The sequence below is a fragment of the Polaromonas sp. C04 genome (genome assembly GCF_002002705.1).
Lineage (GTDB): Bacteria > Pseudomonadota > Gammaproteobacteria > Burkholderiales > Burkholderiaceae_C > Rhodoferax_A.
Window position 1 is genome coordinate 1 of the sequence record NZ_MUNS01000028.1, and the last position, 54,283, is coordinate 54,283.

The window sequence follows — 54,283 nt, forward strand, 5'->3', positions numbered from 1 at the left end:
CAGGCCTCCCCCATAGCCGCCCCCGCCGCTGCGCGGTGGGCGTGGCTCCATCGGCCGCGCTTCGTTGACCACGCAGTTGCGCCCGCCCAGCGGCTGGCCGTTCATGCCGGCGATCGCGGCCTGTGCCTCGGCATCGCTGCCCATTTCCACAAAGCCGAAGCCCTTGGAGCGGCCGGTGTCGCGGTCCATCATGACCTTGGCGCTGGTGACGGCGCCAAATCGGCCGAAAGTCTGTTGCAGATCGCTGTCGCTCACCGAATAAGGCAGGTTACCGACGTACAGTTTATTGCCCATAAAGGGACTCCTCAAAAACACATTGATAAAGCGATGGAGTCCCGAACACGCAGCCAACGACCTTCAAAGATGCGAACCCGACTGATCACCGCAAACCTGTGTGGTTATTCCGATTCCACACGCGCGCATTATGAGCGCGATATGGCGAAAGCCGTCAAGGGTTTGTTGAGTGCGCAAAGGCCCGTGGCGTGGGCCATAAAAAAGGGCCGCAAGGGCCCTTTTTTGTGTCTCTGGCGGGCCAAAAGCCCGCTGGATACTGGATAGCTTAGTAGCTGCTGCGGCCACCGCCGTAACCACCACCGCCGCCGCCGCTACGGCCACCGCCGCCGCCGCCGCCGCCGTAGCCACCACCGCTGCCGCCACCACCGTAGCCGCCACCACCACTGCCACCGAAGCCGCCGCCACCGCTACGCGGGGGACGTGGCTCCATCGGACGGGCTTCGTTGACCACGAGGTCACGGCCGCCGAAAGACTGGCCATTCATGCCCTTGATGGCAGCTTGCGCTTCTGCGTCGCTGCCCATTTCGACGAAGCCGAAACCCTTGGAGCGGCCAGTGTCGCGCTCCATCATGACTTTGGCGCTGGACACGGAACCGAACTGGCTGAACGCCTGTTGCATGTCTTCGTCGCGGAAGGAATAGGGCAGGTTGCCCACGTAAAGTTTGTTGCCCATAAAGGACTCCTGAAAAAAACTAAAAAGCGATGGAGTCCGATAAACGCAATCAACAAACCAATAACGACTTCAAAGACGCGAAACTGACCAATCACCGCAAACCTGTGCCCCTGATGAACAGAAACACCCAAGCATTATGCGGTATTTCGGGGCGGCGCACAAAAAACTTTGTTGCGTAGTAAAGGGCCGGTTGTTTTCATCCGCTCACTCTTCAGAATAATTGCGCCACTGGCGCAGGGCGTTGCGCAGGGTCAGCACCTGCCGCTCGAAGATAGGGCACGCGGTGCAGGCAGCCAGATGCAATCTCAAGGCAATACGCTCCATAACCGGCAGGACTCGGTCTTCCCGTGCTATTAAAAGCGCAGCAACTTGCTTGCAGGTACGTCGCAGGATCATGATGAAAGGGTCGTCGGGGCGTAGCCAAACCAGTTGAGTTCAAGGCACTCGCGCAGGCGCAGGCGGGCCCGGTGCAATTGCACATAGAGGTTGGTCGGGGTCAGCTTCAATTCCTTACAAATCTCTTCGCACGGCAATTCCAGCCATTCGCGCATCAGGAACACCCGGCCCATGGCGGCGGGCAGTTTCTCGGTGCATGCCTCCAGCACTTCAAAGAACTGGCGCGAGTTCAGGTCCTGTTCGGGGTTGCCCCAGTCGGCCGGCAGAGACGCAAAGTGATCCCCGTTTTTGAACACCAGCGCGTCCAGCTCCTCGCTGCCGTCGGCTGTGTCGTCTTCGCCGCCATAACTGACCTCGCGCGCGCGCTGGCGCAGCGTGTCCACTACCTTGTGTTTGAGGATGCCCACCAGCCAGGTTTTGAGCTGCGACTTGTTGTCAAAGGACTGCGGCCTCGACAGTGCGGCCAGCAGCGTCTCCGACACGGCGTCTTCGGCCCAGGCCTCGTTGCGCAGCTGCAGGCGTGCAAACCGCAGCAGGTAGCTGCGGTGTTCGGCGAGCTGGTTTTCGATGGACATGGGCGGCAATGAGCGAAAAAACATCATCGCACACGCCCGTGGCCGCGCAGCGCCCGGCCCGTGGCGCGGGCCAGTGCGCCATAGGGAACCAATCGTGTTTGTGTTACATCTATAAACAGAGGATCACCATGACGATTCCCCAGCAACCCTACGCCCAGTGCAGGAGCGGGTCATGAACAGCGTGGCCCGCTGGATCGGCCGGCGGATCGGCCACTACCTGACGCGCAGGAGCAAGGGCAGCGGCGTCGGCGCCGCGTGGCCCATCGATCCCGACAAGCTGGCGGCTTGCCTGCGCCCCGGCGACGTGCTGCTGGTGGAGGGCAACACGCGCATCAGCACGGCCATCAAGTACCTGACGCAGTCGACCTGGTCGCACGCCGCGCTGTTTGTCGGCGCGCAGGCGGACTCGCACGGACCGGACGGCCTGCCGCTGTGCCTGATCGAGGCCGATATGGAACTCGGCGTGCATGCCGTCGGCCTGGCGCATTTTCGCGGCCTGCATTGCCGGATCTGTCGTCCCGTGGGCATGACGCCCGGGGAGGTGCGGAGCGTGTGTGACTTCGCCCTGCAGCGGGTGGGCGAGCAGTACGACCTCAAGAATGTGGTGGATCTGGCGCGCTACCTGCTCCCGACGCCGCCGGTCCCGACCCGCTGGCGTCGGCGCATGCTGGCGCTGGGCAGCGGCGACCCCACACGGGCCATCTGCTCGACCCTGATTGCCCAGTGTTTCGAGTCGGTGCGCTACCCGATCCTGCCGCTGATCAAGATCGTGCACCTGCAGGACCCGGACCATGCCGATCATGTGCGCGAGATTGTGCATGTGCGGCACCACAGCCTGTACGTGCCGCGCGACTTCGACGTGTCGCCCTACTTTCAGATCATCAAGCCCACGCTGGCGGCCGGCTTCGACTACCACGCCCTGTCGTGGGAAGCGCTGGCGCCAGGCCCGGACGCGCCGCCCGCCCTACCAGCTGACCTCACGGTCTGAAGTGGCACCAATGCGGTGGATCGACAGGTCGGCCCCTTCAAACTCTTCTTCCTGACTCAGGCGCAGACCCATCGCGGCCTTGATCACGCTATAGACCAGCAGACCACCCAGCAGGGCCCAGGCGACACCCATGGTGGTACCGATCAGTTGCGCCACCAGACTCACGCCGCCGCGCCCGCCGAGCGCCTTGCTGCCGAAAATGCCGGCGGCCAGCCCACCCCAGCTGCCGCACAGTCCATGCAGCGGCCAGACGCCCAGCACATCGTCGATCTTCCATTTGTTCTGGGTCAGCGTGAACAGGGTCACGAAGATCGTGCCGGCAATGGCACCGACCACCAGCGCGCCCAGCGGATGCATCAGGTCCGAGCCGGCGCAGACCGCCACCAGCCCGGCGAGCGGGCCATTGTGGACGAAGCCGGGGTCGTTCTTGCCCACGACCAGCGCCGCCAGCGTGCCGCCGACCATGGCCATCAGCGAGTTCACGGCGACCAGTCCGGAGATTTTGTCGATCGTCTGCGCGCTCATGACGTTGAAGCCAAACCAGCCGACCGTCAGGATCCAGGCGCCCAGCGCCAGAAATGGAATATTTGACGGCGGATGGGCACTGATCGCACCATCTTTGCGATAACGATTACTACGCGCGCCCAGCAGGATCACCGCCGGCAACGCGAGCCAGCCGCCCACCGCATGGACCACGACGGAGCCGGCAAAGTCATGAAACGGCTGGCCGGTGACGGACTGGATCCAGGCCTGCACGCCAAAATTCTGGTGCCAGGCGATGCCTTCAAAAAATGGGTAGATAAAACCGACGATAACGGCCGTTGCGAGCAATTGAGGGTAAAAACGCGCACGCTCGGCAATGCCGCCCGAGATGATGGCCGGAATCGCGGCCGCGAACGTAAGCAGGAAGAAAAACCGTACCAGCTCAAAGCCGTCCTTTGCCGCCAGTTCCTCCGCACCCACAAAAAAGTGCGTGCCATAAGCCACGCCGTAGCCCACCAGAAAATAGGCGACGGTGGAGACCGAAAAGTCCGCCAAAATCTTCACCAGGGCGTTGACCTGGTTCTTTTTGCGAACGGTCCCCAGCTCCAGGAACGCAAAGCCGGCATGCATGGCCAGCACCATGATGCCGCCCAGCAGAATGAACAAGACGTCCGAGCCCTGTTTTAGTGCTTCCATAAACCCTCTTTCGAATGAAATGCCATAAATTGGTGCGTTCTTGATGAAACATCAGTGAATGCACCAAAACTAAGCAAAAATCGGGCCATCTGCGCCATAACCGTGCGGCCCGGCGCTGCCGCGACGGCAGGGTTGAAGGTGCCAGTCGTTAACATCGGCCAATGGAAGCCTTTTTTGTCTCCGCAGGGATCGTCGCGCTGGCTGAAATGGGGGACAAGACGCAGCTGCTGACGCTGGTCCTGGCGCTGCGCTTTCGCAGGCCCTGGCCCATCGTGCTGGGCATCTTCGCGGCTACCCTCATCAACCACACGCTGGCCGGCGCCGTGGGCGCCTGGGTTACCACCCAACTCGGCCCGCAGGCACTGCGCTGGGCGCTGGGCCTGTCCTTCATCGCCATGGCGGTATGGATGCTGATTCCCGACAAACTGGACGACGACGAGGTCGATAAAACGCCACGGTTTGGCGTCTTCGGCACGACCGTGGTCACGTTTTTTCTGGCCGAGATGGGCGACAAGACCCAGATTGCCACGGTCATGCTGGCCGCCCGGTACAACCCGTACTGGGTAGTGGCAGGCACCACTGCCGGCATGCTGCTGGCCGACGCGCCCGTGGTCTGGCTCGGTGAGCGCATGACGCGGCTGGTGCCGATCCGTGTCGTGCACAGGGTGTCGGCGGCCGTCTTTGCCGCGTTGGGGTTGTTTGCCCTGCTGGGCTAGGCGGTCAAAGCGGGATTGATATACTTTGAAATATTCTTCACCCACGCGCCGATTTGTTCCAGATTGCGGGCGCCGGAATCAGCGAGTTCCGAAATTCTGCTAAAGACGGCTTGCGCCTCCGATCAGATGACCCGGCCCGCTGTTTCAGCCGCGCCGGGTTTTTTATGTTGATTGCCACTTCCCTGACGATGCATTTTGACGATGCGCTGCTGCTGCAAAGCGGCGCATCGATTCGCGACTACGACCTGAGCTACGAGACCTACGGCAGCCTCAACGCGGACAGGTCCAACGCGGTGCTGATCTGTCATGCGCTGAATGCCTCGCACCACGTCGCGGGCACTTATGCCGGGCAGGACAGGAGCGAGGGCTGGTGGGACAACATGATCGGCCCGGGCAAGCCGGTGGATACAGACAAATTCTTCGTCATCGGCATCAACAACCTCGGCTCGTGCTTCGGCTCCACCGGCCCGATGCAGCCCGACCCGGATGCACCGGCGGGCTCCGGCAAGGTCTATGGCGCCGACTTTCCGGTAGTCACCGTCGAAGACTGGGTCGATGCCCAGGCCCGGCTGCTCGATGGGCTGGGCATCGAAGTGCTGGCCGCGGTCATGGGCGGCAGCCTGGGCGGCATGCAGGCGCTCTCGTGGACGCTGCAGTACCCGCAGCGTGTGCGCCACGCCGTGGTGGTGGCCAGCGCGCCCAACCTCACCGCCGAGAACATTGCCTTCAACGAAGTGGCGCGCCGCGCCATCGTGACCGACCCGGACTTCCACGGCGGGGACTTTTACCAATATGGCGTGATTCCCAAGCGCGGCCTGCGCATCGCCCGCATGATCGGCCACATCACCTACCTGAGCGATGACGTGATGAACGAGAAATTCGGTCGCAGTCTCAGGGCACCCACGCTCCCCGAGGGAGCTGGTCCGGCTGGGGGCGGCCCGGCGCCGGACCTGCGCGAGTACTTGTACAGCACCCAGGACGTCGAGTTCCAGATCGAGAGCTACCTGCGCTACCAGGGCGACAAGTTCGCCGAGTACTTCGACGCCAACACCTACCTGCTGATCACGCGCGCGCTCGACTACTTCGACCCCGCGCGCCGCCATGGCGGCGACCTGAGCCAGGCGCTGGCCGGCGCGCGCGCCGGGTTCCTGCTGGTGAGCTTCACGACCGACTGGCGCTTTTCGCCCAAACGCAGCCGCGAGATCGTCAAGGCGCTGCTCGACAACAACCGCGACGTGAGCTATGCGGAGATCGACGCGCCCCATGGGCACGATGCCTTTTTGCTCGATGATCCCCGCTACATGGGCGTTGTGCGCTCTTATTTTGATAGTAAAGTGGCCAGTCCGACGCATCGCGCCGGGGAGCAACCGTCATGAGTGACGCAGCCACCACGGCGTCGATCGCCCGTCTCGTGCCCGAAAAGGCGCGCGTGCTGGACCTCGGGTGCGGTGACGGCGCCCTGCTGGACCTGCTGCAGCGCGAACGCGGCTGCAGCGGCTACGGCATCGAGATAGCCGACGCCAACGTGCAGGCCTGCGTCAGGCGTGGCGTGAACGTGATCCAGCTCAACCTGGACGAGGGCCTGGCCATGTTCGACGACGCCTCGTTCGACGTGGTGCTGCAGATCGACACGCTGCAGCACCTGCGCAACGCCGAGATCATGCTGCGCGAGACGGCGCGCGTGGGCCGCATCGGCATCGTCGCTTTCCCCAATTTTGCGCACTGGCCGAACCGCCTGAGCGTGTTGCAGGGCCGCATGCCCGTGACGCGCCGCCTGCCCTACCAGTGGTACGACACGCCGAACATCCGCGTCGGCACGTACCGCGACTTCGAGGTGCTGGCGCAGAAAAACCATCTGCAAGTCCTCGACGCCTTCGGCTTGCAGGACGGCCGCGAGGTGCGCTTTCTGCCCAATGCGCGCGCCGGCACGGCCGTGTTCAAGTTCCAGCGCGGCTAGTTGGCGTCAGGCCGCCCCGGGGAGGCGGCGCCTCCTGGGACATGCGGCTCACTGGAAGTGGTAACGCAAGCCCAGGCTGAACTGGTTCAGCCCGGTGCGTCCGGTGCTTGCCGGGTCACCCACGTGGGTGTAGTGAATCAACTCCGCCGTGGCGTCGACGTTGCGCGTCAGCGCATAGCTGACGCCGGCGCCCAGCGCCAGCGACGTGCTGTTGTCGCTGTTGGACAGGCTGGTGGGCCCGCCGACATTGGAGTTCAGGTTCAGGCTGGTATGCCACTGCTCGACGCCGAGGCGGCCATAGACCGACCACTGCGGGTCGATCGGCACGATGCCCAGCGCGTGCAGGCCGAGCCCGTAGGATTTCCAGTTGCCCGAGGCCGTGTCCGCCGGCGACGAGAGAGCGGACTGCACGCCCATGTTGCCCACGTTGTCGTAGGTCCCTTCCAGTGCGAAATTCGGGGTGAACTGGTAACCCAGGCGCAGGCTGCCGTTGGTGTTCCAGGAATCGGCCGAGCTGCTGCTGTTGTAGCCCTGGCTGGCCAGCGATGGGTCTATTTTGGAGCCTAAATCACTGGCATGGCTGAAGGAAACCGAGCCGCCCAGGTACAGGCCGGTGCCCGCGTTGCCGTCCGCCGCATGGGCTGCGGGTGCGGCCAAAACGCCAGCGAGCGACACCACTCCGATGAATGGCCAGATGGTGTTCAGTTTCATAAACACTCCTTTCTCCCGAGGGGCCTGCGACCGGTACGTCCGGCAGCCCCATGACCCTATTAAAGCCCTCTTCGCTGTCAACGTGGTGAACCGTGCGTAAAGGCATCGTAAAGATTCCGGCCAGCAGTTTCCTGCCAGTCAACAGGCTACCACTTTGGGTGCCACAACGCCGAGCCGCTGCAGCAGTGCCTGTGCCGCCGCGGGCGCCCGCTCCTTCGCGCCGCTGATGAAAAAGGCAAACACGTCGCGCGGTTTGCCTGTCACGCCTTGGTTTGTTGCGCTCACGTGCGGCAGGTCCGCGGGTTCCCCGCCCTGGGCCCAGGTCTGCAGCCGCGCCGCCCACAGGTCGAGCGCGGCCGGCGCGTAGCCGCTTGGCCACGCCGCGCTGCTGCGCATCAACCGTGCGTAGATGAAATCGCCCGTCAGGTCGGCAAACGAGGGGTAGTCGTCCGAGTCGGCGAACACCGTGGCCGCCCGGTAGCGGCGCGCCAGTTGCAGGTACTCGGGCGTCATGAAGCTGGCATGGCGCACATCCAGCACATGGCGCAGCGGGCAGCCATCCACCTGTTTGGGCAGCAGGGCCAGAAAGGCCTCGAAGTCTTGCGGCTCGAAGCGTTTGCCAGGCGCAAACTGCCAGACGATGGGGCCGAGCCTGGACCCCAGTTCGCTGATGCCGCTCTGCACAAATTTGTCAATGCTCTCGCCCGCGTCGGCCAGCACCTTGCGGTTCGTCGCATGGCGCGAGGCCTTGAGGGAAAACACAAAGTCAGCCGGGGTCTCCTCGCGCCACTTCGCAAACACCGCGGGCTTTTGCGTGCCGTAATAGGTGCCGTTGACTTCGATGGCGGTGAGCTGGCGGCTGGCGTAATGCAACTCACGGCTGTGTGCCAGCCCTTCGGGGTAGAAGTTGCTGCCCCAGGGCTCGTAGGTCCAGCCACCGACGCCGACGCGCATGCGGGTTGTGGGGAACATGGCTATCTCTGTCGTGAGGTCTCCAGCCCGCGATCATCACCCGAATCGTCAGGCGCCGCCATCGCGCAGACGCGATCGGGTCGGCGTAACCAGGCGTAGCCATGCGCCGCAGTGCTTCCTGTGAAGGCACAATGGCGTTTCTTCGTTGACGAATGCCCCATGAAGTGTCTCCTGCGCTGGCTTGCCGTTGTCGTGTTCAGTACCTCGCTGGTCGCCTGCGCGAAGCCGCTGCTCAATCTCGGCCCGTTCAGCTACACCATCCCGCAGGCCCAGCTGCAGCAGGCAATTGCCAAACGCTTTCCGTACCGCCAGAGTCTGGGCGATCTGCTGGAGCTGCAGGTGCAGACGCCGCGCCTGTCGCTGCTGCCCGAGCGCAACCGCATCGCCACGGCGCTGGACCTGGCGCTGTCGGGGCGGCTCATGGGCGACGCCTACAGCGGCACCATCGGCATGGACTACGGCCTGCGCTTCGAGCCGCGCGACAACACCATCCGCATGACCCATGTGCAAGTCACCAGCCTGAATCTGGACGGCGTGCCCGCGCCCTACCAGGGCATGGTGCAGCGCTATGCGCCGCGCCTGGCCGAGCAGCTGTTCGACGATTTCCCGCTGCACCGGATCAGCGCCAAAGACATGGCCCGGGCCAGCGACTGGGGCTATGAACTCGGCGGGTTCAAGGTCACGCGCGAGGGCCTGCAGGTCACGCTCAACCCCAAGCCGGCGCCCGCCGCCGACGCCAATCAATAATCAACCGGTATCAACCAGGAGCCAGCGCCATGAATGCCCGAATTCCAGCCTCCGCCCTCAACCCCGCCGACGCCCTCACGCAAGTCAGCGCCCAGTGGGACAACGATCTTGTCAGGCAGCTCACTGATTACATCCAGATCCCCGCCAAGTCACCCGGGTTCGACCCCGACTGGGCGCAGCACGGGCACCTCGAGACGGTGCTGCGCAACGCCGCCGACTGGGTGCAGGCGCAAAAGGTGCAGGGCCTGAGGCTGGAGATCGTGCGGCTCGACGGGCGCACGCCGGTGCTGTTCTTTGAGGTCGCCGCGACCAAACCCGAATCGACGCAGACGGTGCTGATGTACGGCCACCTCGACAAACAGCCCGAATTCACCGGCTGGCGCAACGACCTCGGCCCCTGGACGCCCAAGTACGAGGACGGCAAGCTGTTCGGGCGCGGCGGCGCCGACGACGGCTACGCGGTGTATGCCAGCATCGCCGCGATCCAGGCGCTGAAAGCCCAGAAGGTGCCGCATCCACGCATCGTCGGCCTGGTCGAGACCTGCGAGGAGTCCGGCTCGTACGACCTGCTGCCCTATGTGGATGCACTGCGCCCGCGCCTGGGCGAGGTCGATCTGGTGATCTGCCTGGACTCGGGCGCCGGCAACTACGACCAGCTCTGGCTCACCAGCAGCCTGCGCGGCCTGGCCAGCGGCACGCTCAAGGTGGAAATCCTCACCGAAGGCGTGCATTCGGGCGACGCCTCGGGCCTGGTGCCGTCGAGCTTTCGCATCATGCGCCAGGTGCTGGACCGGCTCGAAGACAGCCAGACCGGGCGCCTGCTGCCGCAAAGCTTTCATTGCGAAGTGCCGCCCGAGCGGCTGGCGCAGGCGCGGGCCACGGCCGCCATCCTGGGCGACGAGGTTTACAAGCGCTTTCCCTGGGCGCATTACGACTGCGGCGGCGCCACGGCCTTCGCACTGCCGACCACCACCGAACCGGTGCAGGCACTGCTCAGCCGCACCTGGTTGCCCACGCTGAGCGTGACCGGTGCCGAAGGTTTCCCGGCCTTGCAAGACGCCGGCAACGTGCTGCGCCCCTACACCGCCTTCAAGCTCTCGCTGCGGCTGCCGCCGCTGGTGGATGCGGCGCAGGCGGTGCAACAGCTCAAGACCCTGCTGGAAGACAACGCGCCGTACCAGGCCAGGGTGACGTTCGAGTCCGGCGGCGGCGCCACCGGCTGGAATGCACCGGCCACGGCGCCGTGGTTCGAGCAGGCGCTGAACGAGGCCTCGCAGGCCCACTTCGGCGCGCCCTGCGGCTACATCGGCCAGGGCGGCACGATTCCGCTGATGAGCATGCTGTCCAAAGGGTTCCCGAAGGCGCAGATGATGGTCTGCGGCGTGCTCGGCCCCAAGAGCAACGCGCACGGCCCGAATGAATTCCTGCACGTGCCGTATGCCAAAAAGCTGACCGCGGCGGTTGCCCAGGTCATGGCCAGCCTGCCGTAAGTCCACCCGCCATGGCGGCCACGCACGGCGCGACGAGCGCCACCCTGTCCACCTTCACCGCGGCCGATGGCGAGAACCTGGCCCTGTACGACTGGCCGCTGCACGGCGGCGCGCGCCCGCGCGGCATGGTGCTGCTGGTGCACGGCCTGGGCGAGCACATGGGCCGCTACGAGAAAGTGGCGCGGCGCCTGGGCGACTGGGGCTTTGCGGTGCGCGGCTACGACCAGTACGGCCATGGCGAGTCGGGTGGCCCGCGCGGCGGCCTGACCTCCAGCACGCGCCTGCTCGACGACCTGGCCGATGTGGTGGACAGTGTCCGGGCCCAGCTGGCGCGCCGCAAGGCGCCGGCGCTGCCGCTGATCTTGCTGGGGCACAGCCTGGGCGGCTTGGTGGCGGCGCGCTTCGTCTCGCTGCAGCTGCGGCCGGTGGACGCGCTGGTGCTGTCCTCGCCCGCGCTCGATGCGGGGCTCAACGGGTTCCAGAAATTCCTGGTGGGGACGCTGCCCAAAATCGCGCCGAACCTGCGCGTCGGCAACGGGCTGAATCTGCAATACCTCTCGCACGATCCCGCCACCGTGGCGGCGTACCGGTCCGATCCGCGGGTGCACGACCGCATTGCGGCCCGGCTCGCGCTGTTCATCGCCGAGGCGGGGCGCGCCACGCTGGCTGAGGCGCCGCGCTGGCGCGTGCCGACCCTCTTGATGTGGGCCGGTCAGGACAAGTTGGTGAAACCCGCGGGCAGCCTTGCCTTTGCCGCCGCCGCGCCGAAGCAGGTGCTGACGGCGAAATGCTTCGATGGGCTGTACCACGAGATCTTCAACGAGCAGGATCCCGAACCTGTCTTTGCCGTGCTCAGGCATTGGCTGGAGCAGCGCTTCGCGGCCTGACGCGCCGCCGGGGATGACGGGTCAAAAGGCCCTCCAGCCCTGACCCATTAATCGCTGTCAGCTACGATTTATGTAGCAAACCGCCCAGCATCCCCATCAGGTCCCCCGCATTGCCCAAGCCGCCGGCCGGAGCCTGACCGTTGGGCGTGAGGTGGTTCACCAGCCCGGGCAGAATATTCGACAACTGGCCGGCCGCCTCATCGGGGCTCACGCCCAGCTTCGCCGCGATGTTGGAGATCGCACCCGAGCCGAGCACCTGCGTGAGCTGGTCGCCCGTCACCGGCTGGTTCTGGCCGTTGCCGATCCAGGAGCCGACCACATTGCCAAGGCCGGCCTGTTCGAACTTGGAAACCAGGCCGCCCAGGCCGCCGTGCTCGCCGTCGTTGCCAAGCATGCCGGTCACGGCCTGCAGCAACTGGGGATTGCTGGTGACCATGCCGATCAGGCCGCCCAAGCCGCCGCCTGCACCGCCCTGCGCCTGTTGTCCGCCTGTCATCGCACCTATTACCGAATCAAGCAAGCCCATGATGTTTCCTTGAAAAATGAATTGAACGACCCGCTACGCATTTTGGCCGCCACGCTGGCGGGCTGCAAGCCGTGCCGGTTTTTTCGCTGCATCAGCGGGAATGCGCCACCCGGCGCCCCGATTGAAGGCTAGGGATTACCCTGATCTTGATTTAGGTCAAGCAGTCTTCTTAAAGATTTATAGAAAATACATCTTAATGGGTCGATCGACAAAGATCAGGTCCGCCGTATTTTTTAACTCAAATGAAACAGGATATTTCCATGCACGCCACGCGCAAACTATGGACTTGGTTGGCCGTCATCTGTGTTCTTTCCTTTGCCGTCCTGGGCTGGGTCGGATCCGAGATTTATGTCAAGGCCCCGCCCATCCCCAACCAGGTCGCCAGCACCCAGGGCGAGGTTCTGTTCTCGGCCGGGCAGGTGCAGCGCGGCCAGGAAGCCTGGCTGTCCGCGGGCGGCCAGCAACTGGGTACCGTATGGGGGCATGGCGCCTACCTGGCGCCGGACTGGTCTGCCGACTGGCTGCACCGCGAGGCGCTGGCCTTGCGCGAGATCTGGGCGCAGCGCGACTACCGCAAGTCGTTCGGGCAGCTCGACGCCGGGCAGCAGGGGCGGCTCAATGCCCTGCTGAAGGTCGAGATGCGGCGCAACACCTATGACGCCGCCAGCGGCGTCATCACGCTCTCGCCCGAGCGGGCCGAGGCGGTGCAACAACTGGCACGCCACTACGAGGGGCTTTTTGGCGAGGCACCTGCGCTGGACAAGCTGCGCGAGCAGTACGCCATGAATGCCAACTCGCTGCCCGACCCTGCCGATCGGCAAGCCCTGGCCGCCTTCTTTTTCTGGAGCGCCTGGTCGGCCACGACCGACCGTCCGGGGGACACCGACCTGAGCTACACCAGCAACTGGCCGCACGAGCCGCTGGTGGGCAATACGCCGACCGCCGGCACCGGCATCTGGTCCATCGCCAGCGTGCTCCTGATGATTGCTGCGATCGCCGCGATGATATTTTTTCACGCCACCAGCAAGGAGCAGGGTGACCCGACCCCGCCCAAGGCCGATCCGCTGTTCGACCTGAAGCCGACGCCCTCCATGCGCGCGACGCGGAAATACTTCTTCGTCGTGATCGGCCTGATTCTGGCCCAGGTCGGCATGGGCGTGATCACCGCGCACTATGCCGTCGAGGGCAAGAGTTTCTTCGGGTTCCCGCTGGCCGAGGTACTGCCCTACGTCGTGAGCCGCACCATCCACACGCAGTTTGCGGTCCTGTGGATCGCCACCGCCTGGCTGGCTACCGGCCTGTATATTGCGCCGGCCATCTCGGGGCATGAGCCCAAGTACCAGAAGCTGGGCGTCAATGTGCTGTTCTACGCGCTGCTGTTCATCGTGGTCGGCTCCACGGTCACCGGCTGGCTCGGTACCCTGCAGCATCTGGGAAGCAACTTTGGTTTCTGGGTCGGCAATCAGGGGCTGGAATACACCAGCATGGGCCGTGTCTGGCAAATCCTGCTGTTCATCGGGCTGCTGTTCTGGGTCACCCTGCTCGGGCGCGGCCTGTTGCCGGCGCTCAAGAAGCCTTCCGAGAGCCGCGGCCTGATCGCCATGGTGTTTCTCGCGGCCCTGTGCATCGGCGGCTTTTACGCCACCTCGCTGGTCTGGGGCCAGCACACGCACTATTCGATCATCGAGTACTGGCGCTGGTGGCTGGTGCACCTGTGGGTCGAAGGCTTCTTCGAAGTGTTTGCCACGGCGGTCATTGCGCTGCTGTTCACACGCCTGGGCCTGATCCACGCGGCCACCGCGAATGCCGCCATCGTGCTGGAGACCATGGTGTTCCTGTTCGCCGGCATCCTGGGCACGCTGCACCACCTGTACTTCACGGGCACGCCGACCTCCGTCATCGCGATCGGCTCCATGTTCTCGGCGCTCGAGGTCGTGCCGCTCGCCATGATCGGCATCGAGGCCTGGCGCAACTACCAGCGCTCGAAGGCGGCGCCCTGGGTGCAGGCCTACAAGTGGCCGATCCTGTGCTTTATCGCCGTGGGCTTCTGGAACGTGGTTGGCGCCGGCGTGCTGGGCTTTTCCGTGAACACCCCGATCGCGCTGTACTACATGCAGGGCATGAACCTGACCGCCGCGCACGGCCACGCCGCGCTGTTCGGCGTCTACGGCATGCTGGGCATCGGCCTGCTGCTGTTCTGCCTGCGCGGGCTCTCGAGCCCTGCTGCCTGGTCGGACCGGCTGCTGCAGCCGATGTTCTGGTCGCTGAATATCGGACTGGGCATGATGGTGTTCATCTCGCTGGTGCCGGCCGGCATCTACCAGGCCTGGGCCAGCATCACCCGGGGTGTGTGGTACGCGCGTTCGGCCGAAGTCGTGCATTCACGTCTGATGGAAACCTTCGTGTGGTTGCGGGTGCCCGGCGACATCGTGTTCTCGATCGGCGTGTTCTGTCTGGCGCTGTTTGCGTGGCGGCTGCTCGCCGCTGGCCGGCGTGCGCCGGGAAAAGCGATATCGACAGGGCGTCCCATCAAGGCTTGACTGCAGCAGACGCCGCGGTCGGTGTCGCGTGCGTTATGACGGCGCGCGCGGGCGTGCCCACAATGCCCCATGGACTTCGACCTTTCCCCGCGCGCCCAGGACCTGTGCCGGCGCCTTGAAGACTTCATGGCGCACTACGTGCTGCCTTACAACGCCGCCTGGCACCAGGCGGTGGCCGGGGGGCTGTACCCGCCCCCGTTTCTCGAAGACCTGAAGACGCTGGCGCGCGAGCAGGGGCTGTGGAACCTGTTTCTGCCGGGACTGCGCGAGGACGAGCCCGGCACACGCCTGTGCAACCTCGACTACGCGCCGCTGGCCGAGATCATGGGCCGCCTGCCCTGGGCGCCGGAGGTCTTCAACTGCAGCGCGCCCGACACCGGCAACATCGAGCTGCTGCACCGCTTCGCCACGCCGGCGCAGCGCGCGCAGTGGCTGGGTCCGCTGCTGCACGGCACGATGCGCTCGGCCTTCGCCATGTCCGAGCCCGACGTGGCCTCGTCCGACCCGACCAACCTGCAGACCACGCTGCGCCATGATGGCGATGCGCTGGTACTCAATGGCCGCAAATGGTTCATCACCGGCGCCGCCCATCCGCACTGCAGGCTGCTGATCGTGATGTGCGAGAGCGGCGACGGCGCCGGCGAAGCGCCACAGCACGGCCGGCACAGCCTGGTGCTGGTGCCGATGGACGCGCCCGGCCTGCGCCTGGTGCGCAACATTCCCATCATGCAGCACCACGCGCCCGAAGGGCATTGCGAAATCGTGCTGCAGAACGTGCGCGTGCCCGCGGCGAACCTGCTCGGGGCCGAGGGCGCGGGCTTCGCGATGGCGCAGGCGCGGCTCGGGCCGGGGCGCATCCACCACTGCATGCGCACCATCGGCCAGTGCGAGCTCGCGCTGGCGCTGGCCTGCGAGCGCACCCTGGAGCGCCGCGCCTTCGGCAAGTACCTGGCTGACTTTTCCAATGTGCAGGAGTGGATCGCCGAGTCGCGCCTGGAGATCGACCAGGCGCGGCTGCTGGTGCTGCGCGCCGCATGGGCGCTGGACCAGGGCGCCCATGCGGACCTGAGCGCACAAAGCCGGGCCGACGTGGCCGGCATCAAGGTGGTGGCGGCGCGGCTGCAAACCCGCGTGGTGGACCGCGCCATGCAGGTGTTCGGCGCCATGGGCCTGTCGCCCGACACCCCGCTGGCGTATTTCTGGACCTGGGGCCGTGCCCTGCACCTGATGGACGGGCCCGACGAGGTGCACCTGCGCAGCGTGGCGCGGCACGAACTGGCCCGGGCGCGTGCACGCCGCGGCGCGACGGCCGCCTACTTCACCACGCCCGAGCAGTTGCTGGCACCGCCGCGCATCCGCTGAGCGCGTGCGCCCGCGTTTTCAGCATCGAATCGGGCGCCAGCCCTTGCAGACTCTGCGCCGACGGCTATTAAAAGAGAAGCGCCCCTAGAGCGTGAGGGCGGCCAGCACCGCCAGCGGCGCGGTCTCCGCACGCAGCACACGCGGGCCCAGCGTCACCGGCAGGAAGCCGGCGGCCAGCGCGGCGGCCTCTTCGGTCGATGTCAGTCCGCCTTCCGGGCCGGACAACAGTGTGACGGGGCCGCCGCCACCGGCTGCCACCTCGGCCAGCCGCCGCGCGTCGGGGCGCAGCGACAGCAGCAGGCGCGTGCCGTGCACCGGCGCGTCGGGCGGCGCGGCGCGGCCGTCCTCGCTGGCCAGCCACTCGGCCAGGCTTTGTGCATCGTGAATCGGCGGCACGCGGTTGCGCCCGCATTGCTCGCAGGCGGCGCTGGCCACGGCGCGCCAGTGCGCCAGTTTTTTTCCGGCGCGCTCGCCCTTGAGCTTGAGCACGCTGCGCTCGGCCAGCAGCGGCGTGAGACTGGCCGCGCCGAGCTCGGCAGCCTTCTCCATCAGCCAGTCCATGCGCTCGTTGGCGCTGATCCCGGCCAGCAGGTGCACGGCGCGCACTGCTTCGCGCTCGACAGCGTGGTGCGCGCCGACGGCCACCTGCACATCGCTGCGGCCCATGCGGGTCACGCGGGCGTCCCATTCGCCGCCCGCGCCGTTGAACAGGGTGATGGCGTGGCCCGGCTGCAGGCGCAGCACCTGCACATGGCGCGCGGCATCCGGGGGCAGGTCCAGCGGGGTGCCGGTGGCGAGCGGCACGGGGCAGTAAAAGCGCGGCATCAAATGGGGTGAGCTATCAAAAGAAGAGCTGACTTCGGAGGCGGGATATGGGTTGCAGCCACTTTTTCCTTAAACCCGGCCATACGCGTAACCCGTGACGGCCTGGGTGCCCTCGACCTTGTCGATCAGCCGCAAGAGCGGTGTGAGCTCGCGGTAGCGGCCCGCCGTGGCGCGGATGTAGCCGATGAAGCGCGGCGCATCGGCCAGGTACTTGGGCTTGCCGTCGCGCAGCGTCAGGCGGGCAAAGATGCCGGCCACTTTCAAATGACGCTGCAGGCCCATCCACTCCACCGCGCGGTAGAACGCGCCGAAGTCGCTGTGCCAGTCCTCGAAGTCCATGAGGCCGGCCTGGCGTGCCTTTTCCCAGTAGCGGATGGTGATGTCGAGCACGAAGTCTTCTTCCCAACTCAGGAACGCGTCGCGCATCAGGCTCGCGATGTCGTAGGTGACGGGGCCGTAGACGGCGTCCTGGAAATCGAGCACACCCAGCGCGGGTGTTGCAAGCATCAGATTTCTGGGCATGAAGTCGCGATGCACATAGACGCTGGGCGCGGCCAGGTTGCGCTCGACGATGGTGGCAAAAGTCTTGTCCAGCGTCTCGCGCAGCGTGCCTTCGACCGGCACGCCGCGGTGCCGGGCCAGGTACCAGTCCGGGAACAGCGCCAGCTCGCGCTGCAGCAGCGCCGCGTCATACGGTGGCAGCACGCCGGGGCGCGACGCTCGCTGCCAGGTGAGCAGCGCGTCCACCGCCTGCAGGTAAAGGCCCTGGTTGGCCTGCGGCCGTTCGCGATCGATCACGTCCATCAGGGTCTGCGTGCCCAGGTCGCTCAAGAGCAAGAAGCCGCGGGCTTCGTCCCAGGCCAGGATGTGCGGCACGTTCAGTCCGGCGTCCAGCATCAGCGCGGCGACCTTGACGAACGGGCGGCAGTCTTCCAGCCCGGGCGGCGCATCCATGATGATGAAGGGGGTGCCAGTGGCCGAGTCGATGCGCAGGTAGCGCCGAAAGCTCGCGTCGGCCGAGGCCGCGCGCAATGTGGCGCCTTGCAACTGGTAGGGCGCCGCCACGCCGGCGAGCCAGTCGCGAAAGGCTGCCTCGCGCTGCGGGTCGGGCCAGGCCACGGTGCCAGGACCACTTGAACCAGGTGCAACAAAGGGTGACGGCGCGGGCGGGGAGTTAAGTGGGCTCATGGATAATCCATTCTACAAACCCGGCCTGCTGCCGGCCGACCGGTTTGCCGGTTTTGTTTCACCCACCGCTGACCCGACAGACTCGCCTGATGGACCCCTTGATTTGATGGACGACCCCAAACGCCGGGCACTGCGCTGCCGTTTCGTCCTCACGCCGGTGGCCTGGGTCGCGTGCGCGCTGCTGCACGGCTTGCCGGCGCGGGCCCAGGCGGTGGACGACGCGCCACTGATCCTCAAGCGCAGCACGCTGCTGCAGGAGAAGATTCCCGAGGCGACGCGCCAGCAGCTGCCGACGTTCGTGTCGGGCGAGCGCCTGTCGGGTCAGACGGATCTGGACACCGAGGTGCAAGGCAACGCCGAGCTGCGCCGCGGCGACACGATGATCCGGGCCGACCGGATCGACTACAACCAGCCCGAGGATCTGGCTCGCGCGCATGGTGATGTTCATGTCAACCGCGCCGGCAACGTCTATGAAGGTCCGGTGCTGCAGCTCCACCTGGATTCGTTCGAAGGCTTCTTTACCCAACCCGACTACCGCTTTCTCAACAACGCCTACGGTCATGCCGAGCGGATCGACTTCATCGACGACAAGCACTCGGTCGCGCACAACGCAACCTATACCACCTGCCAGCGCAAGCCGGGTCCGAGCTGGATGCCCGACTGGATTTTCAAGGCCACCACCTTGCAGTTCGACACGGATGAAGATGTGGGCCGGGCCGAGGGCGCGCAGCTGCGCTTCAAGGACGTGCCGATCCTGCCGTTTCCGGATATGAGCTTTCCGCTCAGCGACAAGCGCAAGTCGGGCCTGTTGCCGCCCACCCTCGGCATGAACAGCGTGAACGGCATCGACCTCGTGCAGCCGTACTACTGGGACATTGCACCGAACCGGGATGCGACGCTGTCGCCGGAGCTGATGAGCCGGCGCGGCCTCAATCTCGGCGGCGAGTTCCGCTACCTCGAAGCGCCGTACCGGGGACAGATCAGTGCCAACTACATGCCTACCGACATGCTGCGCGACCGTGACCGCTGGTCTTATGCCACCACCGACTCGGGCACCATCAACACCGGCATTTCCAGCATCGGCAACCTGGGTTTCAACGTGAACCTGAACCGGGTCAGCGATGACAACTATGCGATCGACTTCCCGCATGCGCTGCCCTCGCTGATCCAGCAGGTGCTGCCCAACGATGCGTCGCTGTCGTGGGCCCAGGGCCATTTTTCCGCCAGCGCGCGCACGCTGAAATGGCAGACGCTGCAGGAGGTGGGCTCGCCGATCACACCGCCGTATGACCGGCTGCCGCAGTTGACGGGCGCGTACACGCGGCTGGACGCGGGCGGCTTCGACTTTTCCCTCACCGGCGACTACACGCAATTCAGCGCCGACTCCACGCTGACCCTGCAGCCCAACGCCAAGCGCTCGTATGCACTGGCGCAGATCAGCCACCCGTGGCAGGCGCCGGGCTGGTTCGTGACGCCCAAGCTGCAGCTCAACGCCACCAGCTATGAATTCGACACTCCGCTGACCAATGGCGCCAGCACCGCCTCGCGCGTGCTGCCCACTTTCAGCCTGGACAACGGTCTGGTGTTCGAGCGCGACGCCAGCTACTTTGGCCGCAGCTTTCGCCAGACGCTGGAGCCGCGCGCGTTTTACGTGTACACGCCGTATCGCAACCAGGGCCTGCTGCCCAATTACGATTCAGCGTTGAACGACTTCAATTTCGCCACCGTCTATACCGAAAACGCATTCAGCGGCAACGACCGTATCTCCGACGCCAACCTGCTCACGCTGGGCGTCACCACGCGGCTGCTCGATCCCGATACCGGGGCGGAAGCGGCCCGCTTTGGGGTGGCGCAGCGCCTGCGTTTCAAACAGCAGCAGGTCACGCTGCCTGGCGGCACGCCGGACCCGGCCGGTGTCAGCGACCTGCTGCTGGGCACCTCGATCAACTGGACGCCTCGGTGGTCGCTCGACGCCTCGGGCCAGATCAACCTCAAGACCCACGAGTCGCTCAGCTCCTCGATCGGCGGCCATTACAGCCCCGGCAGCTACCGGGTGGTCAACGCCTCCTACACGAAGTACATCGACCCCGTGACGCCGACCAACTCCAGCACGCAGTGGGACCTCAGCTGGCAATGGCCGATCAACGACCTGTGGGGTGACAAGGGCAGGAACCTGGGGCCGGGGCTCGGGCAGGGCGAGGGCCGCTGGTACAGTGTGGGCCGCCTGAACTACAGTATGCTGGACCACAAGCTGGTGAATGCCGTCATGGGCCTTGAGTACGATGCGGGCTGCTGGATCGGGCGCGTCCTGATCGAGCAACTGACCACCAGCACCTTGACCGCCAACAAGAGCATCCAGTTCCAGCTCGAGTTCGTGGGTTTTTCGCGCCTGGGCTCGAATCCGACCCAGACGCTGCGCACGAACATCCCGGGCTACGATTACCTGCGCCAGCAAACCACCACGCCCAGCCGCTTTGGCAACTACAACTGATGCATCATTCCCTTTACTCCAACGCCTCCACCATGCTCCAACGCGCCCTCGCCCTCATCCTGGCCGGCCTGATGACCTGGATGGCCCCGCCCGCCCTGGCCCAGGGTTTGCGCCCGTCTCTCCCATTGGGAGCTGGCGCGGGCCTGCTGCGCGTGCCGACGCCGGCGCCGGTGTCCAGCGCGCCGCGCCAGGCCGACTACATCGTGGCCGTGGTCAATTCCGAGCCCATCACCAACAATGAGGTGCAGGCGCGCCTGAAGCGCATCGAGCCGCAACTGGCGCAGCAGGGCGGCCCCATTCCGCCGCACAACGTGCTGGTGCGCCAGGTGCTGGAGCGCCTGATCACTGAAAAGGCCCAGCTGCAGCAGGCCAAGGAACTGGGGCTGAAGGTGGACGAGGCCAGTGTCGACCAGGCCGAGCAGAATGTGGCGCGGCAAAATCAGGTGGATGTGGCCACGCTGCGCAGCAAGCTGGCAGGCCAGGGCATCGAGCTCAAGCAGTTCCGCGACGAGTTGCGCAACCAGATCCTGCTGTCCAGATTGCGCGAGCGCGAAGTCGATCCCCAGGTCAAGGTGACAGACCTCGACGTCGATCAATTTCTCCACGAGCAGCAGGGCAGTACCGATGGAAGCGGGCTGGAGATCAACCTGGCGCAGGTGCTGGTGGTGGTGCCCGAGGGCGCCAGCGACGCGCAGGTCAAGACGCTGCAGGCGCGCGCCCAGCAGGTGGCCGACCGTGCGCGTGCGGGCGATGATTTTGCCGCCCTGGTCAACGAATACTCCGGCGCCAGCCGCGGCAACGGCGGCCAGATGGGGCTGCGCGATGCCGCGCGCTACCCGACCCTGTTTGTCGAGGCGACGCGCAATGCGCCGATCGGCGGCATCGTCGGGCCGGTGCGCTCGGGCGCCGGTTTCCATATCCTCAAGGTGATCGACAGGCAGCGCGCGGATATGCCCGCGACCGTCACGCAAAGCCATGCGCGCCACATCCTGCTGCGTATCGGAGCGCAGATGAGTGAGGCGCAGGCGCGCGAGCGGCTGACCGATTTCAGGAACCGCATTCTGGCCAAGCAGGCCGACTTCGCCACGCTGGCGCGCGAGTATTCGCAGGATGGCAGCGCGCGCGAGGGCGGCGATCTGGGCTGGTCCAATCCGGGCCAGTATGTGCCGGAGTTTGAAAGCGTCATGAACAGCCTGGCGCCGGGCGAGATCAGCGAGCCGGTGACCTCGCGCTTTGGCGTGCACCTGATCCAGTTGCTGGAACGGCGCGATGTCAAGCTCACCGATGCGCAAAAGCGCGAGGTCGCGCGCAATATCCTGCGCGAGAAAAAACTCGAGGAAGCCTACGCGACCTGGGCGCAGGATCTGCGCGGGCGCGCCTACGTCGATTACCGCGATCCGCCGCAATAGGTATGGCCCCCACGCTTGTCGCTGCGCGTACTGCGCTGCCCCCCGAGGGGGCTGGCCTTGCTTGGGGCGGCCCGGCGCGGCGGCCGATGGCCCCCACGCCACGGCCGGTCCCGTTGGTGCGAGGATGAAGCACATCCCGCGCAAGCGCTTTGGCCAGCATTTCCTGACCGACGCGGCCATCATCGAGGCCATCGTGCGCGAGATTGCGCCGAAGCCCGGCCAGGCCATGGTGGAAATCGGCCCCGGCCTGGCCGCCCTGACGCAGCCGCTGGTGGAGCGCCTCGGCCAGCTCACGGTGATCGAGCTGGACCGCGATCTGGCGCAGCGCCTGCGTGCGCACGGCCAGCTCACGGTGCTCGAAGCCGATGTGCTGAAAGTGGACTTTGCCCTTGTCGCACAAGCGCAGACAGCTATCGAAGCAATAGCAAATGGCAAACCCCGGCTGCGCGTCGTCGGCAACCTGCCCTACAACATCTCCACCCCGATCCTGTTCCATCTGCTTGGCTTTGTGGACGTGATCGAAGACCAGCACTTCATGCTGCAAAAGGAAGTCGTCGAGCGCATGGTGGCGCGGCCCGCCACCAGCGACTACGGCCGCCTGTCGGTCATGCTGCAATGGCGCTACGCCATGGAAAACGTGCTGCTCGTGCCGCCCCAGTCGTTCGAGCCGCCGCCGCGCGTGGACAGCGCCGTGGTGCGCATGGTGCCGCTGCAAAGCCCGGCGCCGGTGGATGTCAAGCGCCTGAGCGAAATCGTCCAGGTGGCGTTCAGCCAGCGCCGCAAGCTGCTGCGCCACACGCTGGGCCGATGGCTGCAAGAGCAGGGCTTTGCCGGTCAGTTCGACGTGCAGCGCCGGGCCGAGGAGGTGCCGGTAAATGAGTATCTGGACCTGGCGCTGGCGCTGGTGTGACCGGCCCGGCCATGAAAAAGCCCGTCACCGGACGGGCTTTTTGAATGGCGGCTGTGTGACCCCACCCCGGATTTGTGCCGGTTCCCTGACGGTTCAGGCCGCGGCTAGCCAGTAGCCCGAATTGAACGGGCTGCTCATGCGCAGCGCCAGCGGAGAGATGTCCACCAGCAGGTCGGTCGGCATTTTCTCGCCCGACTCGGTTGTCAAATCGATGCCGGCCGGCGCGTCGCCGCCCTTGCCGTCGCTGTGTGCCTCTTTCGCCCGTTCTGCTTGGCTGGTGTGTGCAGAACGGGCTACAGAAAAGAATAGAAGCATCTGAAGGGTATTTTTCGATCCCCCCAATAGTCTGCAGCGTCGCGGAAGATGTCCAGCAGCTGCTCGCGCGCCTCCTTGTCAAACTTGCCGTTGGCCGGGATGTGCTCGAGCACAATGACGAAGCCGGGCTGCGGCCCCGACTTGTGCAGCGGGTCGGTCATGCAGTCGTAGAGCGCATCAAAGTTTTTGCCGAAGTGGGCTGGAAACGTGAATTGCTGGGCGATCAGGTCCAGCACGTCCTGTTTGCTCTGGGCGCTGGCGAGGTTGGCGTACAAGAAGTGCTGACCCAGGTGCTGGGCAGCGTCCTGCAGTTCCTGCACCCGGAAGGCGCGGATCGACTGCACGATGTTGGTTCTTACGGTACGAAGTGGTGTATCCATCTCCGCTTCTCTTTCTATAGTCATAAATCCAATCCGGCCTTGTGGGCCGGTACCCCAGTTTTTCAGGCTGGTTCAAAATGCCGGGCCGTCATTCGACGATCCGACGAAAACTGGCGTAGTGGTCGCCCGTGTAATAACAGGCGTCGGGCGCCTGCACACGGCCGCCACACACGATGCGCCGGGCACCGCGGTCACGCGAATAGGGCGTTCTCACCGTGTACTCGTGGTAGTAGCCGCGCCTTTGCGCCGGCAACTGCCGCTCGCGATTGCCAAACACCACACCGTCCTTGTCATACGGAAACGGCCCGCCCTGACGGATCAGCCGGTAGGTTTCGCGCCCTTGAATCGGCAACTCGGCGACTGAAACGGTCGGCAGGTTATCCTCTGGCAGTGGCTGTCTGGCACGCACCAAAGTGGTGCCAATCAACGTCGCTGCCAGGAAAATACAAGCGAGTCCTGATTTGCTTTTTTTGATGGTTGCGGCTCGCAACATGAAATACGCCTTTCGGAAACTCCGGGTTAACCCGGAATTTCAAGCCGCTAGTGTGCCGCAAGTGTTTCGGAAATGCAAGCGGCTGCCCAAATTTTGGGCAGCCGCAGAGAGCGTTTTGGGGTTAAAAAGTTAGTGCTTGCTGTCTAAAAACAGTTTATCGCGAAGCATTCGCGTCCGCCACGGTCAGGGCCGTCATGTTGACAATGCGCCGCACGGTGGTGCTGGCCGTGAGGATGTGCACGGGTTTGGCGGCGCCCAGCAATACCGGGCCGATGGCGATGTTGCCGCCCGCCGCCGTTTTGAGCAGGTTGTAGGAAATATTCGCGGCATCGATGTTGGGCAGCACCAGCAGGTTGGCGTTGCCGGTCAGGGTGCTGTTGGGCATGATGGCGCGGCGGGCCTTGCCGTCCAGCGCCACGTCGCCATGCATTTCGCCGTCTACTTCCAGCCACGGCGCCTTCACGCGCAGCAGGTCCAGCGTGTGGCGCATCTTCAGCGCGCTGGGCTGGCTGCTCGATCCAAAGTTGGAGTGGCTCAACAGGGCGGCCTTCGGATGCACGCCAAAGCGCATCATTTCTTCGGCGGCCATCATGGTGATCTCGGCCAGCTGTTCGGCGGTCGGATCGTAGTTGACATGGGTGTCCACCAGAAAAACCAGTCGCTCGGGCAACAGCAGCCCATTCATGCAGGCGTAGGTGCACACGCCCGCGCGCTTGCCGATCACCTGATCCAGGTACACGAGGTGCATTGCCGTGGTGCCCCAGGTGCCGCAGATGACGCCGTCGACCTCGCCCTTTTCGAGCATCATGTAACTGATCAGTGACAGGCGCCGGCGCATCTCGATCTTGGCCATCTGCACCGTGACGCCCTTGCGCTCGGTCATGCGGTGGTAGGTCTGCCAGAAGTCGCGATAGCGATGATCCTGCTCGACGTTGACGACGTCGTAGTCCAGACCCTGCTTGAGCCGCAGGCCGAATTTCTCGACGCGCTGGGCAATGATGGCCGGGCGGCCGACCAGCGTCGGGCGCGCCAGCCCTTCGTCCACCACGATCTGCGCGGCGCGCAGCACGCGCTCCTCCTCGCCCTCAGCGTAGGCGACGCGCTTCCTCGCGGCGGTCTTGGCCATCGTGAAAATCGGCTTCATCGTCGCACCCGACGCGTAGACAAAGCTTTGCAGCCTGTCGCGGTAGGCCGCCATGTCCTGGATCGGGCGCAAGGCCACACCGCTGTCGGCGGCTGCCTGCGCCACCGCCGGCGCAATGATCATCATCAGGCGCGGGTCGAAGGGCTTCGGGATCAGGTACTCCGGACCAAAGGCCAGCTGCTGGCCGGCATAGGCGGCGGCCACCACTTCGCTCTGCTCGGCCTGTGCCAGTTCGGCAATCGCGTGCACCGCGGCAATTTCCATCTCGACCGTGATGGTGGTCGCGCCAGAGTCCAGCGCGCCGCGGAAGATGTACGGGAAGCACAGCACGTTGTTGACCTGGTTCGGGTAGTCGCTGCGCCCCGTGGCCATGATCACGTCGTCGCGCGCGGCATGGGCCTCCTCGGGCGAGATTTCCGGGTTCGGATTTGCCAGCGCGAGGATCAGCGGACGTGCAGCCATCTTCTTCACCATCCCGGGCTTGAGCACCCCGCCCGCCGACAGGCCCAGGAATACATCGGCACCTTCGATGATCTCGCCCAGCGTGCGTGCCGTGGTCTTCTGCGCAAACTGGATCTTGTCCTCGTCCATCAGCTCGGTGCGGCCCTCGTAGACCACGCCCGCCAGATCGGTCACGTAGATGTTCTCGCGCGGAATGCCCAGTTTGAGCAACAGGCCCAGGCAGGCCAGCGCCGCCGCGCCTGCGCCCGAGGTCACCAGCTTGATCTTTTTCGGGTCCTTGCCTGCCACCTTGAGACCGTTGAGGATCGCGGCGCCGACGCAGATCGCCGTGCCGTGCTGGTCGTCGTGGAACACCGGGATCTTCATGCGAGCGCGCAGCTTGCGCTCCACATAAAAGCAGTCGGGCGCCTTGATGTCTTCCAGATTGATGCCGCCGAAGGTCGGCTCCAGCGAGGCAATGATGTCGACCAGCTTGTCCAGGTCGTGCTTTTCGTTGATCTCGATGTCGAACACATCAATGCCGGCAAACTTCTTGAACAGGACCGCCTTGCCCTCCATCACGGGCTTGGCCGCCAGCGGACCGATGTCGCCCAGACCCAGCACCGCCGTACCGTTGGTCACGACCGCGACCAGGTTGCCGCGGCTGGTGTACTTGAAAGCCGTGTTCGGGTCCTTGACGATTTCCTCGCAGGGTGCGGCCACGCCGGGCGTATAGGCCAGCCCCAGGTCGTGCTGGTTCAACAACTGCTTGGTGGCGGCAATGGCGATCTTGCCGGGGGTTGGAAACTCGTGGTACTCGAGCGCAGCGCTGCGCATTTCGGCGCGGTGTTCGTCGGTGTTGACCGGGGTGCTGGGCATACGGTGTCTCCGTCAGCTTCTATAAAGGAGTTTGATTGTAGACCGCGCTATGCGGGGCTCTGCCACGGAAATCCACCGCAAAACGGGACGCCGGCGCCACAGGCGCTACCATTGCCAAAACCCGTTTCAATCGTGAACTACACATTTCAATTCGGCGCGGTCTTTGCCGCCTGGCCGCTACTGCTCAAGGGCACGTGGATCACGATCCAGTTGTCCGTCCTGGCGATGCTGGGCGGCCTGGCGGTCGCGATCGTCTGTGCCTGGGGCAAGACGGCGGGGCCGCGCGCGCTGCGCTGGGTCATCAACACCTACATCGAGGTGATCCGCAACACGCCCTTCCTGGTGCAGTTGTTTTTCTTCTTCTTTGCGTTGCCGGCCATCGGCTTGCGCTGGTCGGCGCACACGGCGGCGCTGACGGCGATGGTGGTCAATCTGGGCGCCTACGCCACCGAGATCATCCGCGCCGGCATCGAATCGATCCCAAAGGGCCAGATCGAAGCCGCCCTGGCGCTCAACCTCAAGCGCCACGAGATCTTCCGCTTCGTCATCCTCAAGCCCGCGCTGAAAGCCATCTTTCCGGCGCTGACCAGCCAGTTCATCCTGCTGATGTTGAGCTCGGCCGTGGTCTCGGTGATCTCCGCCGACGACCTGACATCGGTGGCGGCCAACCTGCAGTCGCAGACCTTTCGCAGCTTCGAGATCTACATCGTTGTAACCGTCATCTACCTGGTGCTGGCGCTGTCCTTTTCCGCCCTGTTCAAGCTGGTCTACCAGTGGGGGCTGAGCTACCCCGACCGCCGGTAACCCTCACACCATGCGCACCTTCGGCACCCCCGAATTCCTGTTCATCCTCGAAGCCGCCCGCTGGACGCTGGCGCTGTCGGTCATCGCGTTCATTGGCGGCGCCATCGGCGGCCTGGCCGTCGCGCTCAGCCGCACGTCCGATGTGGCGCTGCTGCGCGCCATGTCGGCCGGCTTCATTCAGCTGTTCCAGGGCACGCCGCTGCTGCTGCAGCTGTTCCTGATCTTTTTTGGCGCGCCGGTGCTCGGCTTCGACATCAATCCATGGATTGCCGCGGGTACCGCGCTGGTGCTCAACAGCAGCGCCTTCCTCGGGCAGATCTGGCGCGGCTGCATCGAAGCCGTTCCGCGCGGTCAGTGGGAAGCGGCCGAGGCACTCAGCCTGTCGTACCGCTCGCGCATGCGCGACGTGGTTCTGCCGCAGGCCCTGCGCATTGCGGTGGCCCCTACCGTCGGCTACATGGTGCAGATCATCAAGGGCACGTCGCTGGCCGCGATCATCGGTTTCACCGAAGTCACGCGCGCCGGCCAGATCATCAACAATGCCACCTTTCAGCCGCTCGTCGTGTTCAGCGTCGTGGCGGCCATTTACTTCGTGCTGTGCTGGCCGCTATCGCTGCTGGCCGCACGAATGGAGCGCCGCCACAAGGCGGCGGTCGCACGCTGAGCGCCCGCTCTTTTGGCATCCCCGATTTCCATCCCCTGACGTTAACTACGGAGACTTCACCATGATTCATGCTCAAAACCGCCGCCACTTCGGCACTACTGCAGCCGCCCTGGGCCTCACGGCCGTGCTGCCCGCGTGGCTGTCCTGCGCCAATGCACAGACCGTCGAAGACATCAAGAAGAAGGGCGAACTCACGGTGGGGCTGCTGGTCGATTTCCCGCCTTACGGCACCCTCAACAGCAGCAATCAGCCCGATGGCTACGACGCCGACGTGGCGCGGCTGCTGGCCAAGGACCTGGGCGTCAAGCTCAAGCTGGTGCCGGTCACCGGGCCGAACCGCATTCCGTTCCTGATCACGAACAAGGTCGATCTGCTGGTGGCCTCGCTCGCGATCACGCCCGAGCGTGCCAAGCAGGTGCAGTTTTCCAAGCCTTACGCGGCTGCAACCATCGTGCTGTATGGCCTCAAGAAACTCCCGATCAAGAGCCCGGCCGACCTCAAGACCCTGCGCGTGGGCGTGGCGCGTGCCAGCACGCAGGACATCGCCCTGACGGCCGTGGCGCCCGAAGGCACCGAGATCCGCCGCTTCGATGACGACGCATCGGCCATGCAGGCGCTGATGTCGGGGCAGGTCGATGCCATCGGCTGCTCGACCACCGTCGCTGCGCAAATTGCCAAGCGCGCGCCCGCCAACACCTACGAAGAAAAATTCGTGCTGCGCCAGCAGGAGATGGCCGTGGCGCTGCGCCCCGGGCAGACGGAGCTGCTCAAGGCGGTGAACGACTTTGTCGAGCGCAACAAGGCCAATGGCGAGTTGAACAAGCTGTACCAGAAGTGGCTCGGCACCGACTTCCCGGTGATGAAGGGCTCCTGAAACGCGCGAGGCTGCCATGACCGACATTACCGACGGCGCGCAGGCCGGCGCCGAGCCCATCATCCGCATCGAAGCGGTGGACAAGTGGTTCGGCCATTTCCAGGTGCTGACCGACATCAACCTGCAGGTGCGGGCCGGCGAGCGCATCGTGGTGTGCGGGCCGTCGGGCTCGGGCAAATCCACCTTGATCCGCTGCATCAACCGGCTCGAGACGGTGCAAAAGGGCCGCATCGTGGTCGATGGCATCGATCTGACCGCGGGCGGGCGCAACGTCGATTCGGTGCGCCAGGAAGTGGGCATGGTGTTCCAGCAGTTCAACCTGTTTCCGCACCTGACCATTTTGCAGAACTGCATGCTGGCGCCGATGCGCTCGCGCCGCCTGAGCCGGCAAGATGCCGAGGCCATCGCAATGAAATACCTCACGCGCGTGCGCATTCCCGAGCAGGCGCAAAAATACCCGAGCCAGCTCTCGGGCGGCCAGCAGCAGCGCGTGGCGATTGCGCGCGCGCTGTGCATGACGCCCAAGATCATGCTGTTCGACGAGCCCACCTCGGCGCTCGACCCCGAGATGGTCAAGGAGGTGCTGGACACCATGATCGGCCTGGCCGACGACGGCATGACCATGCTGTGCGTGACGCACGAGATGGGCTTTGCCCGCAGCGTCGCCGATCGCGTGATCTTCATGGCCGACGGCCGGATCGTGGAGCAGGCACCGCCGCAGCAGTTCTTCAGCCATCCGCAGCACGAAATCACGCGCAACTTCCTGGGCCAGATCCTGAGCTCGCATCAGCATGCGCACTGAAAGCCAGCAAGGGACCAGTGCGCTGGATGTCGTGACGTTGGGCGAAGCCATGCTGCTGCTGGTGGCCGATACGCCCGGGCCGCTGGAAGACGCCGCAGCGTTTCACAAGCGCACGGCCGGCGCCGAAACCAATGTCGCCATCGGCCTGGCGCGGCTGGGCCTGCGGGTCGGCTGGGCGAGCCGGCTGGGCACGGACATGATGGGGCGCTACCTGATCAAGGCCATGGCGCGTGAAGGCATCGACTGCTCGCGCGTGGTGTGCGATGCCACGCAGCGGACCGGCCTTCAGCTCAAGGGCCGAGTCACGGACGGCAGCGATCCGCCCACGGAATACCACCGCCAGGGCTCGGCGGCCAGCCACATGGGCGTGAATGACATCGATGAGGCCTGGCTCCTGTCGGCGCGGCACCTGCACGCCACTGGCGTGTTTGCCGCCGTTTCGGCCACGACGCTGCCGCTCGTGCGCAAGAGCATGGAGCTGATGCGCGACGCCGACCGCAGCGTGTCGTTCGATCCCAACCTGCGCCCCACCCTGTGGGCCACGCCCGGGCGCATGCGCGAGGCCATCAACGAGCTGGCTGCATGCGCGCACTGGGTGTTGCCCGGCCTGGAGGAGGGCCGTTTCTTGACTGGCGAAGACACGGCCGAAGGCATTGCCCGCTTTTACCGCCGGCGCGGCGCCAGCCTGGTGGTGGTCAAGCTCGGCAGTGCGGGCGCCTACTTCGACGGCGAGGCCGGCAGCGGCCATGTGCCGGCCTTTGCGGTGGCCAAGGTGGTGGACACCGTGGGCGCCGGCGACGGTTTTGCGGTCGGCGTTATCAGTGCGCTGCTCGAGGGCTTGAGCGTGCCCCAGGCCGTTCGGCGCGGGGCCTGGATCGGCGCGCGCGCCGTGCAGGTGCTGGGCGACAGCGAAGGCCTGCCGACCCGCGCCGAACTGGACGCGGCGGCGCTGCCTTAAACCTGAACCAGCCGGGCCTGCTCGCCGCGCCGCGCGGTGTGCTGGCCGGTCAGCACAAAGTCGTGTTGCCGGTTCTCCGCGCCCATGAACTGCCACAGGCTGGGATCGCTGCGGGTCCATTGGCCTGCAAGGCCGGGCGCGGGGGCCGCGACCACGATCGGCAACGCAGGCGTCTTGATGGTCACCGGCATGAGCAGGAATACGAGCTCGGTGCGCTGTCCGGCCAGGTCGTTGGCGAATTCACAGCCAATCAGCCCGGCGCCCATGATGACGACGTGTTTGCTATGGTTTTGGGAGCTATCAGTGCCCACCAGTCGGGCGTGGAACGCCGAGAAGTCTTGCAAGGAGTTGACCGACAGCACGCGGTCGGCCGCATCGCCCGCGAGTGGCACGCGCATCGCCTGTGCGCCGGTGGCCAGCATCAGATCGCGGTAGACAAACTTGCCGTGCGAGGTCGTCACGACGCGCCGCACCGGATCGATGGCCTGTACGCGTGTGTGCGCCAGCAGCGTCACGTTCTGCGTTTCGACCGGTTTGGCGGCCGGCGTGCTCACCAGTTGCGCGGGCGAGCGGCCCTGCGCGAACGCATTGGACAGCGAGGGCTTGGCATAGAAGTCGCCGCTGTCGGCCGTGATCAGCAGCACCGGCGCGGTGGCATCGCGTTTGCGCAATTCGCGCACCGTGGTCCAGCCCGCCAGACCTGCGCCGATGATGATGAGTGGTTGCATCGCTTCCTTCAGATCCCGACGATTTCGAAGTCGGCCTTGGCCACGCCGCCGAGACAGGTTTTGGTGGGGTTGCTGCCTTTTGCCCATTCCTTCAGGAGTTGCTCATGCCCACCGCTTTAAACTTTGCCTCCGTCAAGCTCCCCGCCGCGCGGGTGGCGGACGCCCGGATGTCCGCCCAGGCCCTGCGCCGGTCGGTGGCGAGCCAGATCGAGGAAAGACCTGAATGAACAACCTGTCCGACCTGCAGTCGCTCGGCTTCACGCTGCCCAGCCCGGCCTACCTTTTCGGTGCCATTGTTTTCGGACTCATCGGCCTGGTCGCGTGGCGCTACGGCAAGAAGATGCAGCGCCCGGCCACCAAATGGCTCGGCGTGGCGCTGATGTTCTATCCCTACGTGATCTCGCCGACCTGGCTGCTGTATATCGTCGGGCTGGCGCTGTGCGCCGGCCTGTTCTATGACCGCGGCTGAACGCCCCAACGATCACTTATGGCATGCGGGCGAGCCCGGGCTCGTGGCCTGTTTCAGATAGGCAATCAGATCGGCCCGGTCTTTCGGATCGGGCACGCCGTCGTAGGTCATGGCGGTGCCGGGCACCATCTTGAGCGGACTCTTCAGAAACTGGTCGAGCGTCTTCTCGTTCCAGACGATTTTCGAGTTCTTCATGGCCGGCGAATAGGCAAAGCCGGGCACGCTGCCGGCCAGGCGCCCGAACAGGCCGCAGTGGCGCGGCCCGACCCGGTCATAGGCGAGCGCGTGGCAGGCCAGGCAACGTGTGTAGATCTGCTCGCCGCGCACCGCGTCCGGCGCTGCTGCCACGCAGGCAGTCGTGCCCAACGCGAGCAGGCTGGCGAGCACCAGCCCGCGGATCTTCATGACATGAAGGCGGAAGGAACCGACGGCAGGCCCAGCGCCTGCCGCAAGATCGCCCAGTGCATGGCCTCGTCGCCCAGGATGCTGGCCGACGCCTTGGCGAGGTCACGGTTGCCAAACAGCGGCACCGCGCCGAGGTAGGCGCTCACGGCGCCCTGTTCCAGCTGGGCCGCGAACTTGAGCACGTCGGCCTGCGTCTTGAGCTGATCCACCGGGAAGTTGTATTTGTCCCTCGCGACCACTGCCTTGCCGCCCAATTTTTGAATGGTCGTGGAGAGCAGGTCCGCGTGCTCCTTATGCTGGCCCTGGAAGGTCACCGCGAGGTCGAGCACGGGTTTTTCCAGCAGCTTGCTCTCGGCGCCCACCTGGTAGGCGGCAATGGCTTCGAGCTCGGCGCCGAGCGCGGTGTTGAGAATCTGGATGTCGCCGGCCTTGCCGCTGCCGTGCTTGGCCGCGAGCGCGTCATTGCCCGCGAGCAGGGCAATTGCAGCACCAGACAGAACCAGGCCGCCGGAGCGACCCAAAAACAAACGCCGCGCAGCGACGGGGGTGGGCATCAGGAAAAATGACATGACAAACTCCTCAGTGGGTTGGATTTTTCAAAGGCTCCCCGCGCGTTCGGGGCTGTTCCTGACCCATTAGATGGAGCTGCGCGCCGCCACGTTCCCGCGATGGGGCCGTGCGCGCGTGTCACGCCTGCACAAGGCCGAATCAGGCCCGCATCAGCGCCTCGATCTCGTCGGCCTTCACCGGCACACCGCGGCTGATCAGCTCGTAACCGCTGGCCGTCACCACGGCGTCGTCCTCGATGCGGATGCCGATGTTGTGGAACTGCTTGGGCACACCGGCGCCCGGGCGCACGTAGATGCCGGGCTCCAGCGTCAGCACCATGCCGGGATGCAGGATGCGGCTCGGGCGGTTCACGATGAGCTCGCCCGACAGCGGGTCGCGGCGCTCGCTGGTCTGGCCCACCTCGCCGGGCTCCACGTAGCTGCCGCAGTCGTGCACGTCCATGCCCAGCCAGTGGCTGGTGCGGTGCATGTAGAACGGGAAGTAGGCGCGCTTTTCGATCACGTCGTCCACGCCGCCGACCTTGTTGGCGTCCAGCAGGCCCACATCGAGCATGCCCTGCGCCAGCACCTTCACGGCGGCCTCGTGCGGGTCGTTGAAGCGCGCGCCCGGCCTGGTCACGGCGGCGCCGGCCTCCTGGCTCGCCGTCACGAGTTCGTACAGCGCGCGCTGCGGCCCGCTGAAGGTGCCGTTGGCCGGAAAGGTGCGCGTGATGTCGCTGGCGTAGCCATCGAGCTCGCAGCCGGCGTCGATCAGCACCAGGTCGCCTGCGCGCACCGGCGCGGCATCGGCGCGGTAGTGCAGCACGCAGGCATTCGCGCCGGCCGCCACGATCGAGCCGTAGGCCACGCTCTGCGAGCCGTGGCGCCGGAACTCGTGCAGCAGCTCGGCGTCGAGGTGGTACTCGCGCACCTGCTGGCCGTCGCGCAGCATGCGGGCGGACAGCTGCATCGCGCGGATGTGCGCGCCCGCGCTGATCTGCGCCGCACGGCGCATGGTGGCCAGCTCGTGCGCGTCCTTCACGAGACGCATCTCGTCCACGATGCCGCACAGGTCGCGCTGCTCGGCGGGGCACAGCGCGCCGTAGCGCACGCGTGCGCGCACGCTGTTCAGCCAGCCGTCGATGCGCGACTCCAGCCCGGGATGCGTGGCGAACGGGTACCACACGGTGCTGCGGTTTTCCAGCAGCTTCGGGCATTGCGCATCCAGCTCCGCTACGGAAAACGCAGCGTCCACACCAAGCACCTCGGGGGCTGCCGCCGGCCCGAGCCGGTAACCGTCCCAGACTTCGCGCTCCAGGTCCTTCGGCGCGCAAAACAGCGTGCTGCGGCCGTCCCCCGTGATCACCAGCCAGGCGTTCGGCTCGGTGAAGCCACTCAGGTAGTGGAAATAGCTGTCGAAGCGGTACAGGAAATCGTTGTCGCGGTTGCGCTGGCGCTCGGGTGCGGTCGGCACGATGGCAATGCCCTCGGCCCCGAGTTGCTGGGCGACGCGGGCGCGGCGCTGGGCGTAGATCGAAGTGGTCATGATGCTTTAGTCGGTGGTGTTGAGTTGCGCCAGGCGTTCGGGCGTGCCGACATCGGTCCAGGCCCCCAGGTACAGCTCGGCGCTGATCTGCCCATTGTCCATCGCGGCGCGCAACAGGGGTGCCAGCGGGGTCTTGACGCCGTGCGGGTTGCCGCTGGGCACGTCGCAATATGGCGGCTCGAACAGCGCCCGGCGGTACAGGGCGATGGTGCTGAAGGTGTATTTCTGCTCCGCATGGTTGAGCGCCAGCCCCTGCGGCGAGAGCCCGAAATCGCCCTTGGGGTTGTGCGCCGGATTCGGCACCAGCCACAGGTGAGCCAGCTTGCCGCTGGCGGCAAAGCGCTCGAACGCGGCCTGCGTGAACGCGAAATCGGGCGCGAACACGTCGCCGGCCAGTACCCAGAACACATCGGCGAGCAGCGGCAACGCGCGCACGATGCCGCCCGCCGTCTCCAGCGCGCCGCCAAAGTCGCGGCCTTCGTGAGAGTATGAAATTGATAGCGCACTGCGCAGATTCAGTAAGGGCTGCAGGCCGAATTGATGCTCAATCTGCTCGCCCAGCCAGGCCGTGTTGACCACCAGCCGATCAAAGCCGCCGCGCCCCAGCGCTTCCATCGGCCACTGCATCAGCGGCTTGCCGCGCACCCTCAAGAGTGGCTTGGGGCAGTCGTCAGTCAAGGGCCGCATGCGCTCGCCGCGGCCGGCGGCGAGGATCATGGCGCAAGCAGGAGGCGGGGTCATGCGGGGCAGTGTAGCGGGCGCGCCGGACGCGGCGCCGACCGCCTCCCGGAACGGACGGCCGCGCCATTCCATCTAACGTATGAATGCATACGCACAACCGTCAGGAAACCCCATGCTGAGAACCCTGGAAACATCACCTCCGATCCTCAAGGGCAGTGCGCTGCCCGCGCTGCTGAGCGCGTCCGACCGCATCCGCTACCGGCTGATCGGCGCCGGCTGCCGCTACCACGCCAACGACAACATCTCGGCCTTCATCAAGGAGGGCGAGCTCGACGAGTTGAAGGCCGAGGTGCAGAGCAAGATGCAGGAGGTGTTGCATGCGCTGGTGATCGATACGCAGAACGACCACAACACGAACGGCACGCCCGAGCGCGTGGCCCGCATGTTCCTGACCGAGGTCTTTCGCGGGCGCTATGTCCCGATGCCGGCGGTCACCGAATTCCCCAATGCCTCGCATCTGGACCAGTTGATGATCGTCGGCCCCATCACCGTACGCAGCGCCTGCTCGCACCACCTGTGCCCGATCATGGGCAAGGTGTGGATCGGCATCCTGCCCAACGAACATTCGAACCTGATCGGTCTGTCCAAGTACGCCCGCATCTGCGACTGGATCATGGGCCGCCCGCAGATCCAGGAGGAGGCAATCATGATGCTCGCCGACGAGCTGGAGCGGCGCGTGAAGCCCGACGGCCTGGCGCTGGTGCTGGAGTCCGATCACTTCTGCATGCAGTGGCGCGGCGTGAAAGACAGCGATGCGAGCATGACCAACAGCGTGATGCGCGGCGCCTTCCTGAAGGACGCCACGCTGCGCCGCGAGTTTCTGTCCCTGCTGAGCAAGAAAAGCGCCTGAGTCGCGCTACGGCGCTTGACCGGTCGTAGTGGGCCGCATTGGCATTTTCAGTTGCATGCCGTATAACCGGGACGCCTGAACACTCCTAACCGCCATGCAGAACCTCGAGCTTTTTGTACTGACCGCACTGATCGTGAGCATGGCGCCCGGCCCGGACACTCTGTACCTGGTGCGACGCGCTGCGGCGGGCGGCTGGCGCAGCGGCATGCTCGCGGCGCTTGGCATCGGCACGGGCTGCTCGGTCCACGTGCTTGCGGCGACCATCGGTCTGTCGGCCCTGATCGCGTCCACGCCGGCGATGTTCGCCGTCGTCAAGTGGCTCGGCGCCGGCTACCTGGTGTACATGGGCGCAGCGCAGATACGCGCGTCGCTGCGCCGGCGCGAGGCGCACGCGCAGCCCCCGATGGATGCCTCGCGCCGGGTGTACTTCCAGGGCTTTCTCACCAACGCGCTCAACCCCAAGGTGCTGCTGGTGTTCGTCGCCCTGCTGCCGCAATTCGTCAGCCACGATGCGCCCCGCAAGTCGCTGGCGTTTTTGCTGTTGGGGCTCACCTACCTGTTTGTCTGCACGACGTGGTACCTCATCCTGGCCGTGCTGGTGTCCCATGCGCGCCGGCGGGTTTCCGCCAACTCCCGGCTGGTGGCCTGGGCGAATCGCGCGGCCGGCAGCCTGTTCATCTGGTTTGGCGTGCGCCTGCTCATCCCGCGAGGCCTGTGACACGGCCGGCCCGCGAAGGATGAGCCTTTGAGTTCCCCGCCTTTCAGGCACGTCCCGCAATTGCAGGGCAAGGTGATCCCGCCCGACCAGTCCGAGCTGCGTGTCACGCCGGAACTCATTGCCACCTGGGATGAGCGGGCGCGTTTGAATGGTCTGGGTCCGCGCTGGCGTCTGTCCGATCATGAGCTGGACGCCTCCCGGCGCGCCATGCTGGGTGACTGCGGCAGCGCACAAGACATCTGGGTCTTCGGCTACGGCTCCCTCATGTGGGACCCCGGCTTTCACTTCGAGGAAGTTCGGCTGGCCGACATCGAGGGCTGGCAGCGCCGCTTTTGCATCAGGCTCGAGATCGGCCGCGGCTCACCGCAGCGACCGGCCCTGATGCTCGGGCTGGAACCCGGCGCCGGCCACTGCCAAGGCGTCGCCTTCCGCATTGCCGGCGCGTGCGCCGAATGCGAGAGCGACATCGTCTGGCGCCGCGAGATGCTGCAGGGTCACTATCGCCCGTTCCGCGCGCCAGTCGCGACGCCGCAAGGCCCGATCAACGCTCTGGTGTTCGGCACCAACACGGCGCACGCACAGTACGTTGGCGACCTGCCAATCAGGCAGGCCGCAGCGATCATCGCCACAGGCGAAGGCGACCTGGGCACGAACCGCCAGTACCTGGAAAACCTCGTCGCGCATTTCGAGGAATTCAGGATCGAGGAGGATTACCTCAGGCGGCTGCTGGTGCAGGTGCAGGCGTGCAGCGCCGCCTGATTCGCGAAGCAGCACGCAATGCCTGCCGGCGCGCAGTCAAGGTCACTGCTGCCATGGAAGTATCAAATTTATAGCGCACCGCCTGGATCGGATATGGGCTACAGGTTGAAATGATCTAAAAACAGGTGTACGCGGTTCGCACCCGCAGGTAATGACACGCCGCCACAATCTGCCCCGACAATCGAGCCATGGATTTCGTCAACCTGCCTTTGCTTGCGGCCTCGGCGCTGGTCTTCATCAGCGTCCTGGCGGGCCTGTTTTCGGTGCGCATCGGTTTCTCGTTCCTGCTCGTCTTTCTGGGCGCGGGCATCCTCGCGGGCGAGGACGGCCTGGGCGGGTATCGGTTTGACGACTACCGGCTGAGTTTCTGGGTCGGCAACCTGGCGCTGGCGGTCATCCTGCTCGACGGCGGGATGCGCACCAACTATGCGCGGTTCCGCACCGGGCTGCGGCCGGCTTCGGTGCTGGCCACCGTCGGCGTGCTGATTTGCGCGGCCATCACGGCGTTGGCCGGCGTGCTGTTCGTCGGACTGGACTGGCGCACCGCGTTGCTGCTGGGCTCCATCGTCGGCTCGACCGATGCGGCCGCGGTGTTCGCGCTGCTGACGCGCTCGGGCGTGGTGCTGAACGAGCGTGTCGCGGCCACGCTGGAGATCGAGTCCGGCATGAACGACCCGATGGCGGTTTATCTGACATTGAGCTTCATTGCGCTGCTCGCGCCCGGCGCCTCGAGCGGCTCGGCCTGGTCGGCGGTCGCGCTGTCGTTCCTGCAACAGTTCGGCTGGGGCGGGCTGATCGGCGTGGGCGGCGGCTTTGCGATGGCCGCCTTGCTGCGCCGTGTCGCGACCCGGCAGGTTGAAAGCGGCATCCTGGCGCTGCTGATCGGCGCCAGCGGGCTGTCGGTCTTCGCCGCCACCGGAATGGCCGGGGGATCGAGCTTTCTGGCCGTCTATCTGTTTGGCCTGATCGTTGCCAATCGCGCGGCCAGGGTGGTCGGCCCGACCCTCGCTGCAATGGATGGTTACGCCTGGCTCGCGCAGGCCGGCATGTTTCTGCTGCTGGGACTGCTGGTGACGCCAAGCAGGATGCTGGACTCGGTGGTGCCGGCGCTGGCCGTGGTCCTGACGCTGATCTTCGTGGCCCGGCCGGTGGCCGTCTGGCTCTGCCTGCGCCCGTTTCACTACACGGCGCGCGAGACCTGGTACATCTCGTGGGTCGGTCTGCGCGGCGCGGTGCCGATCGTGCTGGCGCTGTTTCCGCTGCTCGCCGGCACGCCGCACGCCGGGCTGCTGTTCAACATCGCGTTCATGGTCGTGCTGACCTCGCTGCTCACGCAGGGCAGCACGATTGCGCTGATGGCGCGCAAGCTGGGCGTGGCCATGCCCGATCCCGCCGACGAGCGGCAGCTGCGCGCCGTCTTTCTGGACTTCCAGTTCGACCCCAAGACACCGGTCGGGTCGATCTGTGAGTTCTATGGCTTGCCCATGCCGGCCGACGCGTCGATGCCCCTGGGCGACTGGATGGTTGCGCAGTTGCGTCGCGCGCCGGTGGCCGGCGACTCCGTGCGTATGGGCCCGGCGGCGCTGGTGGTGCGTGAGGTCGTGGGCGGGAAGATCTCAAGCCTCGGACTCGGGCTGAAGGATTGAGGTGATCGCAGCGCCGCGCACCTGGTCATGCGGATGTCACGCCCCGGCACGGGTTCAGTTGCGAAACAGACGGGGGTTCCTCTTGATGAATTTCCCAATCCGGATTTCGATGAACGAGCGCCTGTCGCGCTTCATTGCCACGCCCAAACCGCCCAGCACCGCGGGCGCGCAGGTGACGGCCATGATGGCGAGCAGCCAGAAGCCGCTCGCCCAAAGTCCCTCGCTGAGCAGGAAGACCAGCTCGGTGGCCATCACGCCCCGCATACGAGCAGGACCATCAACCGGACACGCCGGGCTATGTCGCCCTCAGCGTCATCAACACGCATCTTGCCGGCGCTGTGCCCGCTTGCCGTGGAACTCCAGCGGATTCAAACGCTCCCCGGCCGCAGGCCGCCAAAAGTCGTTCAGGGCGCGTGGGTCGCGCAACAGTTCAGGGTCGATGCACTTCGCCACCACTTCGGTGGCCTGGTGGTGGATCCACATCGGCATCAGCATCATCGCGGCCCATCGGTTGTGCAGTTGGTGTGTCATTGGTTTCTCCCGTTGGTCTGCCTGTGAGGCAGAGATAACTTCGAAGATTGCAAACCTTGCGCCGCCGCAACAGGCAGGCGCCCGCCCTATGGAGCCGGTGTTGGCCCGGCGGTCTGAGGTTTGCGCAGAAGGGCTGTGGAAGCGACCGCCGGGCTCAAGCCAGTGCGGCCCGCATCCGGGTGCGGATCCCCATCCCGGCCCACAGGGCGGGCCAGCGCGCGCAGCCGGCGACCATTTGGCGTGGTGCAGTGGAGAAAGGGATGCGGGACATGAGAGGCATCTTATCGGCGTCGGCTGACTAGTGCGGCGAAGCGGGGCGATGTCGCACTGCGGTGTAGGCGTATTGCGTGGGCAACACTACGCGATGGCGGTTGGATGCGAATTGCAAGTGCGCCTGGTGCCTCACAAAGGTACATGATTTTGCAGACACCGATCACACCGAGTTTGAGGATCGAAGCCGGACCTACGGAATGTCAAACAAGGCGCGGCTTCTGGAGGTCGTCTATGCGGAGCGCCGCAACAGTATTCGAATCATCAGCGCACGAAAGGCGACGCGATATGAAAAAAGCATCTACAAAAATGGCTGATCAGGACATTCAAGAATTGAAACGGGATCAACTCGGCGCGGGTGTGCATGGCAAGTACCTGAAGCACTTCATGCAGAGTAGCAATGTTGTTGTCTTGAAGCCCGAAATTCAGAAAGTATTTCCCACGTCGGAGGCAGTCAACAAGGCAACAAGGCCTTGGCCAGCATGCTGGCCTCTGCGCAGGAAACGCGGGGTTTAACGGGTCGATCAAGCAGGACACCACGCAAACGCGCCACCGCGTAGTTTCGACGTGCGGGACGCCCAAGCGGGCCTCAAATGGTCTCACCAAGGAACGCAGAAAAAGATGAAGCTCGCTGCTACCGCCGAGTTGTCAAAGAAAACCTCGGCCAAGGTCGCCGACCCCGACAACCCGGCATGAACCGAAGACATGCTGGGTGCGCCCGTGCTCAAGCGCAGCCGCGGGCCGCAAGTCAAACCCACCAAGGTTCTGACATCGGTTCGTCTGGACGCTGACATCCTGGCGTTCTTCAAGTCACAGGGGAGCGGTTACCAGGCGCGGATCAACGATGCGCTCCGGGTGGAAGTGAACTGAAATTTAAAGAGTCAATCACGCCCGACAGCGCGCAAGCGCGTTGCGGCTTGACTTCGATGTTGGACCTCGCCGGCCGACTGCGCAAAACAACGCCCACTGAGCGCCACCCCGAGACGGAGAGGCGCATTTAGCACACTAGAGCAATGTCGTCAGCATGTTGCCTTTTGCAACAAGGTTGTTGTTTCTATCGCGGGTTTCATTTGACTTGGGATCATAGATTCCTTTTAAGTTATTGTTTCTATCTCGTAGTTCGCTTTTCCCATTGGAAAGAGTTTTAATCTTACCCAGTAAGTTGTGATTCTTGTCTCTCAGCTCTTGATCAGACATTGTCTCTCTCCTAAAGGGGCCACTAAGAAGAATTCAGCTACTACCCTTGTCATAGCTGCGCTTAACGAATGGGTTTAGAAATGAAAAACGATAGCGGTTAGAACTCGTCACCATCGCTATCAAACGGAATGCTCTTGAGCCACAGGCTTAGTCTCTTGGCTTCAATGAAGGTAAGGTCTGCAGGGAGGTTGAATACAACCTCTTTGTCTTGTCGAAGGCGAAACCTGTGTATGACCGAGCTTGGGTCACCGCCCGCATTGATATCGTCAAAACCTTCAAAAATTGTAGGGTCGTCTGTCGTATCGTCTGGTAAATCTTCTTCTTTTTCACCTTGAGCACGCAAGGAAATCCAGAGCGGACCTTTGGCGCGCGGGAAGCCAAATCGGGATGGGTGCCCTTTTGCACCTTTCGTATAGGTGCCAAAACCAAGCTCTTGCAACCTCTTAAGAGCTGTCACGACTTGAGACCGCTTTATCTTGCCACGTCCAACTCTATTCCATATCACATCGACATTCACCGTCCGCATCGAGTTCTGGTACCTGGAAAACGCATCCAGAACATGCCTCATTTCATCGTCATTTTGATAGGCCTGTTGCAGGGCCTCAATTTGTTCTTGCGATTCATCCATGATGTCATTCCAGTGAGTTATTGACAACATCATAACATGAAGTTTATCAACGTTTATCAAAGAATAACAAGATTGTTAAATTTTAAAAATTGCGTTTAACGGCGCACCTACGAATTTCAGCAATGACGGGCACCTCTGCCTAAGCCGCTGATGTAGTGGCCACTGGACACGCCGGTCCGTCTGAACAATTCAGAATTCCGGCTTCTTGGCTCCTTTGGGCCTATAGGCGCCTTTCATGGCATCACGACACATCGATTGACGTCCTTTTGAACACGATCCTTGACAGATGTCGAAGCTGATTGCCTCGCAAACGGCCCCCACCACTCCAAACGGTAAAATCTCGGGTTTCCCCCGACTTTTCCCCCTCCGGAGCCGCCCACAATGGCAAACACCCAACTGATGGCCAACGCAATTCGTGCGCTGGCCATGGACGCCGTACAACAAGCCAATTCCGGACATCCCGGCGCCCCGATGGGCATGGCCGACATCGCCGTGGCGCTGTGGGGCCGGCACCTGCGGCACAACCCGCGCAACCCGCACTGGGCGGATCGCGACCGTTTCGTGCTGTCCAACGGCCACGGCTCGATGCTGATCTATTCGCTCCTGCACCTGACCGGCTACAAGCTGGCGATGAGCGAGCTGAAGAACTTCCGCCAGCTGCACAGCCAGACGCCGGGCCACCCCGAGTTCGGCTACACGGCCGGCGTGGAAACCACCACCGGCCCGCTCGGCCAGGGCCTGACCAACGCGGTCGGCATGGCGCTGGCCGAGAAGCTGCTGGCCAGCGAGTTCAACCGCAAAGATGGTGATGTTGACCACACCATCGTGGGCCACCACACCTACGTGTTCCTGGGCGACGGTTGCCTCATGGAGGGCATCAGCCACGAGGCCAGCGCGCTGGCCGGCGCCTGGAAGCTGAACAAGCTGATTGCGCTGTACGACGACAACGGCATCTCGATCGACGGCCGGGTCACGCCCTGGTTCATCGACAATACGGCGCAGCGTTTTGCCGCCTACGGCTGGAACGTGATCGGCCCGATCGATGGGCACGACGTGGACGCGGTGGACCGCGCGATTGCCGACGCGAAGAACAGTGCGGACAAGCCCTCATTCATTGTCTGCAAGACGCACATCGGCAAGGGCAGCCCGAACCGCCAGGACACGGCCAAGGCGCACGGCGAGGCGCTGGGCGTGGAAGAAATCAAGCTCACGCGCGAGGCGCTGGGCTGGCACTACAAGCCGTTCGAAATCCCCAAGGAGGTTTATGCCGACTGGGATGCCAAGGCCGCGGGCCTGGCGCTGGAGACCGACTGGGACCTGAAATTTGCCGCCTACAAGGCCGCGCACCCCGAGCTGGCCAAGGAGTTCGTGCGCCGCATGAAGGGCGAGCTGCCCAAAAACTTCCACCAGGTCGCGGTGGACACGGCCGTGGCCGCGCACACCGCAGGCCAGACGGTGGCCTCGCGCAAGGCTTCGCAACTCGCGCTCGAAGCCTTCACGGCCGCGCTGCCCGAGTTGCTGGGCGGCTCGGCCGACCTCACGGGCTCGAACCTGACCAACACCAGGAGCACGCCGGCGCTGCGTTTTGATCTGGCCGGCGATGTGGTGCAAACGCCCGATGCGAATGGCGTGATGGTCGGCGGGCGCCACATCAACTACGGCGTGCGCGAGTTCGGCATGGCCGCGGTCATGAACGGCATTGCGCTGCACGGTGGCTACATCCCCTACGGCGGCACCTTTTTGACCTTCAGCGACTACTCGCGCAACGCCATCCGTATGGCCGCGATCATGAAGCTGCGCGTGGTGCATGTGTTCACGCACGACTCGATCGGCCTGGGCGAAGACGGCCCGACGCACCAGGCTATCGAGCACGCCGCCAGCCTGCGGCTGATTCCCAACCTCGACGTCTGGCGCCCCGGCGACACGGCCGAGACGGCGATTGCCTGGGCCGTCGCGCTGCAAAACAAGAATAAGCCGACGGCGCTGCTGCTGTCGCGCCAGAACATCGCCTACGCGCCCAAGGGCCGCTCGCAGGCCGCGCCCGAGGCGTGCGGACTGGAGAGCATCAGCAAAGGTGCCTACGTGCTGGCCGAGCCGAGCGACGTGGGGCTCAAGAAGAAGGCTCAGGCCGTGATCATCGCGACCGGCTCCGAGGTGCAGCTCGCGCTGCAGGCGCAGGCACTGCTCGCTACTAGAAAGATAGCTGTCCGCGTAGTCTCCATGCCGAGTACAACCACATTTGACCAGCAAAGCACGGCGTACAAGAGCGCCGTGCTGCCGGCCGGCGTGCCGCACATCGCGGTGGAAATGGGCGCGACCGGCGGCTGGTGGAAATACGGCTGCGCGGCCGTCGTCGGCATCGATACTTACGGCGAATCGGCGCCCGCGCCGGCGCTGTTCGAGCACTTCGGCTTCACGCCCGAGAACGTGGCCGAGACGGTGCAGGCCGTGCTGGCGAAGAGATAAGTGCCGTTCGGGCTGAGCCTGTCGAAGCCCTTCGACAAGCTCAGGGCGAACGGATTTGGGTTTTTAATTCTGGAGAGCAACCATGGCGATCAAAATTGGCATCAACGGCTTCGGGCGCATCGGGCGCAACGTGCTGCGCTCGGCGGTGCAGAACTTCCCCGACATTGAGGTCGTGGGCATCAACGACCTGCTCGAGCCCGACTACCTGGCCTACATGCTGCAGTACGACTCGGTGCATGGCCGCTTCAAGGGCGACATCGCGGTGGACGGCAACACGCTCATCGTCAACGGCAAGAAGATCCGCCTGACGCAGGAGCGCGACCCGGCCAACCTCAAGTGGAACGAGGTCGGCGCCGACATCGTGCTCGAGTCCACCGGCCTGTTCCTGACCAAGGAAACTACGCAAAAGCACATCGCCGCGGGCGCCAAAAAGGTCATCATGTCGGCGCCGTCGAAGGACGACACGCCGATGTTCGTGTTCGGCGTGAACCACAAGAAGTACGCCGGCGAGGCCATCATCTCCAACGCGAGCTGCACCACCAACTGCCTGGCGCCCGTGGCCAAGGTGCTGAACGACAAGTGGGGCATCAAGCGCGGCCTGATGACCACCGTGCACGCCGCCACCGCCACGCAAAAGACCGTGGACGGCCCTTCCAACAAGGACTGGCGCGGCGGCCGCGGCATTCTGGAAAACATCATTCCCAGCAGCACCGGCGCGGCCAAGGCGGTCGGCGTGGTGATCCCCGAGCTGAACAAGAAGCTGACCGGCATGTCGTTCCGCGTGCCGACCTCCGACGTGTCGGTGGTCGACCTGACGGTGGAGCTGGATCGGCCCGCGACCTACAAGGAAATCTGCGCCGAGATGAAGGCGCAGTCCGAGAAGGATGTGAGCGCAGGCGGGCTCAAGGGCATCCTGGGCTACACCGAAGACAAGGTGGTTGGCACCGACTTCCGCGGCGACAGCCGCTCCTCGATCTTCGACGCCGACGCCGGCATCGCGCTCGACAGCACCTTCGTCAAGCTGGTGAGCTGGTACGACAACGAGTGGGGCTACTCCAACAAGTGCCTGGAAATGGTGCGCGTGATCGCCGGCTAGCACCTTGCCGGCACAGGCCGCCATGCACACCATCGAAGTCGTTGCCGCGGCCCTCTTTGCGCTGGCGCTGGTTCACACCTTCTCGACCAAGTACTTCGAGCGGCTCGCGCACCGGCACCCGCGCCACGCGGGGCTGCTGCATCTGCTGGGCGAGGTCGAGGTGGTGTTCGGCTTCTGGGCTGCGGTGCTGGTGCTGGCCATGGCGGCCATCGGGGGCGGCGCGCAGGCCATCGCCTATGCCGAGTCCCGGCAATACGCCGAGCCCCTGTTCGTGTTCGTCATCATGGTGGTCGCCGCATCCAGGCCCGTGGTGGATTTCATCCAGGCGCTGGTGGCCGCCATCGCCGGGGCGGCCCCGGTGCGCACGGTGGTCGCGCAGGTCTGGCTGTGCCTGGCGCTGGTGCCGCTGATCGGCTCGCTGATCACCGAGCCGGCAGCGATGACGCTGGCCGCCCTGATGCTGGGCGCCCTGGTGTTTCGGCCCGGCATCCCCGAGCGCCTGAAGTACGGCGCGCTCGGCGTGCTGTTCGTGAACATCTCCGTGGGCGGGACCCTGACCTCGTTTGCGGCGCCGCCCGTGCTCATGGTGGCGTCCACCTGGAACTGGGACAGCGCCTTCATGCTGGCCCACTTCGGCTGGCGGGCAGTCATCGCCGTGCTCATCAACGCCACGGTGATGACGCTGGTGCTGCGCCGGCACCTGCTGGACCTTCCGGCTGCCGCCGCACCGGTGGGGGTAGAAGCCGGTGCTGCGCGCGTGCCGGGCATCGTCATCCTGATCCACCTGGCCTTTCTGGCGGGCGTGGTGGCGTTCGCGCACCACCCGGTGATCTTCCTGGGCCTGTTCCTGCTGTTCCTGGGGTTCACGCAGGCGTACGCGCGCTACCAGGCGCCGCTGATCCTCAAAGAGGCGCTGCTGGTGGGCTTTTTCCTGGCCGGCCTGGTGGTGCTCGGCGGCCTGCAGCAGTGGTGGCTGCAACCCATCGTATCCAGCCTGCAGCCGACCGCGCTGTTTTTTGGCGCGCTGGGGCTGACCGCCATCACCGACAATGCGGCGCTGACCTACCTGGGCTCGCTGATCGCCGGCATCTCCGACCCGGCCAAGTACATGCTGGTGGCGGGCGCCGTCGCCGGCGGCGGCCTGACGGTGATTGCGAACGCCCCGAACCCGGCCGGCATTGCGCTGCTGCGGCGCGGCTTCAACGATGAGTCCATTGGCGCCGGCGGCCTGCTCCTCGGTGCGGCGCTGCCGACCGCCGTGGCGGCCGCGATGTTCCTGGTGTGATGGCCGGGTTGCACCTGCGCTGATCCGGCAGCCGGTCAGCGCCGCCGGGTTCGCGCGGGCGATGCCGATGGCAGCGGTACCTGCTCGATCGGCAACGCCACCTCGGACTTGACATCGCGCAGCACGATGCTCGAGCGCACATGCGTCACGCCCGGCAGCTTGAACAGCGTCTCGTGCAGGAACTGTTCGTAGTGCTTCATGTCGGGCACCAGCACCGTGAGGATGTAGTCCGCCGGTCCGGTGGCCGACACGCAGCGCACGATCTGCGGGCTCGCCGCCACGGCCTCCTCGAAGCGTTGCACCTGCGATTCGCTGTGGCGCTCCAGATTGACCTCGGTGACCGCGGCCACCATCAACCCGACCTTCTCGCGGTCGACCACCGCCGTATAGCCGCGGATCACGCCGGCCGCCTCCATCTCCTTGATGCGCTTCCAGCACGGCGTGGCCGACAGCCCGACCGCCTCCGAGATCTGCTGCACGGTCTGGCGCGCATCGCGCTGCAGTTCGAACAGGATTTTCAGACTGTTCGCGTCAAGAAGAACAGGATCGGCATTCATGGCGGAATTTGAAGATGAAATTCTCGAAACAGGCGATTTCGCCAGTGTATTGAAGAAAGATTTACCTGGGAAGCAGAACAATAATTTCCCTGATGGATACCCTTGTTGCCGACCCACCCGTTCTGCGCCCGCACTATCAGCTGTCGGACAGCCTGTGGGCATCCTCGGGCGCCATCTTCCTGACCGGGACCCAGTCGCTGGTGCGTCTGCTGTTGATGCAGCGCCAGCGTGATGCGGCCCGCGGCCTGAACACGCAGGGCTTCGTCAGCGGCTACCGCGGCTCGCCGCTGGGCATGGTGGACCTGGCGATCTGGAAGGCCGGCGAGCGCTTCAAGGACGCCGGCATCCGCTTCGTGCCGGCCATCAACGAGGAGCTGGCGGCCACCCAGGTGCTGGGCACGCAGCGGGTCGAGTCCGACCCCGAGCGCACGGCCTGCGGCGTGTTTGCGCTGTGGTACGGCAAGGGCCCGGGGCTGGACCGCGCGGGCGACGCGCTCAAGCATGGCAACGCCTACGGCTCGTCACCGCATGGCGGCGTGCTGGTGGTCGCAGGCGACGACCACGGCTGCGTCTCGTCGTCGATGCCGCACCAGAGTGATCACGCCTTCATGGCCTGGAGCATGCCGGTGCTGCAGCCGGCCTGCGTGGCCGAGTACCTGGAGTTCGGCCTGTACGGCTACGCGCTGTCGCGCTACTGCGGCGCCTGGGTCGGCATGGCGGCGCTGTCGGAGATCGTCGAGAGCGCCAGCACCGTGGACCTCGACCTGGTCAACGCGCGCGTCGCCGCCTGGGTCGATGCCGACGCGGTGCGCGCCGCCACCGGCCACCGCGAGCCCGCCGACGGCCTGCACTACCGCTGGCCCGATTTGCCCTCGCTGCGCATCGAGTCACGTCTGGCCGACAAGCTGCAGGCGGTGGCCGCATTCGCGCGCGTCAACAGCATCGACCGCCACGTGATCGAGAGCCCGCACGCCACGGTCGGCATCATCACCTGCGGCAAGGCGCACTACGACCTGCTGGAAGTGCTGCGCCGGCTCGAGATCACGCCGGCCAGCCTGGCGCGGGTCGGCGTGCGCCTGTACAAGGTCGGGCTCAGCTTTCCCGTCGAGCCCACGCGCATCCAGGCCTTCGCGCAGGGCCTGCGCGAGATCCTGATCGTCGAGGAGAAGGGCGGGGTGGTCGAGACGCAGTTGCGCGACCTGTTCTACAACGCGCCGCCCGGTGCGCGCCCCGCGCTGGTGGGCAAGCAGGACCGCGCTGGCCGCCCGCTGGTGTCGGCGCTGGGCGAGCTGCGCCCGTCACGCCTGATCGAGCTGGTCGCGCACTGGCTGGCCGAGCACTTCCCGAACAACAGCGACCTCGGGGACCATCTGCAGCATGTGCGCGACTTCACACCGCCGGAGCTGCTCAGCAACGCGAGCGACTCGGTCAAGCGGCTGCCCTACTTCTGCGCCGGCTGCCCGCACAACACCAGCACCAAGGTCCCCGAAGGCTCCACCGCGCGCGCCGGCATCGGCTGCCACTTCATGGCCAACTGGATGGACCGCAGCACTGCCGGCCTGATCCAGATGGGCGGCGAGGGCGTCGACTGGGTCTCGCATTCGATGTTCACCAAAACGCCCCATGTGTTCCAGAACCTGGGCGACGGCACCTACTACCACTCGGGCTACCTCGCGATCCGCCAGGCGGTGGCGGCGAATGCCACGATCACTTACAAGATCCTGTACAACGACGCGGTCGCAATGACCGGCGGCCAGCCGGTGGACGGCGTGATCAGCGTCGACCGGATCGCGCGCCAGGTCGAATCCGAGGGCGTCAAACAGGTGGTCGTGGTCAGCGACGCGATCGACAAATACGATGCCATCAAGGGCCGTTTTCCGGCCGGCACCGAATTCCACGACCGCAGCGAACTCGATGCGGTGCAGCGGCGCCTGCGCGAGGTGCCGGGCGTGACCGTGCTGATCTACGAGCAGACCTGCGCCGCCGAGAAGCGCCGGCGCCGCAAGAAGGGCGAGCTGCTCGACCCGCCCCGGCGCCTGTTCATCAACGAGGCGGTATGCGAGGGCTGCGGCGACTGCACGGTGCAGAGCAACTGCGTGGCGGTGCTGCCGACCGAGACACCGTTCGGGCGCAAGCGCAAGATCGACCAGACCAGCTGCAACAAGGACTACTCCTGCGCCCGGGGCTTTTGCCCGAGCTTCGTCAGCGTCACCGGCGGCGCGCTGCGCAAGAAGAGCGGTGCGCTGGCGGCCGGCCGGGACGCCTTCCTGCGGGGCGTGGCGGCCTTGCCGCGGCCCGCCGCGCATGGGTGGGACGCGCCGTATGACCTGCTCGTCACCGGCGTCGGCGGCACCGGCGTGGTGACGGTGGGCGCGGTGATCGCGATGGCCGCGCACCTGGAGGGCAAGTCCGCCAGCGTGCTCGACTTCATGGGCTTTGCGCAAAAGGGCGGCGCGGTGCTGAGCTTCGTGCGGCTGGCCGACACGCCCGAGCGGCTGAACCAGGTCCGCATCGACACCCAGCAGGCCGACGCGATCCTGGCCTGCGACATTGTGGTCGGCGCCTCGCAGGACGCGCTGCAGACGGTCCGGCACGGCCGCACCAAAGTCCTGGCGAACGTGCACGAAATCCCCGTGGCCGAATCGCTGCGCAACCCCGACGCCGAACTCCAGGTCGCACTGCTGCTGGAGAAGATGCGCTTCGTGGCCGGCGCCGGGCAGGTGGAGACCTTCGACGCGCAGACCCTGGCGGAGGAATTCCTTGGCGACACGCTGGCGTCCAACATTCTCGCCATGGGCTATGCGTGGCAGCGCGGCCTGGTGCCGCTGAGCCTGGAGGCGCTGACGCGCGCGATCGAACTCAACGGCGTGGCGGTGCCGGCGAATCAGATGGCCTTCTCGCTGGGCCGCATGGCCGCCGGCGACCCGCCGGCGCTCGAGCGCATGCGCAGCGCGCCGGCGGAGGGGCCGCTTGACGAATCGCTGGACGCGCTGGTCGCGCGGGGCGTGGCGCATCTGGGCGGCTACCAGAACGCCGCCTGGGCCCGGCGCTTCGAGGCGCGCGTGCGCAGCGTGCGCCAGCGCGAGGCCGCTCTGGCCGGCGCCGATCCCGCGCTGCCGCTGGCCTGCAACGCCGCGCGCAGCCTGCTCAAGCTGATGAGCTACAAGGACGAATACGAGGTGGCGCGCCTGTACACGGACGGCAGCTTCGCGCGCCAGCTGTCGGCACAGTTCGAGGGCGACGTGAAGCTCGAGTTCCACATGGCGCCGCCCTTGCTGTCACGACCGAGGAATGGCCAGCCCCCGGCCAAGATTCGTCTGGGCGGCTGGATGCTGCCCGCCATGAAGTGGCTGGCGCGCGGCAAGGCGCTGCGCGGCACCGTGTTCGATGTGTTCGGCTACAGCGCGGAGCGGCGCCTGGAGCGCGCGCTCATTGCACAGTTCGAGGCGCGCCTGGACGAATTGGGGGCCGGCCTCACGCCCGCCAACCAGGCGCTGGCCGCGCAGATCGCGGCGCTGCCCCTGAGCATTCGCGGCTACGGCCACATCAAGATCGCGAACCTGGCGCTGGCGCGCGCGCGCGAGGCCGAACTGCTGCATCGCTTTGACCCGAAGCGCTACCCGAAGCCGCCCGCGCAAACGGGCGCCGGGCAGTTGCGCGGCATCGCGATCGTGGCGCGCTGAGCCGCCCTTATTTGGGTCGGCCGTAGTGGGCGGTGAAACTGGCCTTGGCGATCGTGTTGCCGTTGATCATGAAGCCGGTCAGGGCTGCCGTGGCGTCGGCCGGCACGTCGAGCTTGTCGGTCCCCAGCGCATACACGGTAAACACGTAGCGGTGCGGCTTGTCGCCCGGCGGCGGGCATACGCCGCCCCAGGCATTGGCGCCGTAGTCATTGCGGCCCTGCACCGCGCCGGCAGGCAAGGTGGTGCTGTTGGCCGCGCCGGCGTTGCCCGGCAGTTCGGTCACGCCAGCCGGGATGTTGATCACCATCCAGTGCCACCAGCCCGAGCCGGTCGGCGCGTCCGGGTCGTGCACCGTCACGGCAAAGCTCTTGGTGCCCTTGGGCGCGCCGCTCCAGCGCAGGGCCGGTGACTTGTTCTCGCCGGCGCAGCCGAAGCCGTTGTACTCGAAGCTCTTGGGAATGGTGCCGCCGGCCGGGATGTCCGGGCTGGACAGCGTGAAGCCGGCCGCCTGCGCGGACGGCACGGCCAGCGGTGTGGCCAGGCTGACGGCGCCGAACACGGCAGCGGCGAGCGATGAGCGCGGAATATGTTGCATGAGGCCTCCTGAAGGGTTGAGCCCCGCATCATCCCGCGTTTTTCGCCTCAGCTCAAATGCTTGCCCACGATGCCGGCCAGTTCGAACATGGTGACCTGGTCCTTGCCGAACACGGGCTGGAGCTTGGCGTCGGCGTTGATGGCGCGCTTGTTTTGCGCGTCCTGCAGGCCGTTGGCCTTGATGTAGTCCCACAGCTTCTTGATCACCTGGGTGCGCGCCACCGGCTCCGCGCCGATGACGGCGGCCAGCGCCGCGCTCGGGGTCAGGCCGGCGCCGGGCTTGGCGGCCGACTTGCGCGGTGTTTTGGCGGCCGGGCTCTTGGTCACGGCTTTCTTGGCGGGGGCCTTGGCCGCGACCTTGCGCGCCGTCTTGGCCGGCGCGGCCTTGGCGGCTGCCGCCTCGGGCGCGGCCGTTTTGGCGGCTGTCTTGCGCGGCGGGAACTTGGACGGGGCGAACTCGAAGTTGACCTTGCCGGCCTCCTTGTCCCACGCGAGGAAGGCCTTGAAGGCGCGGCGCGTGCGCATGGAGACGAACTTGTCGAGCAGGTCGGTCTTGCCGCTCTGCAGCAGCTTGCTCATCTGCTCGCGCACCACGGGCTGCTGCAGGATGATCTGGCCGCTCTTGAAGTCGCACGTAGGCGTCGCCTGCGCAGCAGTGGGCACTGACTTTTCGCAAACATAGCTCTTGCCATGCTCGAACACGGCGCTGCCGCACTTGGGGCAGGGGCCGAGCGAGGTCTGGCCTGAGAAGTCGACCAGCTCGCCGGTCTCGGCGTTCTTGTCGTCGCCGAAGTCGAACTCCAGCTTGAAGTTCTTGGTCTCCTCGTCGAACTTGAGCACCATCTCGGCCGTGAACGGCCAGCCCGCCTTGGAGCGGAAACCCTCCAGCGGGCCGATCTTCCTGTCGCGCAGAAACTGCTCGACCTCGGCCACCTCGAAGGTGCGCCCGGCCGGCGTCTTGCCGAACGAGAAGCCGCAGGCGTCCGTGCCCGTGCCGCTCTTGCCGGTGCAGGTGTAGCGGCGGTAGTTTTCCTTCACCACGCCGCCGCAGTTGGGGCACGGCGCCTGCAGCGTCGCGTAGTCGCCCGGAATGGTGTCGCGGTCGTATTCCTTGGCCTTCTTGACCATGCGTTCGGTCATGGCGGCGATCTCGGCCATGAAGGATTCGCGGCTCAGCTTGCCGTGCTCCATCTGCGCCAGCTTGTATTCCCATTCGCCCGTCAGCTCGGCCTTGGACAGCTCCTCCACGCCGAGACCGCGCAGCAGCGTCATGAGCTGGAACGCCTTGGCCGTCGGGATCATCTCGCGGCCCTCGCGCAGCATGTATTTTTCGTTGATCAGGCCTTCGATGATGGCCGCGCGCGTGGCCGGCGTGCCCAGGCCCTTTTCCTGCATGGCCTCGCGCAGCTCGTCGTCGTCCACCAGCTTGCCGGCGCCTTCCATTGCGCCCAGCAGCGTGGCCTCGGAGTAGCGCGCCGGTGGGCGGGTTTTCAGGCCACGGGGCTCGACCGTCTCGGCGCGCACCATTTCGCCCGGCTTCACGGGCACCAGGCTCTGGCCCTTGTCGCCGTCTTTGGCGTCGGCGACCTCCTCGGCCGCTTCCTTGCCATAGATGGCGAGCCAGCCCGGCCTGACCAGCACCTTGCCTTCGGTCTTGAAGCTGTGACCGACGGCCGCCGCAGCGCCGGGCCGCCCCAAGCCAGGTGCCGCCCCCTCGGGGGGCAGCGCAGTGCGCGCAGCGACAAGCGTGGGGGCAACAGTTGTTATGCGAGTGGTGACCAGGTATTCGGCACTCGGGAAAAACACCGCCATGAAGCGGCGCACCACCAGGTCGTACAGTTTCTGTTCGGCCTCGGACAGGCCATGCGGCGCCTGCAGCGTGGGGATGATGGCAAAGTGATCGCTCACCTTGGCGTTGTCGAAGATGCGCTTGCTGGGCTTGACATAGTTGCCCTTGAGCGCCGTGGCCGCATGGGGCGCCAGGTGTTTCATGCCGCTCTCCGCCAGCATCTCGAAGGTTTGCTTGACCACCGGCACGTAGTCCTCAGGCAGCGCGCGCGAGTCGGTCCGCGGGTAGGTCAGCGCCTTGTGCCGCTCGTACAGGCTTTGCGCGATGGACAGCGTGGTCTTGGCCGAGAAGCCGAACTTGCCGTTGGCCTCGCGCTGCAGCGAGGTCAGGTCGAACAGCAGCGGCGAGGCCTGCGTCGTGGGCTTGCTCTCCTCGGTAACGCTGGCGGCCTTGCCGCGCACCGCGTCGGCAATGGCTTGGGCCTCCCGCTGCGACCAGACGCGGTCCGCCCTTTTTTCGGCGTCGTCGACATCGCGCTTGTGTGCCGGGTTGAACCATTTGGCCGGGTATTCGCCGGCCTCGGCCCCAAAGCTAGCATGCACCTCCCAGTAGTCGCGGCTGATGAACTTGCGGATCTGCTCCTCGCGCTCCACCACCACCGACAGCGTGGGCGTCTGCACCCGCCCGACCGTGGTCAGGAAGAAGCCGCCGTCGCGCGAGTTGAAGGCGGTCATGGCGCGCGTGCCGTTGATGCCGACCAGCCAGTCGGCCTCGGAGCGCGAGCGCGCCGCGTCGGCCAGCCCCTGCATCTGCTTTTCGCTGCGCAGCTGCGCGAAGCCGTCGCGAATCGCCTGCGGCGTCATCGACTGCAGCCACAGGCGGCGCACCGGCTTGCCCAGCGGCTTGGCGCCACCGGCGTACTGTTCGATCAGGCGGAAGATCAGCTCGCCCTCGCGGCCCGCGTCGCAGGCGTTGATCAGTTCGGTCACGTCCTTGCGCTTGGCGAGCCGGACCACGGCATTCAGCCGGGTCTTGGTTTTCTCCACCGGCTTGAGGTCGAAGTGCGGCGGGATCACCGGCAGGTGGGCAAAACTCCATTTGCCGCGCTTGACGTCGAATTCCTCGGGCGCCTGGATCTCCAGCAGATGGCCGACGGCGCTGGAGACGATGTAGCTGTCGCTCTCGAA

The 54,283-nt window shown here is 65.5% G+C and carries 55 protein-coding genes and 1 pseudogene (1 of these 56 cut by a window edge); 30 read left to right on the forward strand and 26 right to left on the reverse strand.

Going from position 1 to position 54,283, the window contains the following annotated elements:
- The 4 genes from rbp (B0E49_RS08155) to B0E49_RS08170 form a co-directional block, all read right to left on the reverse strand.
- Positions 1-294 (reverse strand): RNA-binding regulator (gene rbp / locus B0E49_RS08155; RefSeq protein WP_144264494.1); only part of this gene is annotated, 294 nt, incomplete at its 3' end.
- 265 nt (positions 295-559) lie between these two features.
- Positions 560-967: an RNA-binding regulator gene (gene rbp / locus B0E49_RS08160; protein WP_077561699.1), complete on the reverse strand. Its 408-nt coding sequence runs from the start codon at positions 965-967 to the stop codon at positions 560-562.
- A gap of 204 nt (positions 968-1,171) precedes the next feature.
- Positions 1,172-1,363: a zf-HC2 domain-containing protein gene (locus B0E49_RS08165; protein WP_077561700.1), complete on the reverse strand. Its 192-nt coding sequence runs from the start codon at positions 1,361-1,363 to the stop codon at positions 1,172-1,174.
- Positions 1,360-1,938 carry a sigma-70 family RNA polymerase sigma factor gene (locus B0E49_RS08170; protein WP_144264495.1) on the reverse strand — a complete coding sequence of 193 codons (579 nt, stop codon included), beginning with the start codon at positions 1,936-1,938 and terminating at the stop codon, positions 1,360-1,362. Before B0E49_RS08170 ends, B0E49_RS08165 begins: the two co-directional genes overlap by 4 nt.
- A 172-nt stretch (positions 1,939-2,110) precedes the next feature.
- On the opposite strand from B0E49_RS08170, the gene B0E49_RS08175 reads away from it, so the two are divergent.
- Positions 2,111-2,926 carry a C40 family peptidase gene (locus B0E49_RS08175; protein ID WP_077561701.1) on the forward strand — a complete coding sequence of 272 codons (816 nt, stop codon included), beginning with the start codon at positions 2,111-2,113 and terminating at the stop codon, positions 2,924-2,926.
- Here the strand turns inward: B0E49_RS08175 and B0E49_RS08180 are convergent.
- Complete coding sequence (locus B0E49_RS08180; RefSeq protein ID WP_077561702.1) at positions 2,903-4,105, reverse strand: ammonium transporter; 1,203 nt, start codon at positions 4,103-4,105, stop codon at positions 2,903-2,905. The two genes, B0E49_RS08175 and B0E49_RS08180, sit on opposite strands and share 24 nt — an antisense overlap.
- 161 nt (positions 4,106-4,266) lie before the next feature.
- Between B0E49_RS08180 and B0E49_RS08185 the strand changes: the two genes are divergently transcribed.
- The 3 genes from B0E49_RS08185 (at position 4,267) to metW (ending at position 6,778) form a co-directional block, all read left to right on the forward strand.
- Positions 4,267-4,821: a TMEM165/GDT1 family protein gene (locus tag B0E49_RS08185; protein ID WP_077561703.1), complete on the forward strand. Its 555-nt coding sequence runs from the start codon at positions 4,267-4,269 to the stop codon at positions 4,819-4,821.
- A gap of 164 nt (positions 4,822-4,985) precedes the next feature.
- Positions 4,986-6,197: a homoserine O-succinyltransferase MetX gene (gene metX, locus B0E49_RS08190; protein ID WP_077561704.1), complete on the forward strand. Its 1,212-nt coding sequence runs from the start codon at positions 4,986-4,988 to the stop codon at positions 6,195-6,197.
- Positions 6,194-6,778, forward strand: a complete 585-nt coding sequence (gene metW, locus B0E49_RS08195; protein WP_077561705.1) for a methionine biosynthesis protein MetW — start codon at positions 6,194-6,196, stop codon at positions 6,776-6,778. The genes metX and metW overlap by 4 nt, the downstream gene beginning before the upstream one ends.
- A gap of 48 nt (positions 6,779-6,826) precedes the next feature.
- On the opposite strand, the gene B0E49_RS08200 is transcribed toward metW, so the two are convergent.
- Together B0E49_RS08200 and B0E49_RS08205 are read right to left on the reverse strand one after the other, a co-directional pair.
- Entirely contained in the window at positions 6,827-7,489 is a 663-nt protein-coding gene (locus tag B0E49_RS08200; RefSeq protein ID WP_077561706.1) for an outer membrane beta-barrel protein, read from the reverse strand.
- 138 nt (positions 7,490-7,627) lie between these two features.
- On the reverse strand, positions 7,628-8,461 hold the full coding sequence (locus tag B0E49_RS08205; protein ID WP_077561707.1) for a DUF72 domain-containing protein: 834 nt from the start codon (positions 8,459-8,461) through the stop codon (positions 7,628-7,630).
- Between the two features lie 159 nt (positions 8,462-8,620).
- Between B0E49_RS08205 and B0E49_RS08210 the strand changes: the two genes are divergently transcribed.
- Genes B0E49_RS08210 through B0E49_RS08220 form a run of 3 tightly spaced genes read left to right on the forward strand, consistent with a single transcriptional unit; the run spans position 8,621 to position 11,585 of the window.
- Positions 8,621-9,208 (forward strand): DUF1439 domain-containing protein, encoded by a 588-nt coding sequence (locus B0E49_RS08210; RefSeq protein WP_077561708.1) that lies wholly within the window; start codon positions 8,621-8,623, stop codon positions 9,206-9,208.
- A 29-nt stretch (positions 9,209-9,237) separates the two neighbouring features.
- The gene (locus B0E49_RS08215; protein ID WP_077561709.1) at positions 9,238-10,698 is read left to right on the forward strand and encodes a M20 family metallopeptidase; all 1,461 of its coding nucleotides are present in this window, start codon (positions 9,238-9,240) and stop codon (positions 10,696-10,698) included.
- Positions 10,699-10,709: 11 nt separating this feature from the next.
- On the forward strand, positions 10,710-11,585 hold the full coding sequence (locus B0E49_RS08220) for an alpha/beta hydrolase (protein WP_077561710.1): 876 nt from the start codon (positions 10,710-10,712) through the stop codon (positions 11,583-11,585).
- Between the two features lie 61 nt (positions 11,586-11,646).
- Here the strand turns inward: B0E49_RS08220 and B0E49_RS08225 are convergent, their stop codons facing one another.
- Complete coding sequence (locus tag B0E49_RS08225; RefSeq protein ID WP_077561711.1) at positions 11,647-12,111, reverse strand: YidB family protein; 465 nt, start codon at positions 12,109-12,111, stop codon at positions 11,647-11,649.
- A 260-nt stretch (positions 12,112-12,371) separates the two neighbouring features.
- Here B0E49_RS08225 and B0E49_RS08230 point away from each other — a divergent pair, with 260 nt between their 5' ends.
- Complete coding sequence (locus B0E49_RS08230) at positions 12,372-14,651, forward strand: nitric-oxide reductase large subunit (RefSeq protein WP_077561712.1); 2,280 nt, start codon at positions 12,372-12,374, stop codon at positions 14,649-14,651.
- A 69-nt stretch (positions 14,652-14,720) separates the two neighbouring features.
- A complete protein-coding gene (locus B0E49_RS08235; protein WP_077561713.1) occupies positions 14,721-16,013 on the forward strand; it encodes an acyl-CoA dehydrogenase family protein in 1,293 nt (430 codons plus the stop codon).
- 84 nt (positions 16,014-16,097) lie between these two features.
- Here the strand turns inward: B0E49_RS08235 and B0E49_RS08240 are convergent, their stop codons facing one another.
- Both B0E49_RS08240 and B0E49_RS08245 read right to left on the reverse strand, forming a co-directional pair.
- Positions 16,098-16,838, reverse strand: a complete 741-nt coding sequence (locus tag B0E49_RS08240; RefSeq protein WP_077561714.1) for a 16S rRNA (uracil(1498)-N(3))-methyltransferase — start codon at positions 16,836-16,838, stop codon at positions 16,098-16,100.
- Positions 16,839-16,907: 69 nt separating this feature from the next.
- The gene (locus B0E49_RS08245) at positions 16,908-18,026 is read right to left on the reverse strand and encodes an aminoglycoside phosphotransferase family protein (protein ID WP_077561715.1); all 1,119 of its coding nucleotides are present in this window, start codon (positions 18,024-18,026) and stop codon (positions 16,908-16,910) included.
- 106 nt (positions 18,027-18,132) lie between these two features.
- Here B0E49_RS08245 and B0E49_RS08250 point away from each other — a divergent pair, with 106 nt between their 5' ends.
- The 3 genes from B0E49_RS08250 (at position 18,133) to rsmA (ending at position 22,836) form a co-directional block, all read left to right on the forward strand.
- Positions 18,133-20,517: an LPS-assembly protein LptD gene (locus B0E49_RS08250; protein WP_077561716.1), complete on the forward strand. Its 2,385-nt coding sequence runs from the start codon at positions 18,133-18,135 to the stop codon at positions 20,515-20,517.
- A gap of 32 nt (positions 20,518-20,549) precedes the next feature.
- Entirely contained in the window at positions 20,550-21,926 is a 1,377-nt protein-coding gene (locus B0E49_RS08255) for a peptidylprolyl isomerase (RefSeq protein WP_077561914.1), read from the forward strand.
- Positions 21,927-22,050: 124 nt separating this feature from the next.
- The gene (gene rsmA, locus B0E49_RS08260) at positions 22,051-22,836 is read left to right on the forward strand and encodes a 16S rRNA (adenine(1518)-N(6)/adenine(1519)-N(6))-dimethyltransferase RsmA (protein ID WP_077561717.1); all 786 of its coding nucleotides are present in this window, start codon (positions 22,051-22,053) and stop codon (positions 22,834-22,836) included.
- A 93-nt stretch (positions 22,837-22,929) separates the two neighbouring features.
- On the opposite strand, the gene B0E49_RS20105 is transcribed toward rsmA, so the two are convergent.
- The 4 genes from B0E49_RS20105 to B0E49_RS08275 form a co-directional block, all read right to left on the reverse strand.
- Positions 22,930-23,151 carry a hypothetical protein gene (locus tag B0E49_RS20105; RefSeq protein WP_144264496.1) on the reverse strand — a complete coding sequence of 74 codons (222 nt, stop codon included), beginning with the start codon at positions 23,149-23,151 and terminating at the stop codon, positions 22,930-22,932.
- Positions 23,130-23,555, reverse strand: coding sequence for a barstar family protein (locus tag B0E49_RS08265; RefSeq protein WP_077561718.1), 426 nt, complete (start codon positions 23,553-23,555; stop codon positions 23,130-23,132). Before B0E49_RS08265 ends, B0E49_RS20105 begins: the two co-directional genes overlap by 22 nt.
- Positions 23,556-23,619: 64 nt before the next feature.
- A complete protein-coding gene (locus B0E49_RS08270) occupies positions 23,620-24,024 on the reverse strand; it encodes a guanyl-specific ribonuclease (protein ID WP_077561719.1) in 405 nt (134 codons plus the stop codon).
- A 154-nt stretch (positions 24,025-24,178) separates the two neighbouring features.
- On the reverse strand, positions 24,179-26,488 hold the full coding sequence (locus B0E49_RS08275; protein WP_077561720.1) for an NADP-dependent malic enzyme: 2,310 nt from the start codon (positions 26,486-26,488) through the stop codon (positions 24,179-24,181).
- A gap of 132 nt (positions 26,489-26,620) precedes the next feature.
- On the opposite strand from B0E49_RS08275, the gene B0E49_RS08280 reads away from it, so the two are divergent.
- The 5 genes from B0E49_RS08280 (at position 26,621) to B0E49_RS08300 (ending at position 30,590) form a co-directional block, all read left to right on the forward strand.
- Positions 26,621-27,292, forward strand: a complete 672-nt coding sequence (locus B0E49_RS08280) for an amino acid ABC transporter permease (protein ID WP_077561721.1) — start codon at positions 26,621-26,623, stop codon at positions 27,290-27,292.
- A 10-nt stretch (positions 27,293-27,302) separates the two neighbouring features.
- On the forward strand, positions 27,303-27,956 hold the full coding sequence (locus tag B0E49_RS08285; protein WP_077561722.1) for an amino acid ABC transporter permease: 654 nt from the start codon (positions 27,303-27,305) through the stop codon (positions 27,954-27,956).
- Positions 27,957-28,017: 61 nt separating this feature from the next.
- On the forward strand, positions 28,018-28,830 hold the full coding sequence (locus tag B0E49_RS08290; protein WP_077561723.1) for a transporter substrate-binding domain-containing protein: 813 nt from the start codon (positions 28,018-28,020) through the stop codon (positions 28,828-28,830).
- Positions 28,831-28,846: 16 nt separating this feature from the next.
- Complete coding sequence (locus B0E49_RS08295) at positions 28,847-29,632, forward strand: amino acid ABC transporter ATP-binding protein (protein ID WP_077561724.1); 786 nt, start codon at positions 28,847-28,849, stop codon at positions 29,630-29,632.
- Complete coding sequence (locus B0E49_RS08300; protein ID WP_077561725.1) at positions 29,622-30,590, forward strand: sugar kinase; 969 nt, start codon at positions 29,622-29,624, stop codon at positions 30,588-30,590. Before B0E49_RS08295 ends, B0E49_RS08300 begins: the two co-directional genes overlap by 11 nt.
- Here B0E49_RS08300 and B0E49_RS08305 read toward each other — a convergent pair.
- Positions 30,587-31,318: an FAD-dependent oxidoreductase gene (locus tag B0E49_RS08305; RefSeq protein ID WP_077561726.1), complete on the reverse strand. Its 732-nt coding sequence runs from the start codon at positions 31,316-31,318 to the stop codon at positions 30,587-30,589. The genes B0E49_RS08300 and B0E49_RS08305 overlap by 4 nt on opposite strands.
- A gap of 104 nt (positions 31,319-31,422) precedes the next feature.
- On the opposite strand from B0E49_RS08305, the pseudogene B0E49_RS20875 reads away from it, so the two are divergent.
- Positions 31,423-31,530, forward strand: a pseudogene (locus tag B0E49_RS20875) (TA system antitoxin ParD family protein); the annotation flags it as partial.
- A gap of 11 nt (positions 31,531-31,541) precedes the next feature.
- A complete protein-coding gene (locus B0E49_RS08310; RefSeq protein ID WP_077561727.1) occupies positions 31,542-31,787 on the forward strand; it encodes a hypothetical protein in 246 nt (81 codons plus the stop codon).
- 12 nt (positions 31,788-31,799) lie between these two features.
- Here B0E49_RS08310 and B0E49_RS08315 read toward each other — a convergent pair whose 3' ends face one another.
- The 4 genes from B0E49_RS08315 to B0E49_RS08330 form a co-directional block, all read right to left on the reverse strand.
- The gene (locus B0E49_RS08315; RefSeq protein ID WP_077561728.1) at positions 31,800-32,192 is read right to left on the reverse strand and encodes a c-type cytochrome; all 393 of its coding nucleotides are present in this window, start codon (positions 32,190-32,192) and stop codon (positions 31,800-31,802) included.
- Entirely contained in the window at positions 32,189-32,761 is a 573-nt protein-coding gene (locus B0E49_RS08320) for a ferritin-like domain-containing protein (protein WP_077561729.1), read from the reverse strand. The genes B0E49_RS08315 and B0E49_RS08320 overlap by 4 nt, the downstream gene beginning before the upstream one ends.
- A 139-nt stretch (positions 32,762-32,900) precedes the next feature.
- Complete coding sequence (locus tag B0E49_RS08325) at positions 32,901-34,286, reverse strand: aminopeptidase P N-terminal domain-containing protein (protein WP_077561730.1); 1,386 nt, start codon at positions 34,284-34,286, stop codon at positions 32,901-32,903.
- A 6-nt stretch (positions 34,287-34,292) separates the two neighbouring features.
- A complete protein-coding gene (locus B0E49_RS08330) occupies positions 34,293-35,003 on the reverse strand; it encodes a nucleotidyltransferase family protein (protein WP_077561731.1) in 711 nt (236 codons plus the stop codon).
- 136 nt (positions 35,004-35,139) lie between these two features.
- Here B0E49_RS08330 and folE point away from each other — a divergent pair, with 136 nt between their 5' ends.
- The 4 genes from folE to B0E49_RS08350 all read left to right on the forward strand — a co-directional run bounded on the left by folE (position 35,140) and on the right by B0E49_RS08350 (position 39,000).
- The gene (gene folE / locus B0E49_RS08335) at positions 35,140-35,877 is read left to right on the forward strand and encodes a GTP cyclohydrolase I (protein ID WP_077561732.1); all 738 of its coding nucleotides are present in this window, start codon (positions 35,140-35,142) and stop codon (positions 35,875-35,877) included.
- 94 nt (positions 35,878-35,971) lie between these two features.
- Positions 35,972-36,595, forward strand: coding sequence for a LysE family translocator (locus tag B0E49_RS08340; protein WP_077561733.1), 624 nt, complete (start codon positions 35,972-35,974; stop codon positions 36,593-36,595).
- Positions 36,596-36,622: 27 nt separating this feature from the next.
- Positions 36,623-37,354 carry a gamma-glutamylcyclotransferase gene (locus B0E49_RS08345; RefSeq protein WP_144264498.1) on the forward strand — a complete coding sequence of 244 codons (732 nt, stop codon included), beginning with the start codon at positions 36,623-36,625 and terminating at the stop codon, positions 37,352-37,354.
- A gap of 188 nt (positions 37,355-37,542) precedes the next feature.
- A complete protein-coding gene (locus B0E49_RS08350) occupies positions 37,543-39,000 on the forward strand; it encodes a potassium/proton antiporter (protein WP_077561735.1) in 1,458 nt (485 codons plus the stop codon).
- A gap of 54 nt (positions 39,001-39,054) precedes the next feature.
- On the opposite strand, the gene B0E49_RS08355 is transcribed toward B0E49_RS08350, so the two are convergent.
- Together B0E49_RS08355 and B0E49_RS08360 are read right to left on the reverse strand one after the other, a co-directional pair.
- Positions 39,055-39,252, reverse strand: a complete 198-nt coding sequence (locus B0E49_RS08355) for a hypothetical protein (protein ID WP_077561736.1) — start codon at positions 39,250-39,252, stop codon at positions 39,055-39,057.
- Between the two features lie 63 nt (positions 39,253-39,315).
- On the reverse strand, positions 39,316-39,531 hold the full coding sequence (locus B0E49_RS08360; RefSeq protein WP_144264499.1) for a hypothetical protein: 216 nt from the start codon (positions 39,529-39,531) through the stop codon (positions 39,316-39,318).
- A gap of 470 nt (positions 39,532-40,001) precedes the next feature.
- Between B0E49_RS08360 and B0E49_RS21000 the strand changes: the two genes are divergently transcribed.
- The 3 genes from B0E49_RS21000 to B0E49_RS08375 all read left to right on the forward strand — a co-directional run bounded on the left by B0E49_RS21000 (position 40,002) and on the right by B0E49_RS08375 (position 40,671).
- Positions 40,002-40,118 (forward strand): BrnT family toxin, encoded by a 117-nt coding sequence (locus B0E49_RS21000; protein WP_353647347.1) that lies wholly within the window; start codon positions 40,002-40,004, stop codon positions 40,116-40,118.
- Positions 40,090-40,317: a hypothetical protein gene (locus B0E49_RS08370; RefSeq protein ID WP_144264500.1), complete on the forward strand. Its 228-nt coding sequence runs from the start codon at positions 40,090-40,092 to the stop codon at positions 40,315-40,317. The genes B0E49_RS21000 and B0E49_RS08370 overlap by 29 nt, the downstream gene beginning before the upstream one ends.
- Before the next feature lie 189 nt (positions 40,318-40,506).
- A complete protein-coding gene (locus B0E49_RS08375; protein WP_144264501.1) occupies positions 40,507-40,671 on the forward strand; it encodes a BrnA antitoxin family protein in 165 nt (54 codons plus the stop codon).
- A gap of 135 nt (positions 40,672-40,806) precedes the next feature.
- Here B0E49_RS08375 and B0E49_RS08380 read toward each other — a convergent pair whose 3' ends face one another.
- The gene (locus B0E49_RS08380) at positions 40,807-40,998 is read right to left on the reverse strand and encodes a hypothetical protein (protein ID WP_077561740.1); all 192 of its coding nucleotides are present in this window, start codon (positions 40,996-40,998) and stop codon (positions 40,807-40,809) included.
- A 97-nt stretch (positions 40,999-41,095) separates the two neighbouring features.
- A complete protein-coding gene (locus B0E49_RS08385) occupies positions 41,096-41,626 on the reverse strand; it encodes a hypothetical protein (RefSeq protein ID WP_144264502.1) in 531 nt (176 codons plus the stop codon).
- A 381-nt stretch (positions 41,627-42,007) separates the two neighbouring features.
- On the opposite strand from B0E49_RS08385, the gene tkt reads away from it, so the two are divergent.
- From tkt to B0E49_RS08400, 3 genes are all read left to right on the forward strand, one after another.
- Complete coding sequence (tkt, locus tag B0E49_RS08390; protein ID WP_077561742.1) at positions 42,008-44,092, forward strand: transketolase; 2,085 nt, start codon at positions 42,008-42,010, stop codon at positions 44,090-44,092.
- 82 nt (positions 44,093-44,174) lie between these two features.
- Entirely contained in the window at positions 44,175-45,188 is a 1,014-nt protein-coding gene (gene gap / locus B0E49_RS08395; protein ID WP_077561743.1) for a type I glyceraldehyde-3-phosphate dehydrogenase, read from the forward strand.
- A gap of 22 nt (positions 45,189-45,210) precedes the next feature.
- Complete coding sequence (locus B0E49_RS08400) at positions 45,211-46,473, forward strand: putative Na+/H+ antiporter (RefSeq protein WP_077561915.1); 1,263 nt, start codon at positions 45,211-45,213, stop codon at positions 46,471-46,473.
- A gap of 35 nt (positions 46,474-46,508) precedes the next feature.
- Here the strand turns inward: B0E49_RS08400 and B0E49_RS08405 are convergent, their stop codons facing one another.
- Positions 46,509-47,030 carry an Lrp/AsnC family transcriptional regulator gene (locus B0E49_RS08405; protein WP_077561744.1) on the reverse strand — a complete coding sequence of 174 codons (522 nt, stop codon included), beginning with the start codon at positions 47,028-47,030 and terminating at the stop codon, positions 46,509-46,511.
- Between the two features lie 92 nt (positions 47,031-47,122).
- Here B0E49_RS08405 and B0E49_RS08410 point away from each other — a divergent pair, with 92 nt between their 5' ends.
- Positions 47,123-50,713 carry an indolepyruvate ferredoxin oxidoreductase family protein gene (locus tag B0E49_RS08410; RefSeq protein WP_077561745.1) on the forward strand — a complete coding sequence of 1,197 codons (3,591 nt, stop codon included), beginning with the start codon at positions 47,123-47,125 and terminating at the stop codon, positions 50,711-50,713.
- Between the two features lie 7 nt (positions 50,714-50,720).
- On the opposite strand, the gene B0E49_RS08415 is transcribed toward B0E49_RS08410, so the two are convergent.
- Positions 50,721-51,308, reverse strand: coding sequence for a YbhB/YbcL family Raf kinase inhibitor-like protein (locus tag B0E49_RS08415; RefSeq protein WP_077561746.1), 588 nt, complete (start codon positions 51,306-51,308; stop codon positions 50,721-50,723).
- Positions 51,309-51,355: 47 nt separating this feature from the next.
- A protein-coding gene (locus tag B0E49_RS08420; protein WP_077561747.1) for a DNA topoisomerase III crosses the window boundary here: on the reverse strand, positions 51,356-54,283 show its 3' portion. It continues 117 nt past the right edge of the window; only the last 2,928 of its 3,045 coding nucleotides appear in the window; the start codon falls outside the window, past its right edge; the stop codon is at positions 51,356-51,358.

Coding starts and splice junctions, on each gene's coding strand:
- B0E49_RS08275 (WP_077561720.1), bottom strand. CDS start 26,488: ATGCCCAGCACCCCGGTCAACACCGACGAACACCGCGCCGAAATGCGC.
- B0E49_RS08350 (WP_077561735.1), top strand. CDS start 37,543: ATGGATTTCGTCAACCTGCCTTTGCTTGCGGCCTCGGCGCTGGTCTTC.
- B0E49_RS08270 (WP_077561719.1), bottom strand. CDS start 24,024: ATGTTGCGAGCCGCAACCATCAAAAAAAGCAAATCAGGACTCGCTTGT.
- B0E49_RS08220 (WP_077561710.1), top strand. CDS start 10,710: ATGGCGGCCACGCACGGCGCGACGAGCGCCACCCTGTCCACCTTCACC.
- B0E49_RS08230 (WP_077561712.1), top strand. CDS start 12,372: ATGCACGCCACGCGCAAACTATGGACTTGGTTGGCCGTCATCTGTGTT.
- B0E49_RS08185 (WP_077561703.1), top strand. CDS start 4,267: ATGGAAGCCTTTTTTGTCTCCGCAGGGATCGTCGCGCTGGCTGAAATG.
- B0E49_RS08355 (WP_077561736.1), bottom strand. CDS start 39,252: ATGGCCACCGAGCTGGTCTTCCTGCTCAGCGAGGGACTTTGGGCGAGC.
- B0E49_RS08300 (WP_077561725.1), top strand. CDS start 29,622: ATGCGCACTGAAAGCCAGCAAGGGACCAGTGCGCTGGATGTCGTGACG.
- B0E49_RS08325 (WP_077561730.1), bottom strand. CDS start 34,286: ATGACCACTTCGATCTACGCCCAGCGCCGCGCCCGCGTCGCCCAGCAA.
- B0E49_RS08330 (WP_077561731.1), bottom strand. CDS start 35,003: ATGATCCTCGCCGCCGGCCGCGGCGAGCGCATGCGGCCCTTGACTGAC.
- tkt (WP_077561742.1), top strand. CDS start 42,008: ATGGCAAACACCCAACTGATGGCCAACGCAATTCGTGCGCTGGCCATG.
- B0E49_RS08165 (WP_077561700.1), bottom strand. CDS start 1,363: ATGATCCTGCGACGTACCTGCAAGCAAGTTGCTGCGCTTTTAATAGCA.
- B0E49_RS08255 (WP_077561914.1), top strand. CDS start 20,550: ATGCTCCAACGCGCCCTCGCCCTCATCCTGGCCGGCCTGATGACCTGG.
- B0E49_RS08235 (WP_077561713.1), top strand. CDS start 14,721: ATGGACTTCGACCTTTCCCCGCGCGCCCAGGACCTGTGCCGGCGCCTT.
- B0E49_RS08370 (WP_144264500.1), top strand. CDS start 40,090: ATGAAAAAAGCATCTACAAAAATGGCTGATCAGGACATTCAAGAATTG.
- B0E49_RS08285 (WP_077561722.1), top strand. CDS start 27,303: ATGCGCACCTTCGGCACCCCCGAATTCCTGTTCATCCTCGAAGCCGCC.
- B0E49_RS08315 (WP_077561728.1), bottom strand. CDS start 32,192: ATGAAGATCCGCGGGCTGGTGCTCGCCAGCCTGCTCGCGTTGGGCACG.
- B0E49_RS08170 (WP_144264495.1), bottom strand. CDS start 1,938: ATGTCCATCGAAAACCAGCTCGCCGAACACCGCAGCTACCTGCTGCGG.
- B0E49_RS08305 (WP_077561726.1), bottom strand. CDS start 31,318: ATGCAACCACTCATCATCATCGGCGCAGGTCTGGCGGGCTGGACCACG.
- B0E49_RS08360 (WP_144264499.1), bottom strand. CDS start 39,531: ATGACACACCAACTGCACAACCGATGGGCCGCGATGATGCTGATGCCG.
- B0E49_RS08320 (WP_077561729.1), bottom strand. CDS start 32,761: ATGTCATTTTTCCTGATGCCCACCCCCGTCGCTGCGCGGCGTTTGTTT.
- B0E49_RS20105 (WP_144264496.1), bottom strand. CDS start 23,151: ATGCTTCTATTCTTTTCTGTAGCCCGTTCTGCACACACCAGCCAAGCA.
- B0E49_RS08295 (WP_077561724.1), top strand. CDS start 28,847: ATGACCGACATTACCGACGGCGCGCAGGCCGGCGCCGAGCCCATCATC.
- B0E49_RS08385 (WP_144264502.1), bottom strand. CDS start 41,626: ATGGATGAATCGCAAGAACAAATTGAGGCCCTGCAACAGGCCTATCAA.
- B0E49_RS08200 (WP_077561706.1), bottom strand. CDS start 7,489: ATGAAACTGAACACCATCTGGCCATTCATCGGAGTGGTGTCGCTCGCT.
- B0E49_RS08310 (WP_077561727.1), top strand. CDS start 31,542: ATGAACAACCTGTCCGACCTGCAGTCGCTCGGCTTCACGCTGCCCAGC.
- B0E49_RS08180 (WP_077561702.1), bottom strand. CDS start 4,105: ATGGAAGCACTAAAACAGGGCTCGGACGTCTTGTTCATTCTGCTGGGC.
- B0E49_RS08290 (WP_077561723.1), top strand. CDS start 28,018: ATGATTCATGCTCAAAACCGCCGCCACTTCGGCACTACTGCAGCCGCC.
- rbp (WP_077561699.1), bottom strand. CDS start 967: ATGGGCAACAAACTTTACGTGGGCAACCTGCCCTATTCCTTCCGCGAC.
- B0E49_RS08225 (WP_077561711.1), bottom strand. CDS start 12,111: ATGGGCTTGCTTGATTCGGTAATAGGTGCGATGACAGGCGGACAACAG.
- B0E49_RS08245 (WP_077561715.1), bottom strand. CDS start 18,026: ATGAGCCCACTTAACTCCCCGCCCGCGCCGTCACCCTTTGTTGCACCT.
- B0E49_RS08205 (WP_077561707.1), bottom strand. CDS start 8,461: ATGTTCCCCACAACCCGCATGCGCGTCGGCGTCGGTGGCTGGACCTAC.
- B0E49_RS21000 (WP_353647347.1), top strand. CDS start 40,002: ATGTCAAACAAGGCGCGGCTTCTGGAGGTCGTCTATGCGGAGCGCCGC.
- metX (WP_077561704.1), top strand. CDS start 4,986: ATGTTGATTGCCACTTCCCTGACGATGCATTTTGACGATGCGCTGCTG.
- B0E49_RS08240 (WP_077561714.1), bottom strand. CDS start 16,838: ATGCCGCGCTTTTACTGCCCCGTGCCGCTCGCCACCGGCACCCCGCTG.
- rsmA (WP_077561717.1), top strand. CDS start 22,051: ATGAAGCACATCCCGCGCAAGCGCTTTGGCCAGCATTTCCTGACCGAC.
- B0E49_RS08250 (WP_077561716.1), top strand. CDS start 18,133: ATGGACGACCCCAAACGCCGGGCACTGCGCTGCCGTTTCGTCCTCACG.
- B0E49_RS08415 (WP_077561746.1), bottom strand. CDS start 51,308: ATGCAACATATTCCGCGCTCATCGCTCGCCGCTGCCGTGTTCGGCGCC.
- B0E49_RS08265 (WP_077561718.1), bottom strand. CDS start 23,555: ATGACTATAGAAAGAGAAGCGGAGATGGATACACCACTTCGTACCGTA.
- B0E49_RS08340 (WP_077561733.1), top strand. CDS start 35,972: ATGCAGAACCTCGAGCTTTTTGTACTGACCGCACTGATCGTGAGCATG.
- B0E49_RS08380 (WP_077561740.1), bottom strand. CDS start 40,998: ATGTCTGATCAAGAGCTGAGAGACAAGAATCACAACTTACTGGGTAAG.
- folE (WP_077561732.1), top strand. CDS start 35,140: ATGCTGAGAACCCTGGAAACATCACCTCCGATCCTCAAGGGCAGTGCG.
- B0E49_RS08405 (WP_077561744.1), bottom strand. CDS start 47,030: ATGAATGCCGATCCTGTTCTTCTTGACGCGAACAGTCTGAAAATCCTG.
- gap (WP_077561743.1), top strand. CDS start 44,175: ATGGCGATCAAAATTGGCATCAACGGCTTCGGGCGCATCGGGCGCAAC.
- metW (WP_077561705.1), top strand. CDS start 6,194: ATGAGTGACGCAGCCACCACGGCGTCGATCGCCCGTCTCGTGCCCGAA.
- B0E49_RS08410 (WP_077561745.1), top strand. CDS start 47,123: ATGGATACCCTTGTTGCCGACCCACCCGTTCTGCGCCCGCACTATCAG.
- B0E49_RS08175 (WP_077561701.1), top strand. CDS start 2,111: ATGAACAGCGTGGCCCGCTGGATCGGCCGGCGGATCGGCCACTACCTG.
- B0E49_RS08210 (WP_077561708.1), top strand. CDS start 8,621: ATGAAGTGTCTCCTGCGCTGGCTTGCCGTTGTCGTGTTCAGTACCTCG.
- B0E49_RS08375 (WP_144264501.1), top strand. CDS start 40,507: ATGCTGGGTGCGCCCGTGCTCAAGCGCAGCCGCGGGCCGCAAGTCAAA.
- B0E49_RS08400 (WP_077561915.1), top strand. CDS start 45,211: ATGCACACCATCGAAGTCGTTGCCGCGGCCCTCTTTGCGCTGGCGCTG.
- B0E49_RS08215 (WP_077561709.1), top strand. CDS start 9,238: ATGAATGCCCGAATTCCAGCCTCCGCCCTCAACCCCGCCGACGCCCTC.